The sequence below is a fragment of the uncultured Kriegella sp. genome (genome assembly GCF_963975415.1).
In the GTDB taxonomy this organism is placed as follows: Bacteria; Bacteroidota; Bacteroidia; order Flavobacteriales; family Flavobacteriaceae; genus Kriegella.
The window spans coordinates 403700-461370 of record NZ_CAXBGN010000004.1 but is presented as its reverse complement, the minus strand read 5'-3'; the positions used below and the strand labels follow the sequence as shown (position 1 = coordinate 461370).

Sequence of the window (57671 nt, the reverse complement as noted above, 5' to 3'; positions counted from 1 at the left end):
CCGTTAATTAAAATTATCAATTTCTTTTACATACAAAACACCCTTTTTTTCAAAAGGGTGTTGATTTGTGCTACTGTTTTATGGTTGTAAATGAATAAGGGAATAGGTACTGTGTCAAAAAACAAGTCTTTTCTTTGATAATTTAGGAAACAGGTTGATTTATCAAGTTGTTATCCCGTGCAGCAAGAGCTTCATGCTTTTGCTGCTTTTTTGTTTCAAATTTTGCATCATACACTTCTTCGTTCTTCCATAAGGTGTACATCAATATCAATAGTTTTCTCTGAACCGCCACAAGAGCCACCAACGGCTTTGCTTTGTTTGGCTTTAATCTGTTATAGAATTGTTTCAATGTCGGGTTACAACGCACACAGGCCATCGAAGGCATGTGAAGTACCGCCCTAATATGACTATTACCTTTTTTGCTGATTCTGGTCTTCCCCTTGAAATTGCCGGATTCCCTCAGTACCACATCATAACCGGCGTAGCTCACCAACTGCTTGGCGTTGACTATGGATTCGAATCCTAAAGTTTCCCCGATTACCGTAGCCGCCGATATGAAAGATACACCGGGGATACTTATCAAATAATCAAGTTTCCTTTTTAATACTTCATTTTTAGAGATCAGTATCCGCATCTCTTCCTCAACCGCTGCTATCTGTGTATTTAAAAGCTTCAATCTGATCTTGTGCCTTTTCAATGCTCTTGCATTACTATGAACTCCAGATGCGATAGCACCTTGGCGATTGGTCTCCATTGTCCTATCGTTCAACAATGAACTGCGCTCCCTGCTCAGTCCTTTTAATTCCTGTAACTCTTCGCTGGGCGGGTGCCAAAGGCGAATACTTCTTTCAAGCCCTAGCATACTCAACATTCTACTATCCAGCGCATCCGTTTTAGAACGTTGGTCCAAACTCTGCGCGTAGCGCTTTACACGACCCGATTGCATTACACAGACCGAATACCCCCGTTCGTGTAGATAATGTGCAATACGCTGATGGTAAACGCCGGTAGCTTCCATCACCACCAAAAGTTCCACCTCATGGTCAACCGATGCTTTCAACCATTTCAAGAGTTCTTTGTAGCCTTTTATATCATTGGGAACATCTGAATGGGACTTAAATTCCTTGACCAGCCTCTTACTTAGGAAACCTAATGACAATGATAGATTCAACTTAGAAACATCGATACCCAAACTTTGTTTTAACTGCTTTTCCATATCCTATTTTTTAAGGCTAGAATTCTCTTTAGCATCTTTGCTCGCATTTGATTCGATCTCTGCACATTTAGGATCTAGGTACTGTTCAGATTCCAAGAAAATTATAGAAGGGCGGAAAACCTATGAAACGATATCATCTGAATGTATCTAGCCGAGACCTCGCTGTCCCTCCTATTTAAGCCTGTTGTTAAGTATCCAAGCTAATGCTTTAAAGATTAGCTTGGGAAGAGTATAGAACCTATGAAGCGATATCTACTAAAAGTATCTAGCCAAACCTCGAAATCACCCTTCCCTTTAAACTATTTTGTCCATTAAAATATCTTATCTTCAAACCAAGAACCAAACATACGAGCTAAACCGTTAGCACACATTTAAAACCAATGATTTTTTATTTAATAATCTTTTTGATTTTAATCACAATCCTAATAGGAACTTCTGTATGGATTTATAGATTATTTAAACTCTATAAAAGAGGAAAAACCACATCTTTCTGGATTCAAACTTCAATTCTGGGAATTATATTAATATTTATAACTTGGAATCTTGGGATTTTCCCATTGTCAAAAAATTTCCAGATTAAAGAACGGACAGAATTATTGACTGGGCAAACCTTTTGGAGTTGGAAAGAGTTTGACTATGAAGAAATAGGTGTGCGTGGAGAAGGATATACACTGGATATTTATAAATTTAATGAAGAATACGCCCAATACTTCAAAAACCCTGACTCTACCTTTTTTGAAAACTATCCACCCGAGAATATGTCAGAAATTAAATGGACTCCTACTCCAATAAAAGATAATGAAATCGATATTTTGGAATTCGCCACTCCAATCTATGGCGGCTGGAAAGGAGAAATAGTCACTAAACAGGATTTTATAAGAAATGTGGCTAAAAACAAAGGAGCTTATTATGCTTACCGAAAAGGAGGTGGAACGGACTTTTTCTTAATATCACCAAAAGATAGACTCGTAATTTTGATTAATCACAATATGTAAAAAAAGTGTGCTAAAAACCTAAACGTAATGCGGACTTTAGGGCAAAATCGAAAGGTCTGTGTATATTTATAATGTCGCTAAATCTTATGGATTAAGAAAAAAAACTAAACAATAAGATTTAGCTTCTTGCTAAGACGTAAACGAAAGGTTTCCTTACTTCCGCACTACGCGAGCCGAACCGTTGTACGCAAGCTAAAAAACCAAAAGTGAACTATATGAAACCAAAGATGATTTGGGCGAATTTTGGTGTAGATGATATTGACAGAACCCAGAAATTTTATCAAGAATTAGGATTTGAATTAAATGGAAAACCTAATAAAGAGTTGGTTAGTTTCCTTTTTAGTAACCGAAATTTTGTGATTCATTTTTTCAAAAAAGAGAAACTAAAGGAAAGTTTAGAAGGCGAACTGTCTGATTTAAGTAAAGGAAACGAAGTTATGTTTTCACTATCGGCGGAATCTAAAAACGAATATGACAAATGGGTTGACCTTATCAAAAATGCGGGCGGGAAAATCCGCTTTGACTCTAATAAAGACCGAAAGGAATTTTATGATGAAAATGGATTTTTCGTTTGTGTTTTTACAGATCCAGACGGACACAAATTCAATTTACTCTATAATGAAAATAAGTAAAGCCTGCGTACAACAAAATCTATAATGCGGGTTGAAGGGGTAACCGTATGGCCGCTATTTCCGGAGCTGCACCAAGACTACTTGGCAAACACCTATCGTCGTGCACAACATAAAAAAAACAGCAATAAGTGATAAAAAAGAAGTTTGAAAAATTACTTAAGAAGTACGATAGAAAAATTGTAATAGACAAAATTATTGATGGTAAATACCAAACCTTAAATAATGATGGAACATTGCTACATCACCATATTTTTTATCAAATTGTTTGGATTGAGAATGGTTCAGGAGTGCATATAATAGAGAACAAAAGGTATGATTATACAGGTGGAACTATTTTTCTTTTAGCACCTTATTACTTACACAAAATAACATACAATAAAGACGTTCAAGGTTATGTTGTTAGTTTTAACGATAGCTTATTAGACCGTTTTCAAAATAAATCTACTTTACTATTTCACCACATTCACCAAGCATATATTAAAGTGCCGAGTGAAGAAATTAAATTACTCAATGATGAATTCAATCTTTTAAACCATTATTTTAATAAGAATAAAAATAGTTCGGTTATTATTTTACAGAATTACTTACACATACTGCTAACTAAAATAAAGGAGTTTAAGAACTTTACAGAAATAGAAGATTTAGATAATGATGTAAAAATATTAGAGCAATTTGTGCACTTGGTTAGAACACATTACAAAGAGCAAAAACAAATGGCTTTCTACATTAGAGAAATGGCTATTTCACAAAAAAAATTGAATCGAATACTCAAAAATAATACGGGGCTTACACCTGCAAAATTTTTAGAAACCTACATACTAAATGAAGCAGCTAGAATGTTGTGCTACAGTGATTTGAGTGTAAAGGAAATTGTCGGAGAACTTAGTTTTTCTGAAAGCTCTTATTTTATAAAAGCGTTTAAAAAACACTTCGAAAAAACACCCATAGCATATAGAAATTCTGCTAAATTAAATTTGAATTCCAAATAGTACCATACAAATCCTAAATAGTTCTATTAGCCTATATCAAGAAAATAGAAGTTTGCATTCTAACAAATGTAAAGTAAGCTAATATGAATAAATCTATTCTCTATGTTTTAGCCTGTGTATTTTTATGGTCATTAATACCAGTAGTATCCAAATTAGGGCAAAATGAATTAGATAACCATCAATTTCTTTTCTGGTCAAGCATGTTTTCATTACTGTTTTTTTTTGGTATTGGACTTTATAAAAAAAGTCTTCAAAAACTAATTGAAATTTCAAAAGTTAAATGGTTTCAAGCTATTTGTTTAGGTTTTTTAGGCACCTATTTGTATTACGTATTATTATATTTAGGGTATGCTAACGCACCAGGAATGGAAGTTTTAATTGTACAATATTCTTGGCCAATTTTAATCGTTTTGTTATCCCTCATTCTATTAAAAGAAAAACTGACAATTTATAAAACAGCATCTCTTCTCTTGGGATTTATCGGAGTTTTCTTTGTGCTTACAAAAGGTAATTTTGAACAATTAAAATTTGAAAATTTAAATATCGACTTAATTGTGTTTACAGGAGCATTTGTTTTTGCATTATTTTCTGTGTTAAGTAAAAAAATAAAAATTGATGATACGCTATTATTAACAATTTACTTTTTAACAGCTAGTTTCGCTTCATTTATATCAATGCACTTCTATTCCGAATTTAAAACACCTAACCTCAATACTGTAGTACCGATTCTTATTAATGGATTTTTAGTGAATGGACTTTCATATATATATTGGATTAAAGCTCTTAAAATTGGAGAAGCGTCTTTTATAGCACCATTTGTTTTTTTAACACCTGTTTTATCATCCATTTTTTTAATAGTCATTTTTAACGAGCCATTTTATACAGTATACTTAATTGGAATGTCATGTGTCGTACTTGGTGGTTTACTGAACACCCAAAAGAGAAAGAAAAATACCGTGCATAACAAAGAACTGAGTTGAAAAACAACTGTTGTCCTGATTAATTTTAGATCATAATTATTCTGTGCCCAAACCTAAAACCAGTTATCGGGTTATGCCCCCGTTCTCTTTTTTGCCCTACCCTTTGACTTGGACGGAAACGTGATTCTCATCATATGGCATACCTGATTTGGCGATGGCAAATGCCTGTTTCAATAACTTGTTGGCCCGCTTTAGCCTAATGGTATTTATCTTTTGCAGGTCCATGAATGGGGCAAGGGTGCCGAAGACCGGCTCCACCGTGCTCTGGCGTTAGCCCTTCATATACCTGCCCTCTTTATTGTTTACACATTCCCCTTGGTCAACGGGTAAAGAAAGTCCAGTTCCAGTGCATCTTTCAATCACCTGTAGAAATTGTCTTTGGAGATCCGTTGGCTCAGCTGGAAGAAGGAGAACAGTGTTTCTTGATAGTCCTTCTTTCCCTGCATACCTAAAGTTATGATCCATTACCGAATCGGGAATGATCTTCAACAACTTTTTTCGCTAACTTGTACAAATGGCACAAAGCCTAAAGTTCATCGCTTGCGGATTTCCTATCGGAAATCCTACGCTAAAAGTTAACTTTGGGTTCGGCTGGATTGTCTTGCGGACGAATTACAGCAACGAACTTTCGCCGAGACGTTAGTCAGAATTTGAAAATAGTCAATTATATAGATAAAAATAATTAGAACATAATGCCCAATAATGATAAAAACAAAACTCCAATTTTCCAAAGAATAGTTGATATTGGTGCTAATAAGGAGTTTTCTATAACTGAGAATAGGTATTTGCGCATAACAAATATCGCTTCGATTCTTGGCATCTTGTTTATGGTGCTGTGGATGATTACTGCTTTTTGTATTACAGATTCCCCAATACTTTACGGAAGCAATGGATTGTTGGCATTGATGTTCTCATTCGTTCTGTTATTCAATGGCAAAGGTTGGCGGGTATTGGCTTCAACTTGGTTTACTGCTACGTCCTATATTGGAATTATTCTATTTCTTTATTTGTTGGGTTACTCGTCAGGGGTTTGGGTCATTTGTTTCATCATAATAATTACACCATACATGACTTTTCCCAAAAGTGCGAGAAAATTAGCTATTGGTTTCAGCATGCTGGGGGTCTTGACTTTGATTGTTTCGGTTACGTTTCAATCCCAATTTACTCCTCACTATAATGTACTTGATCCCTATTTTCTGCAAATGTTTAACATCAGCACAACTGGACTGATTTGCTTTACGATCGCATGGACTTTGTCTGTGTTGATTGATAGATCGGAGGAGTCTTTGAGGGTTGAGCAAAAAAGATCAGATGACCTTTTACATAATATTCTTCCTGTAAATGTGGCAAGAGATCTAAAGGAAACTGGTAAAACAGTACCCAAAAGGCACAAAAATGTAACTATTCTGTTTACTGATTTCAAAGGCTTTACGGAGTTGGTGGCTAGCATTCCCGCAATCACTTTGGTCAATGAACTCAATGATATTTTTGGCCGCTTCGATGAGATTGTTGAAGAGGCGGGAGTTGAAAAAATAGAGACAATTGGGGATGCATATATGGCTGCATGTGGCCTTGAAGAAGCGGTTAAAGATCATGCCATTAGTTGTATTAAAGCTGCCCAACAGATGTTGTCCTATCTGGAGGAGAGAAATAAAAAACATGAAATAAAGTGGAGGATGAGAGTTGGAATACATTCAGGACCAGTAGTGGCTGGCGTAGTTGGAAAGAAGAAATTCAACTATGATCTCTTTGGAGATACCGTTAATACGGCAAGTCGGATGGAATCATTAGGAGATCCTGGCAAAATAAATATATCGGAGGCAACCTACCAGCTTGTCAAAAATGATATCACTTGCGAAAGCAGGGAGAAAATTCAAGCGAAAGGAAAGGGTAAATTGGAAATGTATTTTATAAAATATAGCTAACAGTAGTAACCGTTGCACAAGTTGTTAGTTCATTAAAAACGGATTCATCCAAGCTTTTTTCAGAGGCTTTTTGGTATTAGGTTAGAAGTGGAAAGCTAATTTTACATGCCTTGCAAAAGCTCTCAATAAGTATGCTAAGGTGTTTCCATAAACGCCGATAAGGCAAGTAGGTGGTCTGCCTTGCTCTTTGAACGTTTTGTAAGGCTATATAAGTAATTAAATTAAGAATTTTTAAACATATTTTATATGAAAAAAATAGCCTTGATTACCATTGGATTGGTTTGGATTTTAGCTTTAATAATTTTAATAATATCTCTGACCGACTTGTATCCGAATAATGTTTTTAGCGAATATCGCTTAATCATCGGAATTACCTTTATTACTATAACTGGACTTTTTAAACCAATTTGTAATTTTGTCATCAATAGGTAACATAAGGAAGGAAAACGGAACAATGCGCGGACTTTAGCAAGTTGCAGCATTGCTCATTCAATCAGATTTGAAAATAAATCACATGGGCTTACATTCTTTATTGACAAAATGTATTGAGAAATAAGCTAGCTAACCCAGCTGGAAATAAAAAAGAAAATGATTAGCAAAAATATTCCCAATCTTCTAGAACTGATTTCTTGCCCTCTTGTTTCTACTACTTCGAAAATTCCTACCTTTTTTGTTAAAGTATGTCAAAAAAGCCCAAAGTACACAAAGTACAACTATAAGAATAATTGAAGTATTTATCTGATTAATATAATCTGGTAAATTCATATAAGAAATATACGAAATATTTCTATGATATTTGTCAATGAAAAACGTTAATGATTGTCTTTTAGTAAGATACAAGAGGACTATCACCTACGGTTCTGCGAGAGGCTTGGGGCGAAGTTCCCCTTGTTGACTCGGTTACTAAACGTTACCTGCAAACTGAAAAAAATTAAATGAATAAAATAGCAATATTGTACCAAGCTCAACTTCCACCTGTAAAAGATGGCATTCAAAAACCTATGAAGCCAGGAGGTTATTCTGATAGTGGTGCTGATATTGTTTTTGAATTATTAGAAAATAACATTGATGTAATTACACCTGTTGAAAATCCAAATCAACACAATGACACGGATTGGGTTTTTCCAGACACAAAAAACGGGATTGAAACGGCATTACAAAAAGGAGCAAAAATCTTTTGGTTAAATACAGTGCTATATCAACACCATACGATAGAAAATTATCTTGACATAGAATTGGAAATTGTCGGACAAATACCTGAATTGGTTGATGTTTATGATGATAAAATGGTCACCAATAGCTTATTGAAATCCAACAATATTCCCATTCCTAAAAACGAACTTATCACTATTGAGAATTACAATGATTTATCATTGGAATTGGAGTTTCCATTGGTTCTAAAGCCCATTAGGGGAAGAGGAAGTCAAGGCGTTGCTAAAATTGAAAATCGCAGTGAACTCATAGAAAATTTGAACGCTATTTTTTTAGAAAGTAATTACGGAAACGCAGCCTATGTTGAACAATTTTTAAACGGACAGGAAATTACAATTACTATAATGCCGAAAGGAAATTACGTGATTAATAACAGCGAGGAATATTTTAATAGACCTTGGTGTTTGCCAGCTGTTAAGCGATTTAATCATAATAGCGGAATTGCACCTTATAACGGTATAGTAGCCGTGATGGAAAACAGTAAAGTTTTGAGCGATGATGAACTACAGACAACTGAAATCCAAGAAGTATATGAACATTGTGTCAAATCAGCCGAGTTAATTGGAATAAAAGCACCGATTAGAATAGATTGCAGGGCAAATGAACAAGGGAAATACTTTCTATTTGACTTAAATATGAAACCGAATATGACTGGACCTTCAAGACCTCATAGAAAAAACCAAGATAGTCTGACTTTACTCTCTGCAAGAAAAATCGGATGGAGTTACTTTGATTTATTGAATAATATGTTGAATCAAAAATGGAAAGCCTGCAGGTAGTCAAGTAACCGTTGCACCAGCACATAGTTTCAGACAAACAGAACCGGTATATGCTCTTTTAAAAGGCTTTTGTCTTTAATGTTTAGCTATACAAGGCCAGTTTTCGGTGCGGTTCTCGGGCACCATACAGGTAATGAACGAAGTTTTTCGCAAGTGAAGACAGAACAAATACACTTGCCCCGATATTTAAATATTTTACGACCAATTTCAGGTACTTTTTCTGGTTATAGGCAATCGCCGAGAGGTGTATCACCTTATTGGCCTGTACCGGTTCGTTGGTTTTTATCTTTCTCAGGCCATGAACTGGGTATGCGTACCCAAAACGGGTTCTACCGTGCTCTGCCGTTTGCTTTTTATATGTGCTGAATTACGCTCGTATTCTTCCCGGTATTAAGTGACCGAGGACTGTTTCTCGTATACTTGGCCTACATTACAGGCTATTTTGAGGAATACCACGATTTTTTTATGACCCCTGACAAAGGGTTGTCATTGATCAGGTTTACGTTTGCACCATACTAATTTATTAAGCAATAAAACGAATGAAAAACGTAATGAACCCAAAATTTGGTATAATTGACTTCCCAAAGGCGACTATGATTTCAGTCAACGGTGTAGCTCTCGAAGTCTTTGAAGCAGGCAAGGAAAATGCAGGAAAACCTATTGTACTCTGTCACGGCTTTCCTGAGCATGCCTTTTCTTGGCGCCATCAAGTGCCGGCTCTTGCCGCAGCAGGCTACCATGTAATCGTTCCGAACCAACGAGGTTTTGGCAACTCATCCTGTCCGACCGAAGTAATCGAATACGATATTGAACACTTGTCGGGTGATCTAGTCGCACTTCTCGACTATTACGGATACGAAGATGCTACCTTTATCGGGCATGATTGGGGTGCAAATGTTGCTTGGAGACTGTCACAATTACACCCAGAACGGGTAAACGGAGTGATAAACTTGGCTTTGCCTTATCAAGAGCGAGGAGAAAAGCCTTGGATTGAATTCATGGAAGAAGTATTTGGCGGAGATTTTTATTTTGTTCATTTCAATCGACAGCCAGGAGTAGCAGATGCTATTTTAGAAGAAAACACATCGAGGTTCCTTCGTAATATGTTCCGTAAAAATGTACCTCCCGTTCCCCCTGAACCAGGAATGTTGATGATTAATCTGGCAAGAGCGGAAAAACCACTAGGCGAACCCATACTGAGCGATAGCGAATTGGCCGTGTTCGTCTCCGCCTTCGAATCGTCTGGGTTTACAGGAGGTATAAATTGGTACAGAAACCTTGATCTCAATTGGCAAATATTGGCAGAGGTGAACCCGATTATTCAACATCCCGCACTCATGATTTATGGTAATTATGATATGATTCCTAAGTTTGAAAGATTAGCTGAGTTCGTGCCCAATGTGAACGTGGTCAGTCTAGATTGCGGTCATTGGATTCAACAAGAACTTCCTGAAGAAACTAATCAGGCAATTTTAAAATGGTTAGAACGACAAAATACTTAAAAAGTAAACCGAAACCACTTGAATCGAAGTAAGAACGGCTTAAATAAATGATGCATATTCCCCCTAAAACACGACAGTCTGTTAAGTTTAAAATAAGAGACTAAAATTTACTGAAGCCTATGATAGCGCAATTTCCCTTGGGCACACTGTGGCTCAACCACAAATCATTAAGAGTTTTTCTTGATGCTGCTTTTTTGCCTGCATACCTAATGTTATGATCGATCATCGGATCGGCCATAATCTGGTAGACTTTTTCGCTAATTTATACAATAGGCACCATGGCAATAATAAATAAGGTGTAAATTATTGAATACGTTAGCTTCGGTGTGTTTGTCAAGTATATCACCTCGATAGTATCGGGGTGATTTTTATCTTTTCGTTTAGATATAATTACCGCTTCTTTAACAACCACTGTAGGGGGTAAAAGTTAGTTTTACCATCGATAATCGAATTTTATGAAAATAAAACGACTCGTATTATTTTCAATTTCAACACTCTTTCTCTCTATTGGTAATGCACAAACCGCCACCCTATCTAGATCGAAGAATACCAAGCTTATAAAGGGCAGTGTAAAGAGTCTTAACAATGATGTTTCCAACGTATTAATAATTAACTTAAATTCTAAAAAGTCGACAATTTCAGATTCCTTAGGCTACTTCATTATAGAGGCTAAATTGCGAGATTCCATTAGATTTACAGCAGTTCAATATTTAACGAAGGAAGTGGTCATTTCAGACACAATAATGCTCCAAACTTCGGTAACTGTGAATCTCATAGAGAATGTTATTAATTTAAATGAAGTTACAGTTACACCCTATAATTTAACGGGTAACATTACAAATGACATTAAAAAGTTGAATATTGAATCTAGAGTTACTTCTTCAACATTGGGTTTGCCTAATGCAGATCTAAGAATATTGCCGTCAAGCGAAAGACTACTTCTTGTAGCCGATAGAGGCAAATATGCGAGATTTATGACCATAGAAGAGATGTTAAAGGAGGATAAATTCCTTTTAGGATTCTTCAAATTAGGCGTTATGGTAAACACTGATAAAACAATGAATAGAATTTCCGGAAAAACCAAACAATTAGAAGATATGGTCGCCCGTGAAAAAAGTATAGCAGCAGAAAAAGAAATCATTGCTAATTTTTCAAAAAAATCAATATCCGAAAGTTTTGACATACCTGAAATAAATATTGATGGGTTTCTTACCTACTGTCTATCTCAAGCGGATTTTTCTGAAATATCTCAAACCGAGAATGTGCTTTTAATCTGGGAGTACCTAAAAAGGAAAAGTATTGCATTTAAAGAGACGGAATATGTAAATGAATAAAAGCGGTTTAGAAAATATTCATAGAAAAAACGTTTTACAGCAAAATCTATGGAACATATGATTTTCGGGCTGTAACGAATAGTTTGCGTACTTTTATGAGATCGATATTGCCAACTATCGGGATGGGGTTTTGATATGGCAAAAAAGAAAAAAACACCAAGAGATTACACTTTGTGCATGGCAGAAAAATGGCCAACGCGTCGACCTGCACGCTGTTATCGCCGACGCATATGCACTAATATATTCGGGCGTTGTAGTTGGTTTGGTACGCTAAAAGATATTCTTTACTAGGTTAAAGAGACATAGTTTACACTTTTTAGATTATAGTTTAAAATATAGTATATCTGATTAAATAAGAATAATGAAAAAATTAAAGGAACAGACTGATGCAAAAATTGCAGCGGGACGAAAAGCAAATCCTGACTTCATGAAAGGTGTTGATGATATTATTATTAAAGCAAAAGCTTTCCAACAAGGTGAAAATGCTATTAAAATTGGAAAGAAAGCTCCCGATTTCGTACTACCTAACCCTGAAGGAAAAGCAATATCGTTATCTACTTTATTGGATAAAGGTCCGCTTGTTATCACATTTTATCGTGGTAGTTGGTGTCCCTACTGCAACTTGCAACTGAGAGCTTTACAAGCCCGATTAAGCGACATTCATGCACTGGGTGCTACGTTAGTTGCCATCAGCCCAGAGGTACCCGACGGGTCATTGACAAAAAATGAAATTAGTAAAATGGAGTTCATTGTATTGTCTGATCAAGATGCAAAAGTTGCTTCCCGATATGGCGTTGCCTGGGAGGTGCCCGAGTTTTTGATGGAACATATGCGGGTAGATCGTAACCTTGATTTAAAAAAAATCAATAATGGGAATGCGAGTATATTACCGATTCCAGCCACGTTCGTCTTGGGAAATGACGGGATAGTCAAATGGAGTTATGTTAATGTTGATTATAGACAACGTTCAGAGCCTGATGAGATTGTTGAGGCCTTAAAAAATCTATCTTAAGAACTTAATTTTACTGGAATCTACGATAGCAATTTTTATATTGTTGTACAAATAGTTTCACAAGGCGTACTTGGCAATTCGTTGGCTTCATTTAAGGAAAATTCTTTGGGAGCTGTCGCCAATCAAGTCTTTGGCCCTGTTGGGTTCACCGTAATGATATTAGCGGCGGCTGTTTCTATGTTCGATTATTTAAGCAGTTCAATTTTGAGTATGCCAAGAATATTATATTGATCTATTAAAGAGTGTATTTAGCTGTGGTTAAATTGAGAAAACTAAATATTGGCTCCGGTAATGTATTTAGAATTTGAGGTGGTAGTGCAATTCCAATGTTGTCGAGTTTTCCATTATCTAATCTTGAACGAAATGAATTTATAGTTATTTTGATAGCTATAAGGGTTTTGACCATGATATATTTTTTTTGAAACTAAACTGACTAAGGGCAAGATAAGCCTAATGGCAGACCCTATAGAAAGCCTCGATCCAAATCTGAAAGTTATTTAATTCCTTATTTTAATTTATTACCTTCGCCCACGAATTTTGGTTTGGTCCGGTAATTTTTGTCGGGTCGATTAAAAGGGAATCCGGTTAAAATCCGGAACTGTTCCCGCAACTGTAAGCTTTGTCCTTAAGTATTCGGACGGCTACCATTTTCTTTAGTATACCACTGCCCACATTTAACTTGGTTTCTTGGGGGCGGGAAGGTCGATGGTAGTACGCAAGTCAGGAGACCTGCCATATTCAGAACTAATATGTTGACCTTCGGGATAGGGGTCTTTGTAAATATGGCAAACAGAATACTTCTATTACTTATAGCAATACTCTTTGGTAGCGGTTCGGCCGTTGCCCAAAACGACAGTATTATACAGTTGGAAGAAGTCGTTCTCAGTGATGCAAGGCTATATCGTTTTGCCGAGGGTATTAAAATCAAAACGCTTTCAAAAGGAGTGGTCGAGCGAACAAATCCGACGTTTACCGACATGCTCCGCTTTAATTCGAGTATTTATTTTAAGGAAAATGGCTATGGAATGGTTTCTTCCCCTTCCTTTCGAGGAACCAATGCGCAGCATACGGCCGTAGTTTGGAACGGTATCAATATCAACTCGCCTTTGACCGGTCAAACGGACTTTGGAGCATTAATTCCGCAGAACTATGACGGAATTGCCATTAGAAGTGGTGGCGGTAGCGTGCAATATGGTAGTGGGGCAATTGGGGGAAGCATTCACTTGAACAATATGCTTGCTTTTGAAAATCATTTCGATAATGTGTTACAACTCGGTTATGGTAGTTACAATACAGAAAATCTCAATTTCAAAACCTCGTACGGCTCCAACTCTTTCGCATTGGATTTTGGATTGAATTATATGAACTCCGACAATGATTATGATTACCTAGGTACGGATCAAAAGAACGAAAATGGGGAATATGATCATTTGAACGTTAATATCAATTCTGGATATTTCTTTACAAAACAGTGGCTGCTCAAGCTGCACCATAATACCTTTTTTGGTGACCGAAATTTATCGGGTACGTTGACAGCACCCTCAGATGATAAGTATAAAGATGTCAATACTCGATCTTTACTGGAAATGGTTCGTTTTACGAACGAAAAAATGATAAAATTCAAACTGGCACACTTGTTTGAACGCTATGAATATTATGCCAACAAGAATACACCCAATCATTCTTTTGGGAAAGTTAACACGCTAATAGGGGGGTACGACCATAAGCAAGCCTGGGGCGGTTTTACTTTGAACGGGCTTGTTGATTACAAAAGAGTTGAAGGCCAAGGGTCTTCGTTAGATAATGCGAAAAGGGACCAATGGTCGGGTACTATATTAGCGACTCATCGCCCGACAGACCGCCTACATTACGGTTTAAGTATTCGAAAAGATTGGGTCAATGATTTTGAGAGTCCACTATTGTTGACGGTAAATGGCAGTTATGCATTCAGCGATTTCTACTTGCTCAAAGCAAGTGCCTCTAAGAACTTTCGACTGCCCACCTTTAATGATTTATACTGGTTGGGGGCCGGAAATTTAAATTTGGTTCCTGAAACTTCGTATCAAGCTGAATTGGGCCAGTTATTCAAAGTTGACAAGGTCAGTTTAGAACTTACCGCCTTTTATATCGATTTAGAAAATATGATCCAGTGGCGCCCCGATACTACCGGACTTTGGGTGCCACAAAATATTCAAGAGGCCAGGCAGTATGGTTTGGAAACTTCATTGAACTATAAAAATAATTGGGAACAACATCATTTTGAATTTGATGCGGCTTGGGCATATACCAAATCTATCGATCGCACAACGGAAAAACAATTAATATACGTTCCATTGCACAAGATAAACGGCTCGCTGAACTACGTTTTTCAGCGTTTTGAATTTTATGTGCAGACGCTTTTAAACGATTCGGTCTACATTACGACCGACGAAAGTAATCACCTCCCAGGCTATACCTTAGTTAATTTTGGCGGACACTATGAGGTGTTGAGATTGAAAGGACTACACCTGAAAATGGGATTGAGGATCAACAACCTTTTTAACGAAGAATACCAGAATGTGGCGTACAGGCCGATGCCTGATAGAAACTTTTTAATTCAAATTACAGCTAAATTTTAAATTATGAACACGAGAAATGTATGTATTTGGGCCTTGGCCATTGGGCTTTTGACTTCCTGTGATAGCGATGACGATGAAGTCGTAGACTTGCCCGGAGGAGATTATGAAACAGGACTTTTCGTAACGAACGAAGGCCCCTTCAATAATGGTAGCGGCACGGTTTCTTTTATTTCTGAGGATTTTTTAAATGTGGAACATTCCATTTTTAACAAGGTAAACAACGAAGATTTAGGCAATATTGTACAATCAATGAGCTTTGATGGTGATTTGGCCTATATCGTAGCCAATGTATCGAACAAAATTAATATTGTAAACCGAGATACTTTCGAAAAACAGGCTGAAATTACAGAAGGGTTGAACAACCCCAGGTATTTTGTAGCAGTCGATGGCACGGGTTATGTGAGCAATTGGGGTGATACGGCAGATGAAACCGATGATTTTATTGCGGTAATCGATTTAGTGTCAAACACGGTAGTAAGTACCATTTCGGTACCACTTGGTCCTGAGCGTTTGTTGGTAAATGGCAACGCCCTTTATGTGGCGAATAGTGGAGCATTCAGCACCAATAATCAAATTTCGGTAATCAATACCTCCTCCAATTCGGTAACTACGACCATCACGGTAGGTGATATGCCAAATTCAATGCAATTCGATAGTTCGGGAAATCTTTGGGTACTTGCGAGTGGAAACCCTGGATACCTAGGGGAAACAGGAGGGGCACTCTCCAAAATAAATACGACTACCTTTGAAGTTGTAAATCTTGATTTTGAATCTACACAGCATCCCGGAAGTTTGGGAATAGATCAAGATATGTTGTATTACCAAATGGGGGGTGCGGTCTATAAAATGGACCCTTCTGATGATGCCCTTCCTACAGAAGAATATCTTTCCGGACTAAGTTTTTATAGTATGACGGTGAATGAAGGAAAATTATATGGTACCGATGCCAAAGATTACGCCAGTAACGGTACGTTGAGCATTTATGATATCGCTACTAAAGATAGTTTGACTAGCTTGACTATGGGGATTATTCCAGGGGGTGTTTATTTTAATGAATAGTGACCTAAGACAATTCAATACAAAAAACGGCTTGGTGTTAAACCAAGCCGTTTTTTTATTCCTATCGTTTTTGTTAATTCAGGTTGATGTTAATTGGTTTATCAAGAAACATATTATCCTTTAGGGGCGCGAACATTTTCGAGCTTGTCATTACGTTTGCTGGCATTTGAACCGTGAAATCTTTTTTTCCGGTAGCGGAACCGGTTATCTCCTGTATGGCCTTGGCTAAAAGAGGCTCTTGTAAATCACCTAATACACCAAGGTTTGAAATATCTTCCTGCAATTCAATATCAGGTACAAGTCCATTGGTATAGTCAGAGAAGCCATCGGCGTTTTCGTTTCTTCCGACTAAGGGTTGAATGGCCCATCGATTATCGGAATTAATTTTGTTTTCCCTTTCAGGGTTATAGATGTAACTGCCCTCTGCATCATCGACCATTGTAATAGAAAATTCATTCTTTCCACGTGTGGTTTCGCCAATATGTACAACATCAACGTATGGTGCTAGTCCGTTAATGACCAACTCACTAGCGGAAGCCGAACTGCCCGTGGCAAGAATATAGACCTTGCTTAAATTCAATGTTTTCAATGTTGATTTTCCGCTTGTCTTGTCTGCAAAGTAATCTTCTAATTGCTCGGTGCTAAGTTGCTCTTGTATTTTGTCGTTCCAACGTTGCCTTAAGAATAATTCATCTGTATTGGCACCGTAAATCATGCTGGATAATAAACGTGCGGTATTCACGGATCCTCCCGGGTTATAGCGAAGATCTAATACAAGATCGGTAATATTCGCGTCGACAAAACGTCCGAACACTTCGTTTAACTCTTCATCATATTCATTGGTAAAGGCATTGTATACTAAATAGCCTATTTTTTGCCCTCCTATTTCAAAAGTTTCATCTAGAAAAATGGGATTTTCGGCCAAATCGGGCATTTTAGTAAGCGAAACTTCTTTGTCGGAAGGAGTAATCACCTCACCCTCGATAGTGGCCATATTCAAAGTATAGGTATCTTCATCACCAAAAAGAAGGCTTGTGTAATTATCAATGGTAAGCGTTCTTCCATTGACGCCGGTAAAAAGATCACCTCGATTGATATCTTTGGTAGCAGCATCTGAGTTCGGGATGATGTAGCGAACATATCCGAAAACATCGTCACTATCAGAAAAGCGTACCAACCCGAATTCAAGACCGTTGCTTTTTGAAATGCCGGATAATGATTTTGTCAAGGTTTCATAATCGTCGGAATAAAAACTAAATCGATCTTCAGAATAAAGCAAAGCGTCCTCAAAAAACGCGGCCGGGTCACTTTCCGATGCCAAAAACTCGGTATATGCTTTCGCTCCTTCCGTAGTATTCGGAAATTTATCATCTGCTAAATTTGAGACTTCGGCCTGCCAGAAATACCAAGAATTCATAGCTTTCCACATAAAATCTTGCACATCAACATTGGCATTTGGATCCGGATCCGGACCTGTCGGATTAATTAAACTGTCATCATCTTTACTGCAAGAGAGGGATAAAAGCCCCAAGGAAAGGAACAGTACTACATATTTTTTCATAGGTTTATTTTAATAGGCAAAAACCATTTCAATAACCATTCCATGATTTTACAAATGATTTGAGGCTCATTACCTTAGGCATAACGTATTTACGTAAATATTTAGTCTATGGTTTTCTAATTTATTTACACTTTTTGAAAAAAAGTTGTAAATCATTAACAATGATGGTCTTAAGAGCGTCAAGATTCATTTATGACCACCATTTCAAAATTCAAAATTCATTCGTTTTTAAATGGTATGGCAAGATTTGATTTTAAAGCCGTGGGTACTTTTTCGATAATCAAGTTGTCTTTCATAGGAGTGAACATTTTTGAGCTGGTTATCAAATTCACAGGAAAGTGAACGTTAAAAGTTCTTTTGGCACTTGCACCCGTTATTTCTTGAAGTGTCCTAGCCAGCAACGGTTCGTTGATATCGCCAAGAACACCCATGTTTTCAATATCTTCTTCAAGCTCTATATTTGGTACAAGGCCATTGTAGTAATCAGAAAACCCATCTGCGTTTTCGGCAAGCATAATTATGGGTTGAATGGCCCATTGATTATCGGGGTTAATGTTGTTTTCACGTTCCTCATCGTAAACATTGCCATTCCCGGGGTCATCGACAAAGGTGGCCGAACCTTGATTTTTGCCTACCGTAGTTGTACCGATATGTACGACTTCAATGTATGGGGCTAGACTGTTCATCACCAGTTCACTTGAAGATGCAGAACCATCTGTAGCTATTATGAAAACCCTTCCAAGATTTAAATTGTTCAAGGGTGCATTTGTGTTTCCATTGGCGTTGCCCGTAGTGGCCGTAAAAAAGGTTTCTCCGAACCCTGGCTCCAATGTTCCCTGTATCTTATCATTGTACCTTACCTTGTAAAAAAGCTCTTCCTCATCGGCACTGTGAATTAAGCTCGCCAGTACATTGGCCGTAAAGCCTAAACCACCAAGGTTATACCTTAAATCTAAGACAAGGTCTGTTATCTCTGCAGATTTGAATTCCCCAAAGGCCTGGTTGAGCTGTGCTTCCGAACCACCTGTAAATTGGTTGTACATCAAGTATCCAATTCTTTGGCCACTTACCTCTAAGATTTTGCTGACCAGCAGTGGGTCCTCGACTAAATTATCCTCTTTTGTCAAGACAACTTCTCTGTCATTTGGTGTTATTGTATTATTGGCAATATCAGCCATATTCAAGGTATAAGTGTTGGAATCACCGAAGAGAAGGTCTTCGTAATTACTGATCGTAAGTGTTTGGCCGTTAACTCCCGTAAAAATATCACCTCTTTTTATTTCTTTTGACGCTGCATCAGAATTAGGTACGATATAACGTACATACCCAAATATTGCATCACTATCTGAAAAACGGGATAAACCGAATTCGACGCCATTGCTTTTTGAGATTCCAACGAAAGCGTTTAATAAATCACGATAGTTTTCACTTAAATAACTGAATTTATCTTCAGAAAATAGGAGTTCATCATAAAAGAAATCTGTTGGATCGGGAAAGTCACTCAAGTATGAAGTATAGTCGGCATAGGTACTAAAACGATCATCGGTTAGATCGTTAACATCACTTTGCCAAAAATAATAAGCATTCATGGTTTGCCACATAAAGTTTTGAACTGTTATATTGGCTTCGATTAGTTCTTCCCCCGTTTCTTCTACTATTTCTTCTTCTTCGATAACCGTGTCATCGTTCTTCTTGCAATTCGAAAATACAAGTCCTAGCGAAAGGAAAAGTAGCAGGTGCTTTTTCATTTGTTGTATTTATATGGTCAAGGCATCAAGCAAAACTACTTAAAATATAAATTTAGGAGCCTATTGGCCCATGCTTATGTTGGCATTCTTAATTTTTACCAATACATGAAAAGATGAAAGCACCCTCAAGTGAATTAAAATCAACGTTTACACTTACTTTTGTTGTAAAGAAGAATAGTCAGTCAATGTACTTGCATGATCAACAATAAAAAAATTGTAACAAAACCTCCCGTGTCTCGTCTTGCTAATGAGAACGGTTAATAGAGCCTTGCAAACAATACAACCAAAAATGCAACAAGCGGAGTTTTTAAGCATGGTAATGCCCTTTAGAGATAAATTATACAGATTGGCAAAGCGTTTGCTAGTGTCTACAGAAGAGGCGGAAGATGCTACTCAAGAAATTTTGCTGAAGTTATGGTCTAAAAAGAAGGCTATTGGCGGGTATAGGAACGTAGAGGCTTTTGCCATGACAATGACCAAAAATTTCTGTTTAGACCGGCTAAAATCAAAACAGGCCGGAAATTTAAAATTGGTGCATACCAATTATAGCGATAAGGGAAGTTCTTTACAAAAGCAGGTCGAGGTCAATGATAGTGTGGCATGGGTAGAGAAGATTATGGATAGATTGCCCGAGAAGCAAAAATTAATATTACAGTTACGCGATGTTGAGGCGTATAGTTTTGATGAAATATCGGAGATTATGAATATGCAGCCTACAGCAATTAGGGCGGCACTGTCAAGAGCAAGAAAAACCGTTAGGGAGAAATTAATGGAAAAACATAGTTATGGAATCGGATAATATAGAAGAGCTATTGGAAAAATACTTCGAAGCGACCGCAACAGGCGCAGAAGAAGAAGCATTGCGAAGGTATTACCAAAAAGGAAATGTTGCCCCTCATTTGGAAAAATACGCGCCCATGTTCCAATATGTTTCCTTGGCAAAGAAAGAACGTTATACCCGACAAGTTTCACTTCCGATAAGCGGAAAGTCACGTAAGAATATTTACAAATGGTTTTCTGTTGCTGCCGTCGTAGCATTATGTTTTGGGCTGTACCTAAAAGAGCGTGCAATCGTTACCTTGGAAAGCGAATACACTCAAGAAGAAATTGCATCGGCTCAAGAGGCATTGGCCTTATTTACCCATAATTTCAGCAAGGGTACGAAGCAGCTGTCGTATTTAGAGGAATTTGAAAGGAATACAAATAAATTTTTAATCAAAGAGCAGTAAGTATGAATGGGGTGGCGTTGAGAGCCTCCCGGATATTCAAGTATGGTGTTCGTGAATTGAAACGGGCATTGGAGTATATTTAATAACAATAGAAAAATTAAAAAGATGAAAAAGCAAATTGCAATATTTATTTTAGTGGTAATACCCACCTTTATTTTTAGCCAAGATATTTTTGAAAAGTACGAAGACAATGATGGGGTGACCTACGTGTCGATGCAACCAAAAATGTTTCAAATGCTTGGTAAAATGAGTGTAAGTTCAGACGATCCCGAAGCACAAGATTTTTTCGCTTTGGTAAATAGCATTACAAGCTTTAAAGTGATGACCACAGAAGATGCTGCTATATCCAAAGATGTCGGAAACTGGGTGAACAACCGCCTGAAAGGTGCCGCTTATGAAGAATTAATGCGTGTAAAAGATGGTGATTCAAATGTGAAATTCTATGTCAAGGAAGGGAAAGATGAGAATCACGTCAAAGACCTTTTGATGTTGGTTACGGGTATCAGTGATCAAAACATAGAAATCAATGGGAGAAAATTGGAAACTGTACTGCTTTCATTGACAGGGGATATCGATCTTCGAAAAATTGCCAAGTTGACTGAAAAGATGGATTTACCGGGCGGAGACCAATTGGGTAAGGCCCGAAAGGGAAATTAAGAAATGTACGTACTGCAGGTTCTGTTCATCAAGAAATATTATCACCCTGTGGTATGAATGTAATTGATCACAATCAAAAAAAAACAGCATGAAAACAATGAAAACAATTTTTGTATTGACCTTGGTTGCGGCCATGGTGGCATGTTCTTCAACAACTAGTTTGCAGGAGTATTATGTCAATAATTCCGAAAACCCCAATTTTCTTTCGGTTGATCTGCCTGTAAGTTTGTTGCAGATGAAAAATGAGGCCATGACAGAAACCCAAAAAGAGGCTTTTGAATCTTTAAAGAAGTTGAATATCTTGGCTTTTAAGAAGACCGTCAAAAATGCGTCTGAATACCAGACTGAAAAGGCAAATGTAAAGGCTATTCTCGGTAACGGCCGATTCACCGAACTGATGAAAATAAACACTAGTTTTGGTAGGGCGACCATTAAATATTTGGGTAAAGACGATGCTATTGATGAAGTGGTCATTTACGGAGATAATGATGACAAAGGGTTTTTGCTGGTACGGGTATTGGGCAACGACATGAATCCCGCCAATTTTTTTCAGGTTATAAAAGCCCTTGAGAAAAGCGATTATAATGGAGAAGGACTTAAAGAGATAGGAGAGCTGATTAGAAGTTAGATCAACATTCAAATCTGTTCATATGCTAAAAAAAAAATCCGTTTCAACCTTGAAACGGATTTTATCTTTTTTGGCATATTAAGTTTTTCACGATTTTGGTAAACTGTTTATTTTTAAGAGGGTATTGATTATATTCGTCTAACTATAAACATTAAATAAAAACCATTAATTATGAAAGACGCAGAAATTTGGATGAACAAGGCAATTGATTTTGTCGTTGATTATGGCCCAAAAGTATTGGGAGCAATTTTAATCTACCTTATTGGTTCGTGGATTATAAAGAAAATAACTAGAGTCTTAAAAAACGTAATGAACAAAAAACATTACGATGAATCGCTTCAGAAATTTTTAGTAAGCCTTATTTCTTGGACCTTAAAGATTTTCTTGATTATCACAGTAATTTCTACCTTAGGAGTAGAAACAACAAGCTTGGCGGCTCTGATCGCTGCGGCTGGTCTTGCAATTGGCCTGGCCTTACAGGGATCATTGGGCAATTTCGCCGGGGGCGTATTACTTATCATATTCAAGCCCTATAAAATCGGCGATTTGATAGAGGCCCAAGGAGTTTTGGGCAGTGTAAAGGAAATTGAGATTTTTACTACAAAACTGGTCACACCTCAGAATAAATTGGCCATTGTGCCCAACGGAGCTATGGCCAATGGGAATATTATCAACTATACCGCTGAAGGAAAAATGCGTGTTGATACGACCGTTGGAATCGGTTATGGGGAAGATATCAAAAAAGCCAAGGATGTATTATTGGCTGTTTTGACTTCCAATCCTAAAGTACTTGAAAATCCGGCACCGTCAGTAAATGTTTCTGAATTGGCTGATAGTTCTGTGAATTTTGCCGTACGTCCTTTCTGTAAGCCTGAAGATTATTGGGATGTTTATTTTGCCACCATTGAAGGTAGTAAATTAGCATTAGACGCTGCAGAAATTGAGATACCATACCCACACAGGGTTCAAATTCAGAAGAAGGATTAACAAATTAATAGAACTTGAATAAACTAAAGAGACCCGACATTCAAACTTGTCGGGTCTTTTTATATGTTCATATCGCTATCGTATTAAATACCGGTATAGTTCTGAGGTGTTATCGCTTTCAGTTCTTTCTTAATAGCATCGGAAACTTCTAAAGTATCAATGAAATCCCCAATCGAGGTTTGATTTATTCTTTCGTTCGTTCTAGTCAATCCCTTTAGCGCTTCATACGGATTAGGGTAGCCCTCACGTCTCAATATGGTTTGAATCGCCTCAGCCACCACGGCCCAGTTATCTTCCAGATCTTGATTGAATTTTTCGGCGTTCAATAATAATTTCCCTAACCCCTTTAAGGTAGATTGAAAGGCAATAAGGGTATGTGCAAACGGTACGCCTACATTTCTTAGAACCGTACTGTCCGTAAGGTCTCGTTGCAGTCTAGAAATGGGTAGTTTTGCCGATAAATGCTCAAAAATAGCATTGGCAATACCTAAATTTCCTTCGGAGTTCTCAAAATCGATAGGGTTGACTTTATGAGGCATGGCCGAAGAACCAACCTCTCCTGCTTTAATTTTTTGTTTGAAATAATCCATTGAGACATACGTCCAGAAATCCCTATCAAGATCTAGTACAATAGTATTAACGCGTTTCAACGCGTCGCACAGCGCTGCCATATGGTCGTAATGCTCTATTTGTGTAGTAGGGAAGGAGTGGTGCAGGCCTAAAGTAGATTGAACAAAGTTTTGTCCGAATGATTTCCAGTCAATCTGGGGATAGGCTACCTTATGGGCATTATAATTTCCTGTCGCCCCACCAAACTTTGCGGCACTTGGTATGTCGTTCAGTAAATTGAATTGTTCATTTAATCGCGTGACATAAACATCAATCTCTTTGCCAAGACGGGTAGGGGATGCCGGCTGACCATGGGTACGGGCCAACATGGGTATCTCGGCCCATTCGATGGATAATGCTTTTAATTTATTAAGTACATTAAAGAATTCGGGTACATAAACTTTGTTTAACGCTTCCATTATGGATAAAGGAATGGCAGTGTTGTTTATGTCTTGGGATGTTAAACCGAAATGAATGAATTCTTTGAATTTTGCAAGCCCCAGCTTGTCAAAAGCCGATTTGATAAAGTACTCGACGGCTTTTACGTCATGATTTGTAATTTTTTCGATCTCTTTGATTTCCCTCGCATCTGAAGTATCGAAATTTCGATAGATCTCACGCAATACTTCAAATTTTGAAGTGTCGAAAGTAGATAGTTGTGGTAATGGAATTTCACAAAGTGCGATGAAGTATTCAATTTCTACCCTTACTCTATATTTGATGAGGGCTTCTTCTGAAAAAAAGTTGGCCAAGCTCTCGGTTTTAGTTCTATAACGCCCATCAATAGGGGAAATAGCGGTCAATGCGTCTAAAGACATCTGTTATGAATTTGGTTTAATTTAGAAAAGGGCAAAGATACTTATAAGCATGGGAGTTTAAAAGTTTCTCTCGCCGATTGTTGTGGTATAATAACTCTAAATAGGTATTTAGGTTATTTTAGTTGGGCCAATGTCATTCGCGCCCTTGCCTTATATGCGGCACTGCCATTAGCGTAATTTTGTTCAAGAACCAGTTTTAGTTCTTCATGGATCCAATGAATTTTTCTTCCCAAAAGTAGTAAACACGTCATGGAATAAGCTTGGGCGGCCACTTTATGCTCTCCAATGAGCCAGTCGAAACAAGCGGTGGCGATGCGGGCTAAAAAAGTCTGATTCAAAACCTTTTGTACAGCAGGGTCAGCCTTTAAAAAATAAGCACTGATGAGGTATTCACATATTTTGGCAACCGGTCTTACCGATGAATCTAAGTGTACCGACTTTAGATTTGAGGTAAAATAGTCAAGATGGGGATAAATATACGAAAGGTTTTGTTTGGCGGTAAACTCCATGACCCAACATGCCCTACTTGAAATCGGGTCATTAACGTCAAAGGCAATCTTTATAAGCGGAGAAATCAATTCAGGGTTTTGTAAGATTATCTCGGCCATTTCCGATCGTTTTTCGCGAGAGTGGTTTACATAGTTTAATGATTCGTATAATTCTTGATTGTTCACTGAGGTATACCTTTGTTTATGACCTTCAATTTAAAACAATAGTTGTATAAAAAAAATACTTGGTGGGATGACCAATACTCAGGGGGTTTATAATAGCAATTTTTTAAATAGGTCAATCATCGTGGTATCGAATAAAAAGTTTTGAAACGCCCTAAATGGCCCGGCCCACCAAATCAGACACCACAAGGGGTACCGCTTCGGTAGCATTTTGAGGTATTATGGTCAAGTTCATATAATCGACTTCTTTAACATTGGGTTTGGGGTCTATAAAATAAATTGGAGCTCCGTGCTTGACATAATTTACTAGACCAGCTGCCGGGTATACCCGTAATGAAGTTCCAATGATGAGTAGTATATCGGCATTTTGGGTGAGGTATACTGCCTCTTCAAGCAAGGGCACTTCCTCTCCGAACCATACAATGTGGGGGCGTAATTGATAACCATTTTTACAATTATCACCAAGGTTGAGGTCTTTTTTCCAATCTAAAATTAAACTAGGATCTCCCGTACTTCTTACCTTTAGTAATTCTCCGTGTAGGTGTAAGACAAGTGAACTACCTGCTCGCTCGTGTAAATCATCAACATTTTGGGTTATAATGGTTACATCGAATTTATCTTCTAGACGGGCTAAAGCCTTATGGGCCTTATTGGGTAACACTTGTAACAGCTGCTTTCTTCTTTGGTTATAGAAGTCCAATACTAACGCAGGATTCTTGGCAAATCCAAAGGGCGAGGCAACCTTTGCTACGTCATGGCCTTCCCATAGGCCATCTGCATCTCGAAAAGTGTTGATTCCACTTTCAGCACTTATTCCAGCTCCTGTAAGAACTACGATTCTTTGCTTCATTGGGCTAAAATAGACTTTTTATAAAAAAACTATAATTTGTTTAAATTAATTTTAAATTTTTTAAACATAAAGCAGATTGCTACATTTTTTTACTTTACGTGTATATTTGACAATAGGTGGCTGAGGTCAGCGTAGTAGGGCTAACCTCAATATTCTCAAAATAAAATTGCTTTTAGTAATTTTAGCCCTATGATCGACCTTAAACTTTTGTCGTACCTGGAAGGCTTCATTACAGAAGATCGAAAAAACCGTTTCGAAAGTATTTTGGAACGACGTACAAATTATATTACCGTAGCGATCGAAGATGTCTTTCAATTACATAATACCAGTGCCGTGGTGCGAAGTTGCGAGGTATTTGGTGTGCAAGAGGCACATGTAATTGAAGGTCGGTTTGGTAAACGGCTTGACGAAAATATTGCTATGGGCGCCCAAAAATGGGTAGATGTACACACTTATGCCAGTAGTTCCGATTGCATAAAAGAACTTAAAAACAAAGGATATCGTATTGTAGCGACATCACCCCATAACGAGAGTTGTATGCTTAACGATTTTAAGTTTGAGGGAAAAACAGCCCTTTTTTTTGGTACGGAAAAAGAAGGATTGAGCAAGGAAGTATTAGATGCCGCCGACGGATATTTGAAAATCCCTATGGAAGGTTTTACCGAGAGTCTGAATATTTCGGTATCTGCCGCAATAATACTGCAGCACCTGACTACGAAACTTAGAAAAGAAAAAATTGATTGGCAGTTGACCGAAGAGGAAAAGCTAGAAAAGCATTTGGATTGGTCCAAAAAGTCAATACGAAGTATTGATGATATTTTGGCGAGGTATTATGGGAAAAATTAATTTTCTCTCTACATTTAAGGGTTAACCAGCTAATGTTCAGTTAAATGACGATTTTAATTTATATTATAGGGGGTATTACCGTACTTATCGTACTATTGATGTTGATTGCACCAAAGACCTACCATGTTTCCAGATCTATTATTATTTCGAAGCCAAGGATCGAGGTTTTTAAGTATCTGAAATCCCTCAAAAAAATGGATGAGTGGTCTCCATGGGCGACGCGAGATCCCAATATGAAAAAAAGGTTTACGGGAATTGATGGTGAGGTAGGGGCAATCAGTTATTGGAACGGTAATAAAGATGTCGGTGAGGGCGAACAAGAGATTATGAAGGTTATTGATGGTGAACGAATAGAGTCGGAACTAAGGTTTTTGAAACCTTGGAAATCGACCTCCGATTGCTATCTTCAGGTTGAAGATGAACAACATGGTCAGACAAAAGTCATTTGGGGCTTTATGGGGGGTAATAGGTTTCCAATGAACATTATGATATTGTTCAGGAGTATGGATAAAATGGTCGGCAAAGATTTTGAAGAAGGCTTAAACAACATGAAGGATGTTCTAGAAAAATAGGGAAACGCTTGTTAGATGGCCATCTATTTAGCTAATTCTAAAAGAGCAATATCATTATTATTATCTAAAATAGCTTTCCCGTTTTTGACCATTATTTCTGTTTGTGAATACGTATCGAATAATTTTGTGCCATCCCCAAAAAAACCTTTGACCCATAGAGATTTTTTACCCTTCGGTAAATCTAATCCTACAACCACTTTGTCCTTAAAATCACCATCAATAAAGGTTCTACTGAAAACATATGGTTTTTTGCCTAACCTTTTATGTTTACCAGCACCAATGGCTGGGTGATCATGGCGAAATTTTCCAACTTTCTGCCAATGAGCATGTATTTCTTGTATGTTCTTTAGGCTATCTAGCTCTTCCCAATTCATGAAAGAACGTAATGTAGCATCACCATCGGTACCTTCAATGGTAAGGCTTCTAGCTGTTTCATCGCCATAATAAATCTGTGAGGCACCAGGTGTTAATAATAATATATTGGCTGTTTTAAATGGCTCTTTACGCTGTTTGTCGTAAGGCTCCAAGTCATCGTGTGATGTTAAATAGTTTAGAACACTCTGGTCTTTCAATTCAGTATGCAGCAGTGTACTGTATTTGGCAAATATGGTTTCATAATTTTTTTTACCATCTTTTTTTAGCTCAAAATTGATCAAGCTTTTAAACCCGTGGTTAAAATAATCAACTTTTCTATCGCCAAAATCATATGTTCTTCCGCCAGAGATACCATAGTTGTAGACTTCCCCTACCATAAAAAAAGGCTTGTCATCCAAGATTTCATCAGGGTTTTTTTTCTTCCACGTTTCAAAAGCGTATGAAGCTTCTTTGTACAATTCTGTCCAAGCATTTTCATTAACGTGTTTTACGGTATCGACCCTAAAACCGTCAATTCCGAAGTCATTGATATAGTCGGTCAACCATTTTATAATATAGAACCTTGGGGCTCTAGGGTAACCGGTACGTTCAAAAAATAATTGCAATTCATCAAGTTCGGTGCTGAGTCGGCCTTCTTCTTTCCATTTGGCCAAAAGTGGGTCGGGTAATTTGACCGGCTCGTCAGATTCGGTCAATATATCGGGTAAATTTTCGACCAATGTACAACTTGTAGTATTCTTGTAGGTGGTAAAATCACATAGTGGTCCCGTTCGAACCCAATCGGCGGGCCAAACGGGGTCTGAATCGGTAACAGGCCCAGTGTGGTTCAAGACAACATCCATCAGAATACGAATTCCTTTGGCATGAGCGGTTTTTACTAAGCTCTCCAAGTCTTCCCTCGTGCCGAAATTAGGGTCGATGGCCGTCCAATCTTTGGCCCAATAGCCATGGTAGCCAGACGTGTTTCCAGTACTTTCATCAGTATCGCCATGAATTTGTTCTACGATAGGCGTAAACCAAATAGCATTAACGCCCAGTTTTGTAAAATAGCCTTCGCGTATTTTTTGGGCGATACCTTGAAGATCCCCCCCCATAAAACCACGTAAAGGACCAGTGGGGCTTGTTCTGTCAAAGTTTGTATCATTTTGTCCGTTCCCGTTGTAGAAACGATCGGTCAATAAAAAATAGATATTTGCCCCTTCCCAGTAGAACGGAATGCTTTTGGTCGAATCAGGGATGGTATTGGTCACTATGGCCGTTTCTTTGGTTGGTTGTTTTTTTTCTTTGCAGGAAAAGAAAATGATAAAAATAGAAACAGCGACTAGCAGTTTTTTCATAGACATCTATTTTTATCTAAAGCTATAAAATGCTAGGGGAAATATAAAATTTATTTTTCCCTGTTCAAAACTTTGAATTCTTCGTAACAGCTACTAATGGCATCGAGTATTTGAAGATCGTTCGCTGTGGTAATAAATGATTTGGAGTAACTGCAATTGTTAAGTATGTCTTCAATGTCTACTTTTTCGATTTGAAGAAGTTCTATTAGTGTTTCCCTATCAAATTTAGATGCCAGAAGATCACGTATTTGATCATCTTCCTTTACTTGGCGCAGTTTGCGCATTTGATTGGGCTTTTTTCCAAACAGATTACGCAGTAAGTCTGCAGGGTTGAGTATAGCTCCTAGCACTTTGGTTACGGCACTCGGATTTTTTTTACCTGCTTCATAACCTACGGAGAGACCTGAAATGCTATACTGATAGGCGTTGTTGATAGGAAGGTTTTTAACATCTATTTCCAAATAGCCCGTAAGCTGATAGGGGCGAACGATAACTTCTTCAAGTGCATAGGCCAATTCTGTCAGCGATATTTTTGTTTGTCCAAACTTAAACATATCGTTGGTAACCCTGATTTTTTGTGATTTAAAACCCAGAAAAGAAAAATATAGGGTGTCATTTACGACTGCGGGAATTGAAAATTCACCGTCTTTATTGGTAATGGTTCCTTTAACCTGATTAAGGTTTACGACATGTACGCTTGACATGGTAGCACCCGTTTGGGCATTGACGACAATAGCCTCTAATCTGTCGTTTTCTTGTGTATCTTGAGAAAACCCAATGACACTGACAAGCACAAAAAATAAAAATAAGCGTTTTCCCATTAATTCGATTTCCTGATTTTAAAAATACTAAACAAAACAAAAAAATACGCCGAAGCGTATTTTTTAATATACAATTAACTAAAAGAAATCACTTTTTCTTTTTTTGCTACGTCTTTTGCCGGAATGTGCAGCCTTGTTATTGGAGCTTCGATCTCTCCGTCGACCAGCGCTTCTATCCTTGTTTCTTCCTCGACCTTTGTCTTTGCCACGCCGACCTTGACCACCGCCCCCTCCAGGGTTTTTAGAGACTTCGACATTGATGAACCTTCCGTTAAGTTTAAATTCCGTAAAAGTGGAAAGAATCAAATCGGTTACCGAGGCTTCGGTATTGAAAAATGAAAAACTGTCTTTTACATCCACTTTGTAAATGTCGTCTCTTCCTAAACTCAGCGTATCTTTTAAGAAATCTTTTAAGGTCATCCAATCATACCCATCTTTTTCGCCGACATTTATGAAATATCGTACAGATCCGTTATCGGAGAAACTAGATCCACTTTCGTTGCTTCTATTTCGTTCACTACGTGAATCAGGACCCGAAGTATTCAAGTCTTTCGATTTGCTATAATAATTGTAGAAACGCGTAAACTCGACAGATATAATTTTTTTAATCAGCTCTTCACGATCTATGCCGTTCAATACGTCGTTGATTGCGGGAAGATAATTATCGACTTCTTTATTTACTTCAGTGTCCTTAATTTTATTCGCTAGATGATATAGCTGAATTTCACATATCTCGATGCCAGTCGGAATTTTTTTGGAAATAAAGTCTTGCTTTATTTTTTGTTCTATCCCTTTGATCTTGCGCATTTCACTACGCGTGACAATGACCATTGATATGCCAGATTTTCCTGCTCTACCAGTACGACCACTGCGGTGGGTGTACGTTTCGATTTCATCGGGTAATTGGTAGTTGATTACATGGGTAATATCATCAACATCTATTCCGCGGGCGGCAACATCGGTCGCTACCAGCATTTGAATTTGTTTCTTTCGAAAGGCTCCCATGACCAAATCACGTTGATTCTGGCTAAGATCACCGTGTAGTGCACCGGCATTGTAACCATCTTCAATCAGTTTTTCGGCTACTCTTTGTGTATCTCTTTTGGTTCTGCAAAACACAACAGAGAAAATGTCAGGGTTGGCATCGGCCAATCTTTTTAATGCAGGATATCGGTCTCGACCCCCTACAACATAATACTCATGTTGAACGGTTGAAGTACCGGCATTCTTGGTTCCCACAGTAATTTCCTTTGGGCTATGCATAAATTTTTTGGCGATTACCGAAACTTCTTTGGGCATGGTGGCCGAGAATAGCCATGTTGACTTTTCCTTGGGGGTATTGGATAGAATTTCTTTGATATCCTCATAAAAGCCCATATTCAACATTTCATCGGCCTCATCAAGAATACAGTAGTCTATTTTTGAGATGTCAACTAGACCACGGCCTATCATGTCTTTCATTCGGCCGGGAGTAGCAACAACGATTTGTGCTCCCCTTTTTATCTGTCTTGCTTGATCGGTGATGCTTGCTCCACCATAAATAGCTACAGTATTCAATCCTTTGGCATACTTCGAATACAGCTGCATTTCATTTGTAATCTGCAAACAGAGTTCTCGGGTTGGGGAAAGAATCAGGCCTTGTGTAGTTCTGCTTTCGCTGTTTATTTTTTGAATTAAAGGAAAACCAAAAGCGGCAGTTTTACCGGTTCCTGTTTGGGCAAGTGCCACGAGGTCGGTCTCATCTTCCAATAAAATTGGGATTGCTTTTTCTTGTACTTCTGAAGGACTTTCGAATCCTAAATCGGCAATTGCATCCAATAGGGACTTGTCAAGCCCTAGTGCTTCAAATTTTGTCATAATAAGTTATTACTTAATCGCAAATATGTGTGTTGCATAGAGCGATTATCGTGTATAACCCATTGGACTCAGCGCAACACCTGCCATACCGGCGGCGTTAATTAAGCGGCAAAGGTACTCTTTATTATTTAATTGATGACATAAGGCCGAATTTCGACCTCAAATAATAATGGTAAGATTTACTGAACATTCTATTGAAGCCCACCCTGACTTTGATGTTTTTTGGTTTCATGAGATGCTTTCCAGATAATCTATAAGTTGTTTTATGGCCTGGCCGCGATGACTTATGCTATTTTTTATTTGAAGTGACAGCTCTGCAAATGTTTTATTGTAGCCATTGGGTCTGAAAATGGGGTCGTACCCGAAACCTTTTGTTCCTTTTTTCGAATGAATTATTTCTCCTTCTACAATACCGGTGAAGAACTTGCGCTGATCCTCGAGGTTTAATGCGATTACAGTCTTGAATCTTGCTGCTCTGCTTTTTTTGTCTTTAAGAGCGGTCAACAGTTTATCCATGTTGTCGTTCGAGCTTTTTTGCTCTCCGGCATATCGGGCCGAAAGCACCCCGGGCTCCCCATTTAAACTAGCTACGAGCAAACCGGTGTCATCGGCAAAACAAGGATAGCCAAAATTAGTAGTTACATAGTCGGCTTTTAGTTGGGCGTTTCCTTCGAGGGTCGTTGCCGATTCTTCAATATCAGCGTTGCAACCGATATCTTGGAGTGATAGTAGATTAATATGTTGCGGAATCAATAATTTGACCTCATCGAGCTTATTTTGATTATTGGTGGCAAAAACAATTTTCATGGCAAAGAGGGTGACATTTATTAACTGCTTCAAAAGTAGTAATTTTAGACACTTATCGTTTTGTTCATATGAAGTTAAAAGTACCGCCGTTTCTTGTCTTTTTAATTTTTGCATTGTTGATGTACCTAAATGCGAGATGGTTGCCTGTCGGTTACTTTGATTTTTTTGGTAGGGTATATGTGATGGGGGGCTTGTTGGTTGTTGCGGTAGCCATTATTTTGATTTCGTTGATTCAATTTTTTAGGGCCAAAACTTCAGTAGACCCCACTAAGCCCTCAAAAGTTTCGAGTTTGGTGACAGACGGACTTTACAAATATTCTAGAAATCCGATGTACTTGGCGCTTCTTCTTTTATTATTGGCTTGGGGTCTTTGGTTGGGAAATGCGTTCAATACACTTTTGGCGGCTTTGTTTGTCGGGTATATGAATCGGTTCCAGATTTTGCCTGAAGAAGAAGCTTTGCTCAGGGCTTTTGGGAAAGAGTATCAACAGTATGTGACTAATGTTAGACGTTGGTTTTGAATATTAGTGAATTTGCTTATAATGTCATTTTATTGGCTTTTATGCTTATATTTTTAATTATTAGCTTTTTAGCTTATATTTTTATATATTAGCGTTTTAACTAATATATTTATGGTAGCTATTATCACTGGCGATATTATTAATTCTCAAAACCATACAAGTTCAGAATGGTTGGGCATCTTGAAGAATTATTTTTCTCAATTGGGAGAATCTCCTATGGATTGGGAGATATATCGGGGAGACGAATTTCAGCTAAAGGTACCATGTGAAGAGGCCTTACGTGTAGCAATACATGTTAAGGCATTGATCAAATCGGTTAAAAACCTTGATGTACGAATGGGTATTGGTCTAGGGGAAGAAACCTTTGCCGGTACCGGAGTAAGTGAGTCAAATGGTCCGGCTTATCAACGTTCAGGTAAAATTTTTGATTCTTTAAGGGAAGATAAGCTTAATCTAACCGTGGCTACAGGTAATGAACATCATGATGGCACCCTTAATCTCATGTTGAAATTGGCTTTGAATTTTATGGATGACTGGAGTTCCGTTTCAGCTGAAATCGTGGCATTGGCATTAGAAAATCCTGAAGCGTCACAACAAGAGATAGCCGAAAAACTTAATATACGGCAGTCTGCCGTAAGTCAACGTCAAAAGCGGGCGCGGTTGGATCTTGTATACGATTTACTAAACTACTACGCACAGAACATCAAAAATATGGTAGCATGATTTTATTTATAAAACTTTTCCTAGCGCATTTAATAGGTGATTTCTTGTTGCAACCCAAAAAATGGGTAATACATAAAGAGGCCAAGAAAATAGCCTCAAAGTATTTATATATTCATGTGCTGCTACATTTTGCACTTACGATACTACTGCTTTGGAATGTCGATTACTGGAAGTTGGCACTACTAATTGCCGTTTCACATTATCTTATTGATCTTTCCAAATTATATGCGGGTCACTTGTTCAAGTTGAAAAGCACTCCCTTTTTCATCGATCAAATGTTACACATTTTAGTACTTTATGTTTGCGCTTATTATACAGACTTGGCAGCGCATACGATTTCATTGTTTTCACAATTGGATTGGGCCTTGGTCACAGCCATAGTATTTGTTACTTTTCCTGCGGCGATTATTATGGGGAAGCTGCTCGAGGGCATGTCCGATCAAATTGAACTAGATCATAGGTCACTGCCCAACGCAGGTAAATATATAGGTATAATAGAACGGCTATTTGTTCTTGCATTTATAATTTTAGGTAGGTGGGAGGCTATCGGGCTGCTTATCACGGCAAAATCGGTATTTCGATTTAACGATTTGAAAGAGCGTAACAGCCGAAAACTTACCGAGTATATCTTGATCGGAACCTTGCTGAGTTTCGGAATGGCCATCGTTACAGGTATTATCTACACACAAATCAAATAGAACAGTCTGAACATATGTAATTGGAGATGGTTAGAAAGTGCCTAATGTTTTTAGGTTTAAATTCAATAAACCACTACCATTTTGTTTTATTTTATTGATTGTAAAATTTAGACTGAATTAATTTTTACTTTTGCGATCTAATCTTTTTTAAAACATGGTAGAAGTGGGCAGAAAGTACGTTTTTGATTTTGATAGCACTTTGACAAGAGTCGAAGCCTTGGATGTCTTGGCTGAGATGACCTTGCAAGGAAAATCGAATAAAGATGAGGTAATTGGTGAAATTCAAAAGATAACCAATTTGGGTATCGACGGTGATATTTCCTTTACTGAATCGTTGGAGCGGAGAATAAAGTTACTGAATGCCAATAAGTCTGATTTAGATGGTCTGGTTGCTGAATTGCGTCAAAAAATATCCAAATCGATCGAATCGAACAAGGAATTTTTTGAGAAGTTTGCTGACGATATCTACGTGATTTCCTGTGGTTTTAAAGAATTTATTGATCCTATTGTAAAGGAATACAATATTCCTTCTGAAAGAGTATATGCCAATACGTTTGAGTTTGATTCCGACGGAAATATTATAGGCTTTGATGAGGAGAACGTTTTGGCGACACACAACGGTAAGATTCAATGCTTGAGAGATTTAAATCTTGATGGTGAGGTACAGGTAATTGGTGATGGTTATAGTGATTATGTAATGCGTGAAGCGGGTATCGCCCATAAATTTTTCGCTTATACCGAAAATGTACATCGAGAAAAAGCGGCTAGCAATGCAGATCACGTAACTCCGAATTTAGATGAGTTTTTATTTGTGAACGATTTGCCGCGTAATATTTCCTATCCAAAGAACAGAATAAAAATACTGCTACTTGAAAATGTGCATCCGGCAGCTTTTGATAACCTCTCCCAAGACGGATTTTCCGTCGAATTGGTAAAGCATAGTTTGTCAGAGGAAGAATTGATAGCGAAAATAAAGGGAGTTCATGTTTTGGGTATACGTTCGAAAACACAAGTGACCCAAAAAGTTATAGAAGCAGCGAACAAATTATTAGTGGTCGGGGCTTTTTGTATCGGAACTACACAAATAGACCTTGATTATTGCCGAAAAAAGGGTATTGCAGTCTTTAACGCCCCCTATAGCAACACACGTTCCGTTGTTGAATTAGCGATTGCCGAGATAGTGATGTTGATGCGAAACGTATTTCCTAGAAGTACGGAGATACATGGCGGTCAATGGAACAAAACCGCTATTAATTCCAGGGAAATACGTGGTAAGAATCTGGGTATTGTTGGTTATGGCAATATAGGAAAGCAGCTATCGGTTCTAGCCGAGGCAATGGGTATGCGGGTTTATTACTATGATGTTAACGACCAATTGGCGCTAGGAAATGCCGTTAAGTGCAATACGTTAGAGAACTTATTGAATGTTTCCGATGTAGTCACCCTTCATATCGATGATAATAAGGCAAATAAGAATTTTATTGGTGAGCGTGAAATCAATCAGATGCGAGACGGGGCCATGTTGATCAACCTTTCCCGTGGTTTTGTTGTTGATATTCCGGCTTTGGTCAATGGTTTGAAGAGTGGTAAGCTTGGTGGGGCCGCGGTCGATGTTTATCCTGAGGAACCAAGAAGCAATGGTGATTTCAGAACAGAGCTTCAAGGTTTGTCAAATGTGATATTGACGCCGCATGTAGGGGGTAGCACCGAAGAGGCACAGCGGGATATTGCCGATTTTGTGCCTAATAAAATAATGGACTATATCAACTCGGGTAACACGGTAGATGCGGTTAACTTCCCGAATATTCGATTACCTAAACAAACGAATGCACACCGGTTCTTGCATATTCACAAAAATGTTCCGGGTATTATGGCTAAAATCAATGAGGTATTGGCTAAATACGGACTGAATATTACAGGACAATATCTTTCGACCGATAGTGAGGTAGGCTATGTAATAACAGATTTGGATAAGGAATATAACAAAGAAGTTGTTAAGGCACTGAAAAAGGTTGAGAATACCATTAAATTTAGGGTGTTGTACTAGCAACCGTTGTTGAGTTTAATGGTGGTGGTACGGTTCGTTTTTAAGAATCGTAAAAGCTCTGTATAGTTGTTCGACTACAAATAATCGAACCATTTGGTGTGAAAAAGTCATTTTCGATAGACTGATTTTTCCTTGGGCTTTTTGATACAAGGCATCACTGAACCCGTATGGGCCACCAATTACGAAAACCAGTTGTTTCATTCCTGAATTCATTTTTTTTTGAAGGTATTCCGAAAATGTAACGGAAGTAAATTGTTTTCCATTTTCATCCAATAGCACTACAACATCTGTAGGGTTCAGCTTTTTGAGTATAAGTGCTCCCTCTTTTGTCTTTTGTTGGATTTCCGATAGGTTTTTGACATTTTTAATGTCAGGAATGATTTCCAGTTCAAATTTTATATAATGTTTCAGTCTATTTTGGTATTCCGAAATAAGCTGTTGCAGTTGATTGCTATCGGTTTTTCCTATGGCCAAGAGTTTAATTGTCATAAGGCAAAAGTAACTTTCAATTGCCAAATTGGAAAATCGTACCTAAAGAATAACTACGTATTCAAGAATCAAGTTCGAACCCGCAACTACAAAACGAAACTATTTGTTAATTTAGCATGAGAACAAAACACCATTAATGATTACACAAGAACAATTTCAGAGGGAAATCGATATTATTATTAAAAATGCCATTCGTGAAGATGTTGGCGATGGTGACCACAGTTCATTATCTTGTATTCCGAAGAACGCCATGGGAAAAGCTAAACTATTGGTTAAAGATGAAGGAATCATTGCGGGGATAGATTTTGCCAAAAAAGTGTTTGCCGACGTCGATGAAGCCATGGAAATTGAAGTGAACTTGCAAGATGGTGCCAAGGTCAAATATGGTGATATTGCTTTTTTTGTGTCGGGGAGATCGCAAAGTATCTTGAAAGCTGAGCGTTTGGTGTTGAATGCCATGCAGCGCATGAGCGCCATAGCAACGAAGACGCATTCATTTGTCGAATTGTTGGAAGGTACCGATACCAAAATTTTAGATACGCGCAAGACTACCCCCGGTATACGGGCTCTTGAGAAGTGGGCAGTGAAAATTGGGGGAGGGGAGAACCACCGTTTTGCACTGTACGATATGATTATGCTTAAAGACAACCATATCGACTTTGCAGGGGGCATCACAAAGGCAATTCGAAAAACTCAGGATTATTTAAAGGAAACCGGAAGGGATTTAAAAATAATCGTAGAAGCTAGAAATTTGAACGAGGTTGAAGAAATTATTCAGTCAGATGGAGTCTATCGTATTTTGTTGGATAACTTTGACTACGACGATACGCGGTCTGCAGTTGCTTTGATAGGAGATAAATGTCTTACGGAATCTTCAGGAAACATTAATGAGAAAACGGTTCGAAAATATGCTGAATGTGGAGTTGATTATATCTCTTCCGGAGCATTGACGCATTCGGTTTATAATATGGATTTAAGCCTTAAAGCGGTGTAGATGTCCAAAGAAATTGCAGAAAAACTGGATAAAATACCCATTTTGAAATGGGTAGTCCGTTTTTTGAAAAAAATACAATTGCCCGCTTTTGAGGGCCTGTCGTTATATGGCCTTTTGGAAATTTATATTGTGGGCATAGTCGAAGGGGCACTATCTACTAGAGCGAGTTCTATTGCTTTTAGTCTTTTTTTGGCACTTTTTCCATTATTGATTTTTTTGTTTAACCTGGTGCCGTTTATTATTCCTTATGTCAGTGTCGGGGATGATTCTTTTGATGCCCAGCTTTTGATTTTTCTGGAGACATTTTTGCCTACGGCTACTGGAGATTATTTTGGTGACATCTACCATCAGATAAAAGATCAAAAACAGAGCGGACTATTATCGTCTGCCTTCGTAGTGTCCATTTTTTTAATGGCCAATGGGGTAAACGCCATCTTCGCAGGTTTTGAGACTTCATACCATGTAAAACTCAATCGAAGTTTTTTTAGACAATATGCAGTGGCATTGATGGTAGGCCTTATTCTTTCTATTCTTTTAATAGTAGGGGCCATTGTTTTCGTATATTTTGAGTTTTACGTATTGGGTTATCTTAGTGAATTCGCTGCATATTCCGAAGGTTCTAACCTTGAGGAAGGCGATATACTGGCGGTGCAAATCGGTAAAGTGCTGTTTCTAACATTGCTTTCCTATTTGATAACGGCCATACTCTACTATTTTGGTACACGGGAAGGAAAAAATGCAAAATTCTTTTCTTTGGGAGCGCTTATGACGACCCTATTGTTCTTGTTGACATCGTATCTTTTCGGGATATATGTGGAAAAATTTGCCCGATACAACGAATTGTACGGCGCTTTGGGAGGTTTGTTGATTTTATTGGTGTTTATTTGGTTAAATTCCAATATATTACTGCTGGGGTTTGAACTGAATGCAACTTTAAACTCCCTAAGAAAGAATTATAGCAAGAATGGAGAAAGCCAATAAAGTATTTATTATATGTACAATATTCTTATTATTTAGTCAAATTTTACAATCACAGACGGTATTTGGAACATGGAAAACAATCGATGACAGAACGGGCAAACCCAAGGCTTTGATCGATATTTATGAAAAAGACGGATTGATGTATGGTCATGTTGTGGAGATTTTGGAAGAAGGGAAAGAAAATTTTATTTGCAGCAAATGTGATGATGAACGCAAAGATCAGCCCGTGTTGGGCATGACAATAATCGAGGCAGCCGAACATCAGGGTAAAGGAGTATATAAGGGAGACACGCTTTTTGATCCCCAACAGGCAATGACATTCAGGTGTAAAATTTGGCTTAACCCTGATAATCCCGATGAACTTAAAGTCAGGGGTTATTTAGCCTTTATTTATAGAACACAAACCTGGCTCAGGGAAGAGGGTTAAGTGGTATTTTTGAAGTATGCAGCATTTTGTCAACGTTATCTTGCCGATTCCATTAGCAAAACTTTTTACGTATAGTATTTCCGAAGATGAGGCGAAATTTTTAAAGCCGGGCATGCGGGTGGCTGTACCGTTTGGTAAGTCTAAAATATATACGGCGTTGGTAAACGATGTGCATAATAATGCCCCAGTAGCTTACAACGCCAAAGAAATTCACCAAATATTAGATGAAGCGCCTATTGTAAATGAAATACAATTACAGCATTGGCGTTGGATCGCTGAATATTACATGGCAACCGTGGGTGAGGTTTTCAAAAGCGCCGTGCCAAGTGCATTTTTGTTGGAAAGCGAAACCCTGATTCTTAAGAACCATGCATATAATGTGGATGAGAATACACTTCAAGATGATGAATTTTTGGTGTTTGAAGCCTTGCAGCATCAGACATCTTTGAAAGTGCATGAGGTCGCGGCTATAATCGATAGAAAAAATGCCCTTCCCGTTTTGAACCGATTGCTTGAGAAGAATGCTATTCTAATTAAGGAAGAAATTTTTGAGCAATACCGACCAAAACTGGTGCGTTATGTAAAACTTGGAAAAGAATATGCTTCCGAAGCTAAGCTTGAGCTTCTGTTACAAAACCTGACGCGAGCGCCTAAACAAAGTCAGGTGGTACTTTCACTTTTTCAACTACAAGCCGGCAATACGAAGCCCATAAAAGTCGATGACTTGGAAAAAATGAGCGGTGGTTCGAAAGCGGTAATCAAATCATTGATCGAAAAGGAAATATTGGAGGAGTACTTTATTCAAACGGATCGGGTGAATTATGACGAGGGCGGGGAAAATATGAGTATCAAGGCACTCAACGAATATCAGAAAAAGGCTTTTGAGGATATTTCCGAAAACTTCGAAAAGGGAAAGGTGACTTTGCTTCATGGAGTGACATCCTCTGGAAAAACAGAGGTATACGTAAAATTGATAGAACAATGTTTGCGTTCAGGTAAGCAAGCTTTGTATTTGCTTCCTGAAATTGCTTTGACAACACAGCTAATAGTTCGATTACAGGGGTATTTCGGAGAGAAGGTGTCTGTCTATCATTCAAAATACAACGTTCAGGAAAGAGTAGAGGTTTGGAGAAATGTGGCGCTCAAAAAAAGTAAGGCACAAATCGTGATCGGGGCGAGATCTGCATTGTTTCTGCCTTTTTCAGATTTAGGATTGATCGTCGTCGATGAAGAACACGAGAGTTCTTATAAACAATTTGATCCCGCTCCCCGATATCATGCGAGAGATGCGGCCATCGTACTTGCCACCTTACATAAAAGCAATATTTTATTAGGTTCGGCAACACCGAGTATTGAAACTTATTTTAACGTTCAAACTGGTAAATATGGGTATGCCGAGATAAGTCGTCGATATGGTGACGTACTGTTGCCTGATATGGAGCTGGTTGATTTAAAAGAAGAAACTCGTAAGCGAAGAATGAAAGGTCACTTTTCAGAGCGTTTGTTCGATGAAATTGGTGAAACCCTCGAAGCAGGCGAACAAGTGATTTTGTTTCAAAACAGGAGGGGCTTTGCACCTGTAGTCGAATGTACTACTTGTGGCCATTCGCCACAATGCCCAAACTGCGATGTGAGCTTGACCTATCATGAATATAAAAAACAATTGCGATGCCACTATTGTGGTCACCATATCGCACTGCCAGAGAGCTGCCCGGCATGTGGTAGCCAGACGTTGGATACCAAGGGTTTTGGTACCGAACAGGTAGAAAAAGAATTGGAAACCCTGTTCCCAAATGCGAAAGCATGGCGAATGGATTTGGACACGACCCGGGGCAAGTTTGGCTATGAGAAAATAATCAATGCTTTTGAGCAACAGGAAATCGATATTCTAGTAGGCACGCAAATGTTGACCAAGGGCCTTGACTTTAGAAATGTGGGCCTTGTGGGCATTATGAATGCAGATACCCTATTGTATTTTCCAGATTACCGGGCCCATGAACGTAGTTTTCAATTGCTCACCCAGGTGGCCGGTAGGGCAGGGAGAACACAAAAGAGAGGAAAAGTGCTTATACAGAGTTATAATCCCTATCATCAGATTCTAAAACAGGTAACGACCAGTAGTTATGAAGAAATGTTCAAAGAACAAGTGTATGAGCGCGAACAGTTTAAATATCCACCGAATAACAGGATAATTAAATTAACCTTCAAGCATAAAGACTATAATAGATTAAACGAAGCTTCGGCATGGTTTGCCAAAGCACTTCGTAATGTATTTGGGCAAGGGGTGTTGGGCCCCGAGTACCCACCAGTGGCTCGAATTAGAAATCAGTATTTGAAGCATATTATCGTTAAGATACCTAAAAAACAATCGATGTCTAAAACAAAAAATAGCATTAAAAGAATTTCTAATTCTTTTAATGCTATTGCCCAGTTCCAAAGTGTTCGTATTATCTACAATGTAGATCACATTTAGGTACCTGGTTTATACGTTGTTCAATGCTTCCGCTAATTCCGTTTTTTTGTTTCTGCTCAATGGAATGGAACGTCCGCTAACTTCAACATTCTTGCTGTTGAATTTTTCTACTTTTTCTAAATTTACGATATATGATTTATGAATGCGTAGAAATTTATCTTCCGGTAGTTGTTTTTCAAAGGATTTCATTGTTGAAAGAATAACAATATTGGCCTCATCGGTCACCAATTTGATGTAATCTCCAAGTGCTTCTACCCACTTGATGTCATTCAGTATAACCTTTCTCTTTTTAAGGTTGCTTTTTACGAAGATATGTTCTTCATCTTCGTTGACCCTATGCATTTGCTCATATTTGGCCACGGCTCTCTTTACCGAAGCATCAAAACGTGCCATGGTAATAGGTTTGTGTAAATAATCGGTAACGTCATAATCAAAGGCCTTGAGGGCATAATCAGGTTTACCGGTAATTAAAATGACTTGAGGACTGTTTTCCAATGACTCGAGTAGGTCGAATCCGTTGATTATGGGCATTTCAACATCAAGGAAAATTAAGTCTATTTCGTTGTTTTTGATGCCGTTCTTGGCTTCAATGGCATTGGTGTACTCAGCCACCATAGCCAAATTGGGATGGCTGTTGACCAGCTTCGCCACTGCCATGCGCTGCATAGATGAATCATCTACGATTATACTTCTTAATTTCATAAATGGATTGATTTGAGGGGTTAAATCATCGACAAATTACTGAAAAAACACGTTAAACGGCAATAAAATTTGTAAACTTTGCATAAAATACTGTGTAATTGACAATGACCATACTTTAAATTTAGGTTAAGTTCGATTATTATGATATTTAACCATAACGAAGATTTTTCCGTTTTCTTGTAAATAGTCGTAAATATTCTTACTTTTGCGCTCCTTAAAATATAAATTAATATGAACCATTACGAAACTGTTTTCATTTTGAATCCCGTTCTATCTGATACCCAGATAGAGGAAACAGTTAAGAAATTCGAGGATTTCTTAATTAACAATGGAGCCAAAATGGTCTCCAAAGAAAATTGGGGGCTAAAGAAATTGGCCTATCCCATACAACACAAGAAAAGTGGTTTTTACCATTTGTTCGAATTTACCGGTCCTGGTGAAGTCATTGGCTCGTACGAGCAAGAGTTCAGAAGAGATGAGCGTGTGATGCGTTTTTTGACCGTTAAATTAGATAAGCACGCAATTGAGTGGGCTGAGAAAAGAAGAAGTAGGTTAAAAACTAAAGCGTAAGAACATGGCAACTTTACAACAACAGGCGAAAGGAAAAAAAGATGGGGAAATCAGGTATTTGACCCCATTGAATATTGAGACAAACACCAAAAAGAAATATTGTCGGTTCAAAAAATCAGGTATCAAGTATATCGATTATAAAGACGCTGATTTCTTGATGAAATTGGTGAACGAGCAGGGGAAATTGCTTCCCAGAAGACTAACAGGAACTTCCTTAAAATATCAACGAAAAGTGGCCCAAGCGGTTAAAAGAGCGCGTCATATAGCTTTGATGCCTTATGTTGGTGATTTATTAAAATAAAAGAAAAGTACTATGGAAGTTATATTAAAACAAGATGTAGAGCACTTGGGCTTTAAAGATGATTTGGTAAGTGTTAAGAATGGCTATGGTAGAAATTACCTTATTCCTCAAGGATTGGCCACTATCGCTACCTCTTCCGCCAAAAAAGTGTTGGCCGAAAATTTGAAGCAAAGGGCCCATAAGGAAAAGAAAGTAGTAGATGCCGCCAATAAAACTGCCGAAGCTTTAAAAGGTCTTGAAATGAAGATTTCAGCGAAGACAGGAGCCGGTGATAAATTGTTCGGATCGGTTACTACTATCGATTTAGCAGAGGCGTTGAGCAAGGAAGGACATGCTATAGACAAAAAATATATTAACATTCAGGGTGGTTCAGTAAAAAGAACGGGACCATACAATGCGCAGATCAGACTGCACAGGGATGTTGTTGTCGACTTTGCCTTCGAAGTGGTCGCTGCCCAAAAATAGCCTATTAAACGGTTGATAAGTTAAAGGAGTTATGCATGCATAACTCTTTTTTTTTGTTTTATTTTAGAGTAAACTAACACTTCTCGATTATGAAACAAAAAATACTACTATTTGTCTGCCTCCTTTTTTTAACTTTTTTGGCCACAGCGCAAGTAACCACTTCGAATATTAGAGGAACGGTAGTTGACAATCAAAACGAACCGCTTTTGGGGGCCAACGTAGTGGCCCTGCATACGCCCACAGGAACAAAATATGGGGCTATTACTAATGAAGATGGTAGATTTAATCTATTGAATCTAAGAGTTGGTGGGCCTTACGAAATAACGATTTCCTATATTGGTTTTCAAAGTTATGGGCAAGGTGATATACTTTTGACACTTGGAAAAACATTTAACCTTGATGTCACTTTGGTATCGGAAAGCCAATCGCTTGACGAAGTTATTGTAGTCTCTGATCAGGCAGGCACTTTCGGTAGTGATAGAACCGGGGCTGAAACTTCGGTAGGTCGAAGAGAACTAACACGATTGCCTACCATCTCAAGATCAACAAATGATTTTACGCGATTGGAACCGACCGCCAGCGGAGGCTCTTTTGGTGGTAGAAATGACCAGTACAATAATTTTTCGTTGGATGGCGCTATTTTTAACAACCCTTTTGGTCTTGATGCTGCACAACCAGGTGGGCAGACCGAGGCGAACCCCATTTCAATTGATGCTATAGAACAGATTCAGGTAACCACGGCTCCTTACGACGTTACTTTGTCGGGTTTCACAGGTGCTTCAGTCAATGCAGTAACCAAAAGCGGAACCAATGAATTTTACGGTACGGTGTACGGTTTTTTTAGAAATGAAGACATGACCGGAGGTAAAATCAAAGGTCAAGATGTCTTTAAGGCAGACCTCAGTCAAAGTCAATATGGAATCAGTATCGGGGGGCCGATAATAAAGAATAAATTATTCTTCTTTGCTAATTTTGAACGCGATGAAAGAAGTGATTTGGGTTCTGCCTTTCTTCCGAATCGCGGAACAGGTGCGATCAATGAATCTCGGGTGTTGGCTTCCGATTTTGAATTGGTTAGTAATGTGCTCCGACAAGTATCAATAGGTGATGGCGAATTCTATGACCCGGGGAGGTTTGAAGGATTTAATTTTGATCAAGAATCTACCAAGGGTATTTTTAAGTTGGATTGGAATATCAACGACAAAAACAGGCTTGCCGTTATCTATAATTTCTTGGATGCGTCCAAAGAAAAGCCTGCTCACCCCACGGCTTTGGGCTTTAGGGGGCCGAACCCTACGACCTTGCAATTTGAAAATGCCGGATACCAAATAAATAATAAAATAAATTCGGTGCAGGTGGAATTGAATTCGACCTTGTCTGATGACGCCATTAACAAATTACAGGTGGGTTATACCGTTTTTGATGATTTCAGAAATCCCAAATCAACACCGGCTCCGGCAATAACATTACTGGATGAATCTGGAGGTTCTAACTACATTATTGCTGGCCACGAGCCATTTTCTATTAATAATAAATTGGATCAAAAGGTTTTTCAATTAACAAACAACCTAAATTTTTTCAAGGGAGACCACACTTTTACGGTCGGCATATCCTTTGAGAAATTTCAGTTTGCCAATTCATTCAATTTAGGAGGATACGGGGCCCAAGGTACTTTCTTTCCAACAGGTTCGATTGCCGATTTTAGGGATTCTGCAAATGAGGCCGACTTAGTAGCCTTTTATCAAAGTGCCATCAATTCGGCCATTTCAATACGCAATACTTCTGAAGCCAATGGCACCGGAAATATGGGCGGATGGGCTTTGGCTGAAACAAATGTGGGCCAATTGGCATTTTATGCCCAAGATGAATGGAATGCTACTGAGAACTTTAAGTTGACCTACGGTGTAAGATTTGACAAGCCATTGTATTTTGATACGGCCGAAAAAATACGGGAAAATATTGCCAGAAAAGGGGGCGCGACCGGAACCTATGTGCCGTCGATACCCTATACGGATCCAGAAACAGGAAGCCAAGTTTTTTTAGACTCCGAGAAGATGCCATCAAATGATTTATTAGTTTCACCTCGAATAGGTTTTAATTGGGATGTCAAAAACGATAGAACCCTGCAGGTAAGAGGTGGAACCGGATTGTTTACGGGGCGATTTCCATTTGTTTGGTTGGGCAATCAAGTACAAGGGGTAGATGTATTTTTCTATCAGATTATAGATCCTGAATATAAGTGGCCACAAGTCTGGCGTACAAGTCTTGGTGCAGATTATAAAATGGAGAATGGCATCGTTTTTACTACGGATCTGTCGTATACCAAAGATGTTAATGCGGCCCATGTTCAGAACTGGGGGTTGGGCGAACCGTCTCAAACTTTGAACGGAGTTGATAATAGACCTTATTATGCCGATAGTGATTTTGGTAATAATGGGTATGTTTTTTCCAATTCGGATAAAGGTCGGGTGATAAATGCCGTATTAAAGGCACAAAAGAACTTTAATAATGGTTTGTTTACGAGTCTTGCTTATAGCTATTTGAATTCAAAAGATGTAAATTCTATCGAAGCCGAAATTACCGGTGATGCTTTTGATGGAAATGCGATTGCAGGAAATGCCAATAATGACGTGCTTTCCTTTTCGAAATATGGTGATACGCACCGATTTATAGGAGTAATTTCAAAAGCCTTCAAAACAGGCACGACAATTTCCTCGTTTTTTGAATATGCCCAAGGCGGGCGATACAATTATTTGAATGCGGGCAACATCAACAATGATCAAGTAGGATCTCGAAATAACGATTTAATATATATTCCGACAGCTACGGAAGTAAATCAGATGACCTTTAGTGGTGCAGGGCAGGCCGAGGCCTACGAAGCCTTTATTCAACAAGATGATTATTTAAACGATAACCGCGGAAGCTATGCCGAGAGATATGGGGCATTGTCGCCTTGGAGAAGCCGATGGGACATGAAAATTTTACAGGATATCAAATTTGGCAACAAGAATACGCTACAATTAAGCTTAGATATATTGAACTTGGGAAATTTAATTTCTTCCGATTGGGGTGTGGTACAAATACCTACAAACCAAGAAGTCTTGGGCGTGACGGTCGATGCCGACCGAAATCCGATTTATACCTTTGATCCCGACCTAAAAGAGACTTTTAGTTTTGACTCAAGTCTGCAATCGCGATGGCAAGCCCAATTAGGTGTACGATATACGTTCAATTAACAACAAAATCCTTAATTTTGCACCGCCCCAAAAAGGGCGGTTTTTTTATGAAATATACACGACTTACAAAAGAGCAGTTGGAGGAACTGCATCAAGAGTTTATCAACTTCTTGGCTACCCAGTCGATTACTGGCGACGAATGGAAGAATTTAAAGGAAGAGAAGCCGAATGTGGTGGAAGATGAAATCGATGTTTTTAGTGATCTCGTTTGGGAAGGCGTATTGAATAAGGTAAAATACTTGGAGAATATTTCGGCCCAACAAATGCATCTTTTTCATACTACGGAAAAGGAAATGAAATTGATTTCGGTAAAGGTGATGAATCCCGATATTGATTTAACAACGAGTGTAGGCTTTAATTGGTTTAAAAAGAACTGGCAATCCGATTTTGTCGACTACCTTACCGCTTCAAAAGCGTATACTGAAGATAAAAACCTTGATAAATTCAAGTTGATACAACAAGGTGCCGTTATTACCAAAGGAGAGCTATACCAATGGTTTGATAGTATCATCGGATAAGTCGATTTTCAATAGCGTAGCGAAAAATTAAGAATAAACCCTGGCTGATCTCCCTGAAACGGTCGAAAGAGGATTTATAAAAGAACAAATTTAAATGGCACAAAAACCGGGCATACCTAAAGGAACACGAGATTTTTCGCCTTCTGAAGTTGCGAAACGCAATTATATTTTTACGATTATTAAGAAGCATTTCGAAACTTTTGGTTTTCAACCCATAGAAACGCCTTCTTTTGAGAATTCGGAGACGTTGATGGGCAAGTACGGGGACGAAGGGGATCGGTTAATCTTTAAGATTTTAAATTCCGGGGATTTTTTAGGTAAAGTCAACGCCACCGCATACGATTCCAAAGATTCAGGTAGACTAAGTGCTCAAATCTCCGAAAAAGCACTCCGCTATGACTTGACCGTACCTTTTGCACGGTATGTGGTGATGCACCAAAATGAAATTGATTTTCCCTTTAAACGTTACCAGATACAACCGGTTTGGCGTGCCGACCGACCACAAAAGGGGCGTTTTCGTGAGTTTTATCAATGTGATGCCGATGTTGTCGGTGCTGATTCGTTGTTACAAGAAGTTGAATTTGTACAGTTATACGATGCCGTATTTACTGAGCTTGGGTTGAACGGCGTCAATATAAAACTGAACAATCGTAAAATATTGGCGGGTATTGCCGAAATCATCGGGGCAAAAGATAAGTTGATCGATTTTACGGTGGCTTTGGACAAGCTGGATAAAATTGGGGAAGATGGCATAAAGAAAGAAATGTTGCAAAAAGGCATTTCGGAGGAAGCTATTACCAAGGCGTCCCCATTATTTTCGCTTTCCGGTACGAACGCTGAACAATTAGCTGTGCTTAAAGAATTATTGGCTACTTCTGAAGAGGGTTCAAAAGGCGTTGAAGAACTTCAATTTATTGTTGAAACTATTGAAACGTTGGGTTTACGATCGGCACAACTTTCGATTGATGTTACCTTGGCACGCGGACTCAATTATTATACAGGAGCCATTTTTGAAGTCGGTGCTCCTCAAGGCGTAAAAATGGGTTCCATTGGCGGGGGTGGTCGTTATGATGATCTCACAGGTATCTTCGGGCTTAAAGATGTGAGCGGTGTTGGTATCTCCTTTGGTTTAGATCGCATTTATTTAGTTTTGGAGGAATTGGGATTGTTTCCAGAGGCTATAGACCGGTCTTTAGAGGTGCTTTGTCTCAACTTTGGGGATAGAGAAGCCTTGGTGGCGTTGAAATTGGTAAGTGTGCTTAGAAGTGCTGGGGTAAAAGCAGATTTATATCCTTCCAATGCTAAAATTCAGAAGCAGTTTAAATATGCCAATAACCGCAATGTTCCTTATGTTGTTTTGATTGGGGAGCAAGAATTAAACGATAATTCTTTTGTAGTAAAAAATATGGCAAGTGGAGAACAAAATACCTTTACCTTGGCCGATGCAGAAATGTTCGTACGACAATTGACGGAGGCCTAAAGAAGTATCGGGTATTTAAAAAGACTATTTTGTACGGGTAGTTTTCAGAGGTTAGGCTTCGCTTTTTAGCATTAGTATACTTCCAATTCATTTTTTAACTTAGAACCGCACGAAAGTAATCTTAGCTTTGAGTGGGTTTCTTGGTGTGCTATTCAAATGGCGTTTTAACCTTTTACTCCTTCAATATGTATACAAAAAAGCGATTTTCGATAAAAAATATGATGCTCTGGACACGGGTCGAGACCTTTTGGTTCGTGGTCATTGCATTTGCGGAAGTATTATTGTTTGTGCTCTTTGATAGCCAATGGCTGCATATACCTTTTACCCCCGTAGCCCTGATCGGTACAGCTGTTGCTTTTGTTATTGGTTTTCAGAATAATGCCGCTTATGGAAGAATTTGGGAAGCACGACAGATTTGGGGTGCAATCGTGAATGCCTCGCGTACTTTTGGTATTAAGGTTCAAGATATGGTAACGAACGAGTATGCAGAAAAGAAAGTGCCAGAGGAAGAGCTTTACCAAATAAAAAAAACGCTCATACATCGACATATTGCCTGGTTGACAACGCTACGGTATGCCATGAGGCAACCTAGGCCTTGGGAGTACGTACTAGACCAGAAAACCAATAAAGAATGGTCAGGTATGATTCATGTACCCGAACGAGTTACCAAAATGGAAGATGAATTGGATAGTTACCTTTCGTCGGAAGATATGGCATATATTGATGGGAGGGCCAATAAGCAAACCGCCGTTTTGTACCTGCAGTCGAAACATCTTAGGGAGCTTAAGGAAAAGAAGCTACTTTGGGAATTTTCCTTTTTGGAAATGGAGAGTCTTTTGGAAGAACTGCTCACACACCAAGGGAAATCGGAACGAATTAAAAATTTTCCCTACCCAAGGCAATTTGCAACCTTAATGCATTATTTTACATGGCTTTTCATCATATTATTACCTCTGGGAATTGCACCTCAATTCGCTGATATAGGTCTCGAAATGTCTGAGCAATTTCCGAAATACGGACGTTATTTTGTTTGGCTCTCCGTTCCTTTCTGTGTTGTTGTTATGTGGATATTCCATACCATGAACCGAATAGGAAGTGTAGGTGAGAATCCTTTTGAGGGTTCGGCAAACGATGTTCCCATTTCGACTATGGCCCGTGGCATAGAAATTGATCTTAGGGAAAATTTGGGCGAACCGAAAGATGTTATTCCAAAACAATTCCCTGCCTATAAAGATGTACAAATGTAGGTGCTAAGGATTTCGACAATTCTTAGAGTATACCAAAACCACGGGGGTTACAATCTTTTCCTTATGTTTTTGATAATGGTCTTATAATAGTCGCCGGCATAGGGAACGTACTTTTTAGGGTTGGCCAAGCCCCATGTTTCCTGGGAAAATTGAATAAGTGATATAAGGGCGAGTTCGGCCACCTCGCTTTCTTGTTTTTTAAGGCTTTTTAGCGGCACTTTTAACTCGCAAAGATATGAATGGTGGTACTCGCAGTCGATCAACGTGTCATGGTGCTTGTGTATCGATTTGAAAACTCCTATTTTCTCTAAGTCGTTTTTTGAGATATGCACTCCGATTTCTTCTTCTGCTTCACGAATTGCCGACTCTTCGATGACTTCTCCGGCACCTACATGACCGGCCACGGAAACATCCCAGAATAGGGGGTGGGTATCTTTGTTTTTGGCCCTTTGCTGTATTAGTAATCTGCCATCTTTGGTATAAAACCAAATATGAATGGAGTTATGGAAGAGTCCCTTCCGATGTGCTTCAGACTTCATAGCTGTCACACCAGTGAAGTTTCCATCTTTATCGAGTATGTCAATAAGTTCGTCCATAATATAAAAAAAAGTCCTCCTTTTTAGGGGAGGACCACTGTAAACGTTAATCGAAGTAACTGAAGGTCTCTCCTTCTTTGATATTTAATAAGGTCTGATAAATCAACCGGATTACATTTTCGACATCCTCTTTATGCACCATTTCTACTGTTGTATGCATGTAGCGTAAGGGTAAAGAAATTAAAGCTGATGCTACCCCACCATTGCTATAAGCGAATGCATCGGTATCGGTTCCGGTAGCTCTCGAGGCAGCCATACGTTGGAAAGGAATCTTACTTTCTTCGGCGGTCTCGATAATTCGTTCCCGTAATTTATTCTGTACTGCCGGTGCGTATGAAATAACAGGTCCGGCTCCAATTTCTGTGTGTCCTTGAGACTTCTTGTCAATCATCGGAGTTGTCGTATCATGGCATACATCAGTTATAATGGCCACATTGGGCTTTATGGTCTGGGTAATCATTTCGGCGCCACGTAGGCCAATTTCTTCCTGAACCGCATTCGTTATATAAAGGCCAAAGGGCAATTCTTTCTTATTCTCCGATAGCAATCGGGCTACTTCGGCGACCATAAACCCACCGACACGGTTATCGATGGCACGACATACGAATTTATCGTCGTTCAAAATATGAAATTCATCGGGATATGTGATTACACAACCCACATGTACTCCCATTTTCTCAACTTCTTCTTTGTCTTTGGCACCAATATCGATGAATATATTATCAATTTTTGGAGCTTCTTCTTTTGATTTATTGCGGGTGTGAATGGCCGGCCAGCCAAAAACACCTTTTACAAATCCGTTTTTCGTATGAATGTTTACCCACTTTGATGGGGCGATCTGATGGTCGCTTCCTCCGTTTCGAATAACGTAAAGCAAGCCATTGTCCGTAATATAATTAACGTACCAAGAAATCTCATCGGAATGACCTTCGATGACAACTTTGTATTTTGCATCAGGATTGATAACGCCTACGGCAGAACCGTAAGTATCTGTTATAAAGGTGTCTACATAGGGTTTTAGGTAGTTCATCCACAATTTTTGCCCTTCCCACTCATAACCTGTTGGGGCCGCATTGTTTAAGTATTTTTCAAAAAAATCAAGCGATTTTTTGGTAAGAATATTTTTGGTACTCATGTATGTGTGTATTTAGGTGCAAACTTAGTAATATTCACTTTTAATTAATAATAACGAGAACTATTTATCGTTAATTTTACAGCGTTTTTGGTTTTATGTTACAGATGATAAAAAAGATACTTCTTCCGGTCTTTTTCATGATGGGGTTTTTAGGTATAGCCCAGGTGAAAGAAGAGCCGTTGGATTCCGTTTCGGAAAAAATGATAATTATTGAGGGTGATTCTATTTTTCATAGTTCTATCTCATTAAACGAGGTGTTTGTTTTTAGCCCGCTGAAGTTTCCATCCTATAAAGACAAGTTGAAATATTATATCCTACGGCGTAAAACGTTGAAGGTATATCCCTATGCTAAACTGGCGGCCGAACGTTTGGTTGGGTTGAACGATAGCTTGGCGAAGATAAAAAAGAACAGAAAGCGCAAAAAATACACCAAGGAGGTGCAGAAATATATCGAAGGTGAATTTTCAGAGGAGCTTAAGAAACTAACACGGACAGAGGGACAAATTTTGGTAAAACTTATTTATCGGCAAACGGGAACTACTGCCTTTGATTTGGTGAAAGAGCTTCGTAGCGGGTGGCGGGCATTTTGGTACAATACCACCGCTAAATTTTTCAAAATAAGTATTAAGGAAGAATTTCATCCCGAAAGTATTCATGAAGATTACCAGATCGAAGATATTCTGCAACGTGCTTTTGCAGCGTCACGATTGGAAAGGCAAGAATCGGCCTTAGATTTCGATTATGCTTCCCTTAGTAATAAATGGAGTGCTTCAGGGGAGAAGAAAGAGGAGTAGCTTTTGACCCAAAAACTATACTCTGATCGATATTAAAATATTTCGGGTTACTCGTCGGGTGAAGCGTCTTTTTTTTGAAAAAAGGAGTCCATAATGACTTTCATGCTGTAAAATCCACCGGCTATTGCCCCTACGGCCAATATCAGACCGATAATTAGCACAGGCCAGTAAAAAGGATGTTCTTGATTTTTAAATGCCTGATAGATTACGGTTGGGGCCACGAACATAAGACCAATGGTTATTGATAGGTACTTTAGACCTTTAACCAATAAGTTTTTGTCTGTTTTCATTAAATTCTTTTTTTTAGACGACTAAAATAAGTTTACTGTTTTGCAGTGTTGGATAAAAGCGTTTTTCCTTCACTCTATAATCAACGAACGTTCAAAAGATTGGCATACGGCGAAATAGCCCAAGGCATAATTGTTCTCTGCCGCGGTATTTATTTCGGTTACATTGATAATGTTGCCTTTTACCGTTGCTGCAGGGGTTTGAAAAGGTCCTTGGTCACCACTGCTGCTCTGGGCGATAAGTTGATTCATGTAATTGTAAAAAGTTTTGTCGACTCCTAAAATACTTACATTTACTTCCATAGATGGTTTTAATTCTTCATCATAAAAATAGGAGAACTTAAAAGGCTGACCTGGATAGAAAGTGTCTTCAGAGACTAGATATTCACCAAAGTCAAAGTCAAAAAGATAAAAATCCGTACGATCTGGTGCATCGGTAAAGACAACAATAATTTCGGTTTCGGTGCCATCAAAAAGTGTTCCATCTCCTTGCTCTAGACGGTCAATGGGTGAGGAAGGTACGTATTTTGTACGTGCCGAATAACTTTGGCCGTCATGTAGAATCGATAACTGCAGAGTACCGAATTTCAGAAACTCCAAATTTGCGTAGGTTTGATATATTCCCGTTCCCGACCCTGTTTCTGTTAGTACAAGGGGCGCTCCGCCTGATTCGTTTGTCAATGTAATTCGTTCAAGATTTGCGGGTACTAAAGTACCGAAGAACGAGCTGCTAATTGAGGCTTTAACCTGTATTTTTGTGTCCGCTTCACTTTCGTCGACACGTATTAGTGCGTCTATTACCAGCCGAGGGCTATCGATCGGAACGTCTATATCGACAACATCTTGGCAAGCTGTCAAGGTTATCGATACCAGTAGTATGAAAATAACTCGTTTCATCGAATCAAAATTTAAAGTTATAGGTAACCGCCGGCACAATTCCGAAAATAGATGTGCGAACGGCTTCATTTACACCGTTGTCTCGATTACGGTTAAAATTGATGGCCGCGGCATTTTTTCTATTGTACAAATTGTAAACGCTGAAAACCCATTCTGCCTGCCACTTTCTACCTAAGTTCTTTTTTGGTGTCAATGTTGCCGATACGTCGATACGATGGTAGTCGGGTAGGCGTTCTTCATTGCGAAGACCATAATAGGGGACGGTTAAACTTTGGAATTCAAATTGCCCTATGGGGTAGTTTGTCGGTTGTCCCGTTTGGTATACGAAATTCGCATTTATACTCCATTTTTTATTGAGTTCGTAACTTGAAAAAACTGATATATCATGAGGTTTATCATAGGGTGTGCTGTACCATTGACCAGCGTTTATTCCAGTTTCCGTGGCGGTTCTTCCTGGGGTTCGCTGCTCCGATTTCGAGAGCGTATAGGCAAGCCAACCTTGAAATCGGCCTTCATTTTTTCGTAAAAGAAGTTCTAGGCCGTAAGCCCTTGCTTCTCCGTTCAATATTACTTGTTCGATAGCATCATTGGCGATTAAATTGGCACCATCGATATAGTCGATGCGGTTTTTAATGGTTTTATAGAAAACCTCTGTTTCCAATGAGTATTTCCCCTCGCTTAATGTTCTGAAGTAGCCCAATGCCGACTGGTCTAAAAGCTGGGGCTTAATAAACGTGCCACTTGGAGTCCAAACGTCTAATGGGGTAGGAGAGTTTGTATTTGAAAGCAAATGAAGGTATTGGGCCAGACGGGTATAACTGGCTTTAATAGAGCTGTTCGCATCGATTGTGTAGGCCAATGAAATACGTGGCTCTAAATTGTTGAACGTGGCCAAGCTTTCGGAACGACCGGGGGTTGATACCTCGATTGGTTCTGCCTCTTGGTAAATTTGGAGTTCAGAATTGAACAAAACCGGATTGTCATTTTGATAAACATTAAGTTCTTCTTGCCCTAATCGGGTAAAATGGCTAAAACGAATGCCGTATCCTAAACTTAAATTTTCTGTAAGGCTATGCTCAATATCAATATATGCCGCAAACTCATTGGCATATTTTTGAATGAGTTGTTCTTTTATAATTCCCGACTCTGAATTGGAGGGTTCTATTTTACCAGGGTTGAATTGGTAATAGATGTTGTTGAGCCCATAGTTGATCTGAAGCTTGTCGCTAATGTAATGTTTCAGATCATACTTGATATTGAAATTTTGAATACCAGAGTTCCAATTGAATCCTACAAAGTCAAGTTTTAGACCATAATAGTAATCGGAATATATTAATGAAAGATTGGAAAACAATTTGTCTGAAAATAAGTGGTTCCATCGAAAATTACCGACGGCGTTGCCATAGGTGTTTACAAAGCTTTCACTGATTCCGAAAACGTCCCTTCCGAAATATCCGGACAAGAAAATATTATTCTTATCATTCAGTTTGTAGTTTATTTTTGTGTTCAGGTCGTAGAAGTATGCCGTATTATCAACGTCAAAAAGTGGAAGAAAAAGGTGAACATAAGAAGCTCTTCCGCCTACCAAGAATGCTATTTTGTCTTTTACTATCGGTCCTTCGGCCAATAGACGGCTCGCTACGGCACCAATGCCCCCGTTGAATTTAAAATTTTTACTATTCCCTTCTTTTTGAAAAATATCTAAGACCGATGATAACCTGCCTCCATATCGGGCGGGGATGCCCCCTTTGTATAGTTTTATATCCTTTACGGCATCAGGGTTAAATACTGAGAAAAATCCAAAAAGGTGTGATGAGTTAAAGATTGTGGCTTCGTCTAAAAGTATTAGGTTTTGATCTACCGAGCCACCGCGAACATTAAAACCCGAAGCACCTTCTCCAGCATTCGTTACGCCAGGAAGCAGTAATATCGACTTGATTACGTCGGCTTCACCAAGAATTACCGGTATTTTTTTTATAGTTTCTACGGCCATGGTATTCACACTCATTTGTGGCTTTCGAATATCGAGGCGCTCACCACTGTCGGTTACAACAACTTCCTCAAGAACTTCGGCCTCTTCGCGCATCTGAAAATTTACTTTTCGATCTTGAGAGAGCTCAATCTTTTGAATGATATCTTGAAACCCCAAATAGCTTACATGTATATTGTATACCCCTTCGGGCAAGGTGATGGAATAAAAACCATATTCATTGGTGGTTACCCCTGTTCGCAAATCAGCTATGGCCACGGTGACACCAATAAGTGTTTCGTTACTGGCTACCTCGGAAATTGAACCACTGAGCGTGTATTTCTGTTGGGGAAAGGAATAGAGGCAAAAGAATAAAAAAAGAATAAAAAAAAGTCTGGTGCGGATATTCATTAAGCACAATTTTTAATAAATGTAAACAGAAAATAAAGGGTAAGTATAACGTTAACACTTATTTTAAATAAAAAACCTTTGCCCCATCAGGACAAAGGTTTTATATCGATTCAAGAATACAGACTAGATACTTGCAAGAATATCGTTAAAAGTCTTGCTAGGTCTCATTGCTTTTGCAATCAGATCGTTATCAGGAAGGTAATACCCTCCTATATCTTTCGCACTACCCTGATCATCTATCAATTCTTTGGCAATTTTTGATTCGTTGGTATTCAATGCTTCGGAAACTTTGGAAAAGAGTGATTTTAATTCAGCGTCGGTATTTTGTTCCGCCAACGCTTGGGCCCAATATAGTGCCAGGTAAAAATGGCTTCCCCTTGTGTCGATTTCATTCACTTTGCGGGAAGGCGATTTGCCATTGTCCAACAATTTTTCCGTTGCACTGTCTAGTGCGTCTCCTAATACTTTGGCTTTAATGTTATTGTTTTTTTCTCCATAGAATTCCAAGGAAACACCCAAAGCCATGAATTCGCCCAAAGAATCCCAACGAAGGTGGCCTTCTTCCAAGAGTTGTTCAACATGCTTCGGTGCAGAGCCGCCGGCCCCTGTTTCAAACAGACCTCCGCCATTCATCAAAGGTACGATTGACAGCATTTTGGCACTGGTTCCTACTTCTAGAATTGGAAACAAATCGGTAAGATAATCTCGTAAAACATTGCCCGAAACGGAAATGGTATCTTCCCCGTTTTTTAATCTTTTTAGTGTGTAATCGGTAGCTTCGATAGGGGAAAGGATTTTAATTTCCAATCCTGAAATATCGTGGTCGCCCAAATAGGTGTTAACCTTTTTAGTCAATTCTATATCATGGGCCCGATGTTGATCTAGCCAGAAAATAGCGGGAATATTTGTGGCTCTAGCTCTTGATACGGCCAATTTAACCCAGTCTTGAATGGGAGCATCCTTTACTTGGCACATTCGCCAAAGATCACCTTTTTCGACATTATGCTTTATAAGTGTTTTGCCCGAACTAATATCGACGACATTTACCACCCCGTCTCCGACGATTTCGAATGTTTTGTCATGT

54 protein-coding genes and 1 riboswitch (2 of these 55 running past the window's edge) are annotated in these 57671 nt (G+C 38.6%); of the genes, 35 read left to right on the top strand and 19 right to left on the bottom strand.

Annotated features, from left to right (window positions below; genetic code table 11):
• Positions 1–11, top strand: partial view of an FKBP-type peptidyl-prolyl cis-trans isomerase gene (locus tag AACZ88_RS11690; RefSeq protein ID WP_339710298.1) — the 3' portion only. 439 nt of this gene lie to the left of the window's left edge; 11 of the gene's 450 nt are visible here — the last part of the coding sequence; its start codon lies off the left edge, out of view; its stop codon occupies positions 9–11.
• Positions 12–142: 131 nt separating this feature from the next.
• On the opposite strand, the gene AACZ88_RS11685 is transcribed toward AACZ88_RS11690, so the two are convergent.
• Positions 143–1216, bottom strand: coding sequence for an IS110 family transposase (locus AACZ88_RS11685; RefSeq protein WP_339710295.1), 1074 nt, complete (start codon positions 1214–1216; stop codon positions 143–145).
• A 380-nt stretch (positions 1217–1596) separates the two neighbouring features.
• On the opposite strand from AACZ88_RS11685, the gene AACZ88_RS11680 reads away from it, so the two are divergent.
• From AACZ88_RS11680 to AACZ88_RS11665, 4 genes are all read left to right on the top strand, one after another.
• On the top strand, positions 1597–2211 hold the full coding sequence (locus tag AACZ88_RS11680) for a hypothetical protein (RefSeq protein ID WP_339710292.1): 615 nt from the start codon (positions 1597–1599) through the stop codon (positions 2209–2211).
• Between the two features lie 215 nt (positions 2212–2426).
• Positions 2427–2843, top strand: coding sequence for a VOC family protein (locus AACZ88_RS11675; RefSeq protein WP_339710290.1), 417 nt, complete (start codon positions 2427–2429; stop codon positions 2841–2843).
• A 128-nt stretch (positions 2844–2971) separates the two neighbouring features.
• Positions 2972–3832, top strand: coding sequence for a helix-turn-helix transcriptional regulator (locus AACZ88_RS11670; RefSeq protein ID WP_339710287.1), 861 nt, complete (start codon positions 2972–2974; stop codon positions 3830–3832).
• A gap of 83 nt (positions 3833–3915) precedes the next feature.
• Entirely contained in the window at positions 3916–4812 is an 897-nt protein-coding gene (locus AACZ88_RS11665) for a DMT family transporter (RefSeq protein ID WP_339710285.1), read from the top strand.
• Positions 4813–5082: 270 nt separating this feature from the next.
• Here the strand turns inward: AACZ88_RS11665 and AACZ88_RS11660 are convergent, their stop codons facing one another.
• On the bottom strand, positions 5083–5304 hold the full coding sequence (locus tag AACZ88_RS11660; RefSeq protein ID WP_339710282.1) for a hypothetical protein: 222 nt from the start codon (positions 5302–5304) through the stop codon (positions 5083–5085).
• Positions 5305–5504: 200 nt separating this feature from the next.
• On the opposite strand from AACZ88_RS11660, the gene AACZ88_RS11655 reads away from it, so the two are divergent.
• From AACZ88_RS11655 to AACZ88_RS11625, 7 genes are all read left to right on the top strand, one after another.
• Positions 5505–6737, top strand: a complete 1233-nt coding sequence (locus AACZ88_RS11655) for an adenylate/guanylate cyclase domain-containing protein (RefSeq protein ID WP_339710279.1) — start codon at positions 5505–5507, stop codon at positions 6735–6737.
• 935 nt (positions 6738–7672) lie between these two features.
• Complete coding sequence (locus AACZ88_RS11650; RefSeq protein WP_339710276.1) at positions 7673–8728, top strand: ATP-grasp domain-containing protein; 1056 nt, start codon at positions 7673–7675, stop codon at positions 8726–8728.
• Positions 8729–9279: 551 nt separating this feature from the next.
• Positions 9280–10230 carry an alpha/beta hydrolase gene (locus AACZ88_RS11645; RefSeq protein WP_339710273.1) on the top strand — a complete coding sequence of 317 codons (951 nt, stop codon included), beginning with the start codon at positions 9280–9282 and terminating at the stop codon, positions 10228–10230.
• Positions 10231–10685: 455 nt separating this feature from the next.
• Positions 10686–11564 carry a hypothetical protein gene (locus AACZ88_RS11640; protein ID WP_339710270.1) on the top strand — a complete coding sequence of 293 codons (879 nt, stop codon included), beginning with the start codon at positions 10686–10688 and terminating at the stop codon, positions 11562–11564.
• Between the two features lie 361 nt (positions 11565–11925).
• Entirely contained in the window at positions 11926–12576 is a 651-nt protein-coding gene (locus AACZ88_RS11635) for a peroxiredoxin-like family protein (RefSeq protein WP_339710267.1), read from the top strand.
• 521 nt (positions 12577–13097) lie between these two features.
• A riboswitch (cobalamin riboswitch) is annotated at positions 13098–13328 on the top strand.
• A gap of 30 nt (positions 13329–13358) precedes the next feature.
• On the top strand, positions 13359–15194 hold the full coding sequence (locus tag AACZ88_RS11630; protein WP_339710264.1) for a TonB-dependent receptor: 1836 nt from the start codon (positions 13359–13361) through the stop codon (positions 15192–15194).
• Between the two features lie 3 nt (positions 15195–15197).
• Positions 15198–16253 (top strand): DUF5074 domain-containing protein, encoded by a 1056-nt coding sequence (locus AACZ88_RS11625; protein ID WP_339710261.1) that lies wholly within the window; start codon positions 15198–15200, stop codon positions 16251–16253.
• A gap of 73 nt (positions 16254–16326) precedes the next feature.
• Here the strand turns inward: AACZ88_RS11625 and AACZ88_RS11620 are convergent, their stop codons facing one another.
• Entirely contained in the window at positions 16327–17814 is a 1488-nt protein-coding gene (locus AACZ88_RS11620) for a S41 family peptidase (protein ID WP_339710258.1), read from the bottom strand.
• A gap of 218 nt (positions 17815–18032) precedes the next feature.
• The gene (locus AACZ88_RS11615) at positions 18033–19562 is read right to left on the bottom strand and encodes a S41 family peptidase (RefSeq protein ID WP_339710255.1); all 1530 of its coding nucleotides are present in this window, start codon (positions 19560–19562) and stop codon (positions 18033–18035) included.
• Between the two features lie 289 nt (positions 19563–19851).
• Here AACZ88_RS11615 and AACZ88_RS11610 point away from each other — a divergent pair, with 289 nt between their 5' ends.
• The 5 genes from AACZ88_RS11610 to AACZ88_RS11590 all read left to right on the top strand — a co-directional run bounded on the left by AACZ88_RS11610 (position 19852) and on the right by AACZ88_RS11590 (position 23063).
• Positions 19852–20361: an RNA polymerase sigma factor gene (locus AACZ88_RS11610; protein WP_339710253.1), complete on the top strand. Its 510-nt coding sequence runs from the start codon at positions 19852–19854 to the stop codon at positions 20359–20361.
• A complete protein-coding gene (locus tag AACZ88_RS11605) occupies positions 20348–20791 on the top strand; it encodes a hypothetical protein (RefSeq protein ID WP_339710251.1) in 444 nt (147 codons plus the stop codon). The genes AACZ88_RS11610 and AACZ88_RS11605 overlap by 14 nt, the downstream gene beginning before the upstream one ends.
• Positions 20792–20896: 105 nt before the next feature.
• Positions 20897–21448: a DUF4252 domain-containing protein gene (locus AACZ88_RS11600; protein WP_339710248.1), complete on the top strand. Its 552-nt coding sequence runs from the start codon at positions 20897–20899 to the stop codon at positions 21446–21448.
• 88 nt (positions 21449–21536) lie between these two features.
• Positions 21537–22076, top strand: a complete 540-nt coding sequence (locus tag AACZ88_RS11595; RefSeq protein WP_339710245.1) for a DUF4252 domain-containing protein — start codon at positions 21537–21539, stop codon at positions 22074–22076.
• Positions 22077–22247: 171 nt separating this feature from the next.
• The gene (locus AACZ88_RS11590) at positions 22248–23063 is read left to right on the top strand and encodes a mechanosensitive ion channel domain-containing protein (RefSeq protein ID WP_339710242.1); all 816 of its coding nucleotides are present in this window, start codon (positions 22248–22250) and stop codon (positions 23061–23063) included.
• Between the two features lie 83 nt (positions 23064–23146).
• On the opposite strand, the gene purB is transcribed toward AACZ88_RS11590, so the two are convergent.
• From purB to AACZ88_RS11575, 3 genes are all read right to left on the bottom strand, one after another.
• Complete coding sequence (gene purB / locus AACZ88_RS11585) at positions 23147–24490, bottom strand: adenylosuccinate lyase (RefSeq protein WP_339710239.1); 1344 nt, start codon at positions 24488–24490, stop codon at positions 23147–23149.
• A gap of 113 nt (positions 24491–24603) precedes the next feature.
• The gene (locus AACZ88_RS11580) at positions 24604–25098 is read right to left on the bottom strand and encodes an adenylosuccinate lyase (RefSeq protein WP_339710236.1); all 495 of its coding nucleotides are present in this window, start codon (positions 25096–25098) and stop codon (positions 24604–24606) included.
• Positions 25099–25315: 217 nt separating this feature from the next.
• Positions 25316–26011 carry an NAD-dependent deacylase gene (locus AACZ88_RS11575; protein ID WP_339710235.1) on the bottom strand — a complete coding sequence of 232 codons (696 nt, stop codon included), beginning with the start codon at positions 26009–26011 and terminating at the stop codon, positions 25316–25318.
• Positions 26012–26200: 189 nt separating this feature from the next.
• Here AACZ88_RS11575 and AACZ88_RS11570 point away from each other — a divergent pair, with 189 nt between their 5' ends.
• Complete coding sequence (locus AACZ88_RS11570; protein WP_339710234.1) at positions 26201–26857, top strand: RNA methyltransferase; 657 nt, start codon at positions 26201–26203, stop codon at positions 26855–26857.
• 44 nt (positions 26858–26901) lie between these two features.
• Positions 26902–27429: an SRPBCC family protein gene (locus AACZ88_RS11565; RefSeq protein ID WP_339710233.1), complete on the top strand. Its 528-nt coding sequence runs from the start codon at positions 26902–26904 to the stop codon at positions 27427–27429.
• Positions 27430–27452: 23 nt separating this feature from the next.
• Here the strand turns inward: AACZ88_RS11565 and AACZ88_RS11560 are convergent, their stop codons facing one another.
• The 4 genes from AACZ88_RS11560 to AACZ88_RS11545 form a co-directional block, all read right to left on the bottom strand.
• On the bottom strand, positions 27453–29141 hold the full coding sequence (locus tag AACZ88_RS11560) for an alpha-amylase family glycosyl hydrolase (protein ID WP_339710232.1): 1689 nt from the start codon (positions 29139–29141) through the stop codon (positions 27453–27455).
• A 50-nt stretch (positions 29142–29191) separates the two neighbouring features.
• Complete coding sequence (locus tag AACZ88_RS11555; RefSeq protein WP_339710231.1) at positions 29192–29962, bottom strand: carboxypeptidase-like regulatory domain-containing protein; 771 nt, start codon at positions 29960–29962, stop codon at positions 29192–29194.
• Between the two features lie 78 nt (positions 29963–30040).
• Positions 30041–31819: a DEAD/DEAH box helicase gene (locus AACZ88_RS11550; protein ID WP_339710229.1), complete on the bottom strand. Its 1779-nt coding sequence runs from the start codon at positions 31817–31819 to the stop codon at positions 30041–30043.
• Positions 31820–32047: 228 nt separating this feature from the next.
• On the bottom strand, positions 32048–32626 hold the full coding sequence (locus AACZ88_RS11545; RefSeq protein WP_339710657.1) for a non-canonical purine NTP diphosphatase: 579 nt from the start codon (positions 32624–32626) through the stop codon (positions 32048–32050).
• Between the two features lie 68 nt (positions 32627–32694).
• Here AACZ88_RS11545 and AACZ88_RS11540 point away from each other — a divergent pair, with 68 nt between their 5' ends.
• From AACZ88_RS11540 to serA, 4 genes are all read left to right on the top strand, one after another.
• Positions 32695–33147, top strand: coding sequence for an isoprenylcysteine carboxylmethyltransferase family protein (locus tag AACZ88_RS11540; RefSeq protein ID WP_339710227.1), 453 nt, complete (start codon positions 32695–32697; stop codon positions 33145–33147).
• Positions 33148–33258: 111 nt separating this feature from the next.
• Complete coding sequence (locus AACZ88_RS11535; RefSeq protein ID WP_339710225.1) at positions 33259–33870, top strand: SatD family protein; 612 nt, start codon at positions 33259–33261, stop codon at positions 33868–33870.
• On the top strand, positions 33867–34568 hold the full coding sequence (locus AACZ88_RS11530; protein ID WP_339710223.1) for a DUF3307 domain-containing protein: 702 nt from the start codon (positions 33867–33869) through the stop codon (positions 34566–34568). Before AACZ88_RS11535 ends, AACZ88_RS11530 begins: the two co-directional genes overlap by 4 nt.
• Before the next feature lie 154 nt (positions 34569–34722).
• Positions 34723–36615 carry a phosphoglycerate dehydrogenase gene (gene serA / locus AACZ88_RS11525; protein ID WP_339710220.1) on the top strand — a complete coding sequence of 631 codons (1893 nt, stop codon included), beginning with the start codon at positions 34723–34725 and terminating at the stop codon, positions 36613–36615.
• 15 nt (positions 36616–36630) lie between these two features.
• On the opposite strand, the gene rlmH is transcribed toward serA, so the two are convergent.
• Positions 36631–37104 (bottom strand): 23S rRNA (pseudouridine(1915)-N(3))-methyltransferase RlmH, encoded by a 474-nt coding sequence (rlmH, locus tag AACZ88_RS11520; protein ID WP_339710217.1) that lies wholly within the window; start codon positions 37102–37104, stop codon positions 36631–36633.
• A gap of 136 nt (positions 37105–37240) precedes the next feature.
• Here rlmH and nadC point away from each other — a divergent pair, with 136 nt between their 5' ends.
• Genes nadC through priA form a run of 4 tightly spaced genes read left to right on the top strand, consistent with a single transcriptional unit; the run spans position 37241 to position 41979 of the window.
• Positions 37241–38098 carry a carboxylating nicotinate-nucleotide diphosphorylase gene (nadC, locus tag AACZ88_RS11515; RefSeq protein ID WP_339710215.1) on the top strand — a complete coding sequence of 286 codons (858 nt, stop codon included), beginning with the start codon at positions 37241–37243 and terminating at the stop codon, positions 38096–38098.
• Positions 38099–39079, top strand: coding sequence for a YihY/virulence factor BrkB family protein (locus AACZ88_RS11510; RefSeq protein WP_339710212.1), 981 nt, complete (start codon positions 38099–38101; stop codon positions 39077–39079). It abuts the gene before it with no gap.
• Positions 39063–39506 carry a DUF2147 domain-containing protein gene (locus AACZ88_RS11505; RefSeq protein ID WP_339710209.1) on the top strand — a complete coding sequence of 148 codons (444 nt, stop codon included), beginning with the start codon at positions 39063–39065 and terminating at the stop codon, positions 39504–39506. Before AACZ88_RS11510 ends, AACZ88_RS11505 begins: the two co-directional genes overlap by 17 nt.
• A 16-nt stretch (positions 39507–39522) precedes the next feature.
• The gene (gene priA, locus AACZ88_RS11500; RefSeq protein ID WP_339710206.1) at positions 39523–41979 is read left to right on the top strand and encodes a primosomal protein N'; all 2457 of its coding nucleotides are present in this window, start codon (positions 39523–39525) and stop codon (positions 41977–41979) included.
• 9 nt (positions 41980–41988) lie between these two features.
• Here priA and AACZ88_RS11495 read toward each other — a convergent pair whose 3' ends face one another.
• Positions 41989–42681 carry a LytTR family DNA-binding domain-containing protein gene (locus tag AACZ88_RS11495; protein WP_089885665.1) on the bottom strand — a complete coding sequence of 231 codons (693 nt, stop codon included), beginning with the start codon at positions 42679–42681 and terminating at the stop codon, positions 41989–41991.
• 231 nt (positions 42682–42912) lie between these two features.
• Here AACZ88_RS11495 and rpsF point away from each other — a divergent pair, with 231 nt between their 5' ends.
• From rpsF to AACZ88_RS11460, 7 genes are all read left to right on the top strand, one after another.
• Positions 42913–43251: a 30S ribosomal protein S6 gene (gene rpsF / locus AACZ88_RS11490; protein WP_339710201.1), complete on the top strand. Its 339-nt coding sequence runs from the start codon at positions 42913–42915 to the stop codon at positions 43249–43251.
• Between the two features lie 4 nt (positions 43252–43255).
• Positions 43256–43552, top strand: coding sequence for a 30S ribosomal protein S18 (gene rpsR, locus AACZ88_RS11485; RefSeq protein WP_089885658.1), 297 nt, complete (start codon positions 43256–43258; stop codon positions 43550–43552).
• Positions 43553–43564: 12 nt separating this feature from the next.
• Positions 43565–44017, top strand: a complete 453-nt coding sequence (gene rplI / locus AACZ88_RS11480) for a 50S ribosomal protein L9 (protein ID WP_339710190.1) — start codon at positions 43565–43567, stop codon at positions 44015–44017.
• Between the two features lie 89 nt (positions 44018–44106).
• Positions 44107–47253 (top strand): carboxypeptidase regulatory-like domain-containing protein, encoded by a 3147-nt coding sequence (locus AACZ88_RS11475; RefSeq protein WP_339710187.1) that lies wholly within the window; start codon positions 44107–44109, stop codon positions 47251–47253.
• A 47-nt stretch (positions 47254–47300) separates the two neighbouring features.
• Positions 47301–47771, top strand: coding sequence for a DUF6495 family protein (locus tag AACZ88_RS11470; RefSeq protein ID WP_339710184.1), 471 nt, complete (start codon positions 47301–47303; stop codon positions 47769–47771).
• 94 nt (positions 47772–47865) lie between these two features.
• Positions 47866–49251: a histidine--tRNA ligase gene (gene hisS, locus AACZ88_RS11465; RefSeq protein ID WP_339710181.1), complete on the top strand. Its 1386-nt coding sequence runs from the start codon at positions 47866–47868 to the stop codon at positions 49249–49251.
• Positions 49252–49436: 185 nt separating this feature from the next.
• Entirely contained in the window at positions 49437–50498 is a 1062-nt protein-coding gene (locus tag AACZ88_RS11460; RefSeq protein WP_339710178.1) for a bestrophin family ion channel, read from the top strand.
• Between the two features lie 47 nt (positions 50499–50545).
• Here AACZ88_RS11460 and AACZ88_RS11455 read toward each other — a convergent pair whose 3' ends face one another.
• Together AACZ88_RS11455 and AACZ88_RS11450 are read right to left on the bottom strand one after the other, a co-directional pair.
• On the bottom strand, positions 50546–51094 hold the full coding sequence (locus AACZ88_RS11455; protein ID WP_339710175.1) for an NUDIX domain-containing protein: 549 nt from the start codon (positions 51092–51094) through the stop codon (positions 50546–50548).
• Between the two features lie 46 nt (positions 51095–51140).
• On the bottom strand, positions 51141–52229 hold the full coding sequence (locus AACZ88_RS11450) for a M42 family metallopeptidase (protein ID WP_339710172.1): 1089 nt from the start codon (positions 52227–52229) through the stop codon (positions 51141–51143).
• Between the two features lie 104 nt (positions 52230–52333).
• Here AACZ88_RS11450 and AACZ88_RS11445 point away from each other — a divergent pair, with 104 nt between their 5' ends.
• Positions 52334–53023, top strand: coding sequence for a DUF4294 domain-containing protein (locus tag AACZ88_RS11445; protein WP_339710169.1), 690 nt, complete (start codon positions 52334–52336; stop codon positions 53021–53023).
• Positions 53024–53070: 47 nt separating this feature from the next.
• Here AACZ88_RS11445 and AACZ88_RS11440 read toward each other — a convergent pair whose 3' ends face one another.
• From AACZ88_RS11440 to AACZ88_RS11425, 4 genes are all read right to left on the bottom strand, one after another.
• The gene (locus tag AACZ88_RS11440; protein ID WP_339710166.1) at positions 53071–53313 is read right to left on the bottom strand and encodes a DUF6095 family protein; all 243 of its coding nucleotides are present in this window, start codon (positions 53311–53313) and stop codon (positions 53071–53073) included.
• A gap of 69 nt (positions 53314–53382) precedes the next feature.
• The gene (locus AACZ88_RS11435; RefSeq protein WP_339710163.1) at positions 53383–54207 is read right to left on the bottom strand and encodes a DUF4249 family protein; all 825 of its coding nucleotides are present in this window, start codon (positions 54205–54207) and stop codon (positions 53383–53385) included.
• A 4-nt stretch (positions 54208–54211) separates the two neighbouring features.
• The gene (locus AACZ88_RS11430; RefSeq protein ID WP_339710161.1) at positions 54212–56587 is read right to left on the bottom strand and encodes a TonB-dependent receptor; all 2376 of its coding nucleotides are present in this window, start codon (positions 56585–56587) and stop codon (positions 54212–54214) included.
• 123 nt (positions 56588–56710) lie between these two features.
• Positions 56711–57671, bottom strand: the final stretch of a protein-coding gene (locus AACZ88_RS11425) for an NADP-dependent isocitrate dehydrogenase (RefSeq protein ID WP_339710158.1). 1259 nt of this gene lie beyond the right edge of the window; the window shows 961 of its 2220 coding nt (coding positions 1260–2220); its start codon lies beyond the right edge, outside the window; the stop codon is at positions 56711–56713.

Excerpts from the sequence above, each read along its gene's own strand:
- AACZ88_RS11635 (WP_339710267.1), top strand. The coding sequence starts at position 11,926 with ATGAAAAAATTAAAGGAACAGACTGATGCAAAAATTGCAGCGGGACGA.
- AACZ88_RS11650 (WP_339710276.1), top strand. The coding sequence starts at position 7,673 with ATGAATAAAATAGCAATATTGTACCAAGCTCAACTTCCACCTGTAAAA.
- AACZ88_RS11565 (WP_339710233.1), top strand. The coding sequence starts at position 26,902 with ATGACGATTTTAATTTATATTATAGGGGGTATTACCGTACTTATCGTA.
- AACZ88_RS11445 (WP_339710169.1), top strand. The coding sequence starts at position 52,334 with ATGATAAAAAAGATACTTCTTCCGGTCTTTTTCATGATGGGGTTTTTA.
- AACZ88_RS11510 (WP_339710212.1), top strand. The coding sequence starts at position 38,099 with ATGTCCAAAGAAATTGCAGAAAAACTGGATAAAATACCCATTTTGAAA.
- serA (WP_339710220.1), top strand. The coding sequence starts at position 34,723 with ATGGTAGAAGTGGGCAGAAAGTACGTTTTTGATTTTGATAGCACTTTG.
- AACZ88_RS11535 (WP_339710225.1), top strand. The coding sequence starts at position 33,259 with ATGGTAGCTATTATCACTGGCGATATTATTAATTCTCAAAACCATACA.
- AACZ88_RS11560 (WP_339710232.1), bottom strand. The coding sequence starts at position 29,141 with ATGAAAAAACTGCTAGTCGCTGTTTCTATTTTTATCATTTTCTTTTCC.
- AACZ88_RS11430 (WP_339710161.1), bottom strand. The coding sequence starts at position 56,587 with ATGAATATCCGCACCAGACTTTTTTTTATTCTTTTTTTATTCTTTTGC.
- AACZ88_RS11665 (WP_339710285.1), top strand. The coding sequence starts at position 3,916 with ATGAATAAATCTATTCTCTATGTTTTAGCCTGTGTATTTTTATGGTCA.
- priA (WP_339710206.1), top strand. The coding sequence starts at position 39,523 with ATGCAGCATTTTGTCAACGTTATCTTGCCGATTCCATTAGCAAAACTT.
- AACZ88_RS11505 (WP_339710209.1), top strand. The coding sequence starts at position 39,063 with ATGGAGAAAGCCAATAAAGTATTTATTATATGTACAATATTCTTATTA.
- rlmH (WP_339710217.1), bottom strand. The coding sequence starts at position 37,104 with ATGACAATTAAACTCTTGGCCATAGGAAAAACCGATAGCAATCAACTG.
- AACZ88_RS11495 (WP_089885665.1), bottom strand. The coding sequence starts at position 42,681 with ATGAAATTAAGAAGTATAATCGTAGATGATTCATCTATGCAGCGCATG.
- AACZ88_RS11455 (WP_339710175.1), bottom strand. The coding sequence starts at position 51,094 with ATGGACGAACTTATTGACATACTCGATAAAGATGGAAACTTCACTGGT.
- AACZ88_RS11615 (WP_339710255.1), bottom strand. The coding sequence starts at position 19,562 with ATGAAAAAGCACCTGCTACTTTTCCTTTCGCTAGGACTTGTATTTTCG.
- AACZ88_RS11645 (WP_339710273.1), top strand. The coding sequence starts at position 9,280 with ATGAACCCAAAATTTGGTATAATTGACTTCCCAAAGGCGACTATGATT.
- AACZ88_RS11570 (WP_339710234.1), top strand. The coding sequence starts at position 26,201 with ATGATCGACCTTAAACTTTTGTCGTACCTGGAAGGCTTCATTACAGAA.
- AACZ88_RS11680 (WP_339710292.1), top strand. The coding sequence starts at position 1,597 with ATGATTTTTTATTTAATAATCTTTTTGATTTTAATCACAATCCTAATA.
- AACZ88_RS11440 (WP_339710166.1), bottom strand. The coding sequence starts at position 53,313 with ATGAAAACAGACAAAAACTTATTGGTTAAAGGTCTAAAGTACCTATCA.
- AACZ88_RS11475 (WP_339710187.1), top strand. The coding sequence starts at position 44,107 with ATGAAACAAAAAATACTACTATTTGTCTGCCTCCTTTTTTTAACTTTT.
- rpsR (WP_089885658.1), top strand. The coding sequence starts at position 43,256 with ATGGCAACTTTACAACAACAGGCGAAAGGAAAAAAAGATGGGGAAATC.
- AACZ88_RS11555 (WP_339710231.1), bottom strand. The coding sequence starts at position 29,962 with ATGGGAAAACGCTTATTTTTATTTTTTGTGCTTGTCAGTGTCATTGGG.
- AACZ88_RS11655 (WP_339710279.1), top strand. The coding sequence starts at position 5,505 with ATGCCCAATAATGATAAAAACAAAACTCCAATTTTCCAAAGAATAGTT.
- AACZ88_RS11590 (WP_339710242.1), top strand. The coding sequence starts at position 22,248 with ATGAAAGACGCAGAAATTTGGATGAACAAGGCAATTGATTTTGTCGTT.
- AACZ88_RS11580 (WP_339710236.1), bottom strand. The coding sequence starts at position 25,098 with ATGGCCGAGATAATCTTACAAAACCCTGAATTGATTTCTCCGCTTATA.
- rpsF (WP_339710201.1), top strand. The coding sequence starts at position 42,913 with ATGAACCATTACGAAACTGTTTTCATTTTGAATCCCGTTCTATCTGAT.
- AACZ88_RS11460 (WP_339710178.1), top strand. The coding sequence starts at position 49,437 with ATGTATACAAAAAAGCGATTTTCGATAAAAAATATGATGCTCTGGACA.
- AACZ88_RS11610 (WP_339710253.1), top strand. The coding sequence starts at position 19,852 with ATGCAACAAGCGGAGTTTTTAAGCATGGTAATGCCCTTTAGAGATAAA.
- AACZ88_RS11625 (WP_339710261.1), top strand. The coding sequence starts at position 15,198 with ATGAACACGAGAAATGTATGTATTTGGGCCTTGGCCATTGGGCTTTTG.
- AACZ88_RS11575 (WP_339710235.1), bottom strand. The coding sequence starts at position 26,011 with ATGAAGCAAAGAATCGTAGTTCTTACAGGAGCTGGAATAAGTGCTGAA.
- hisS (WP_339710181.1), top strand. The coding sequence starts at position 47,866 with ATGGCACAAAAACCGGGCATACCTAAAGGAACACGAGATTTTTCGCCT.
- AACZ88_RS11435 (WP_339710163.1), bottom strand. The coding sequence starts at position 54,207 with ATGAAACGAGTTATTTTCATACTACTGGTATCGATAACCTTGACAGCT.
- AACZ88_RS11550 (WP_339710229.1), bottom strand. The coding sequence starts at position 31,819 with ATGACAAAATTTGAAGCACTAGGGCTTGACAAGTCCCTATTGGATGCA.
- AACZ88_RS11540 (WP_339710227.1), top strand. The coding sequence starts at position 32,695 with ATGAAGTTAAAAGTACCGCCGTTTCTTGTCTTTTTAATTTTTGCATTG.
- AACZ88_RS11450 (WP_339710172.1), bottom strand. The coding sequence starts at position 52,229 with ATGAGTACCAAAAATATTCTTACCAAAAAATCGCTTGATTTTTTTGAA.
- AACZ88_RS11595 (WP_339710245.1), top strand. The coding sequence starts at position 21,537 with ATGAAAACAATGAAAACAATTTTTGTATTGACCTTGGTTGCGGCCATG.
- AACZ88_RS11640 (WP_339710270.1), top strand. The coding sequence starts at position 10,686 with ATGAAAATAAAACGACTCGTATTATTTTCAATTTCAACACTCTTTCTC.
- AACZ88_RS11620 (WP_339710258.1), bottom strand. The coding sequence starts at position 17,814 with ATGAAAAAATATGTAGTACTGTTCCTTTCCTTGGGGCTTTTATCCCTC.
- AACZ88_RS11605 (WP_339710251.1), top strand. The coding sequence starts at position 20,348 with ATGGAATCGGATAATATAGAAGAGCTATTGGAAAAATACTTCGAAGCG.
- rplI (WP_339710190.1), top strand. The coding sequence starts at position 43,565 with ATGGAAGTTATATTAAAACAAGATGTAGAGCACTTGGGCTTTAAAGAT.
- AACZ88_RS11685 (WP_339710295.1), bottom strand. The coding sequence starts at position 1,216 with ATGGAAAAGCAGTTAAAACAAAGTTTGGGTATCGATGTTTCTAAGTTG.
- AACZ88_RS11545 (WP_339710657.1), bottom strand. The coding sequence starts at position 32,626 with ATGAAAATTGTTTTTGCCACCAATAATCAAAATAAGCTCGATGAGGTC.
- purB (WP_339710239.1), bottom strand. The coding sequence starts at position 24,490 with ATGTCTTTAGACGCATTGACCGCTATTTCCCCTATTGATGGGCGTTAT.
- AACZ88_RS11600 (WP_339710248.1), top strand. The coding sequence starts at position 20,897 with ATGAAAAAGCAAATTGCAATATTTATTTTAGTGGTAATACCCACCTTT.
- AACZ88_RS11470 (WP_339710184.1), top strand. The coding sequence starts at position 47,301 with ATGAAATATACACGACTTACAAAAGAGCAGTTGGAGGAACTGCATCAA.
- AACZ88_RS11630 (WP_339710264.1), top strand. The coding sequence starts at position 13,359 with ATGGCAAACAGAATACTTCTATTACTTATAGCAATACTCTTTGGTAGC.
- AACZ88_RS11675 (WP_339710290.1), top strand. The coding sequence starts at position 2,427 with ATGAAACCAAAGATGATTTGGGCGAATTTTGGTGTAGATGATATTGAC.
- nadC (WP_339710215.1), top strand. The coding sequence starts at position 37,241 with ATGATTACACAAGAACAATTTCAGAGGGAAATCGATATTATTATTAAA.
- AACZ88_RS11530 (WP_339710223.1), top strand. The coding sequence starts at position 33,867 with ATGATTTTATTTATAAAACTTTTCCTAGCGCATTTAATAGGTGATTTC.